54 protein-coding genes and 1 tRNA gene (2 of these 55 only partly in view) are annotated in these 55,345 nt (G+C 73.3%); 24 read left to right on the top strand and 31 right to left on the bottom strand.

The annotated features are described in order from the left end of the window. The 3 genes from J3A75_RS29310 to J3A75_RS29300 form a co-directional block, all read left to right on the top strand. On the top strand, window positions 1-248 hold the 3' portion of the coding sequence (locus J3A75_RS29310; RefSeq protein WP_043074601.1) for a winged helix-turn-helix transcriptional regulator. The gene continues 124 nt to the left of window position 1, outside the view; 248 of the gene's 372 nt are visible here — the last part of the coding sequence; its start codon lies beyond the left edge, outside the window; it ends in the stop codon at window positions 246-248. Window positions 249-352: 104 nt separating this feature from the next. Further along, complete coding sequence (locus J3A75_RS29305; RefSeq protein WP_012321386.1) at window positions 353-901, top strand: formaldehyde-activating enzyme; 549 nt, start codon at window positions 353-355, stop codon at window positions 899-901. Window positions 902-1,035: 134 nt separating this feature from the next. Continuing rightward, window positions 1,036-1,668 (top strand): outer membrane protein, encoded by a 633-nt coding sequence (locus J3A75_RS29300; RefSeq protein WP_012321385.1) that lies wholly within the window; start codon window positions 1,036-1,038, stop codon window positions 1,666-1,668. Between the two features lie 53 nt (window positions 1,669-1,721). Here the strand turns inward: J3A75_RS29300 and J3A75_RS29295 are convergent, their stop codons facing one another. Continuing rightward, complete coding sequence (locus J3A75_RS29295) at window positions 1,722-2,765, bottom strand: MaoC family dehydratase (RefSeq protein ID WP_012321384.1); 1,044 nt, start codon at window positions 2,763-2,765, stop codon at window positions 1,722-1,724. Between the two features lie 12 nt (window positions 2,766-2,777). Continuing rightward, a complete protein-coding gene (locus tag J3A75_RS29290) occupies window positions 2,778-3,080 on the bottom strand; it encodes a YggT family protein (protein WP_010684838.1) in 303 nt (100 codons plus the stop codon). Between the two features lie 123 nt (window positions 3,081-3,203). Here J3A75_RS29290 and J3A75_RS29285 point away from each other — a divergent pair. Then, window positions 3,204-3,279: transfer RNA gene (locus J3A75_RS29285), tRNA-Ala, on the top strand. Between the two features lie 385 nt (window positions 3,280-3,664). Then, window positions 3,665-4,993, top strand: a complete 1,329-nt coding sequence (locus tag J3A75_RS29280; protein ID WP_071000161.1) for an alpha-amylase family glycosyl hydrolase — start codon at window positions 3,665-3,667, stop codon at window positions 4,991-4,993. Between the two features lie 64 nt (window positions 4,994-5,057). On the opposite strand, the gene J3A75_RS29275 is transcribed toward J3A75_RS29280, so the two are convergent. Both J3A75_RS29275 and J3A75_RS29270 read right to left on the bottom strand, forming a co-directional pair. After that, window positions 5,058-5,429, bottom strand: coding sequence for a hypothetical protein (locus tag J3A75_RS29275; protein WP_012321382.1), 372 nt, complete (start codon window positions 5,427-5,429; stop codon window positions 5,058-5,060). 406 nt (window positions 5,430-5,835) lie between these two features. After that, complete coding sequence (locus J3A75_RS29270) at window positions 5,836-6,303, bottom strand: RNA polymerase subunit sigma-70 (protein WP_245295830.1); 468 nt, start codon at window positions 6,301-6,303, stop codon at window positions 5,836-5,838. Between the two features lie 260 nt (window positions 6,304-6,563). On the opposite strand from J3A75_RS29270, the gene J3A75_RS29265 reads away from it, so the two are divergent. The 6 genes from J3A75_RS29265 (at window position 6,564) to J3A75_RS29240 (ending at window position 10,724) form a co-directional block, all read left to right on the top strand. Next, window positions 6,564-8,024: a helix-turn-helix transcriptional regulator gene (locus J3A75_RS29265; protein WP_012321380.1), complete on the top strand. Its 1,461-nt coding sequence runs from the start codon at window positions 6,564-6,566 to the stop codon at window positions 8,022-8,024. Window positions 8,025-8,119: 95 nt separating this feature from the next. Next, on the top strand, window positions 8,120-8,323 hold the full coding sequence (locus tag J3A75_RS36725) for a CsbD family protein (RefSeq protein ID WP_012321379.1): 204 nt from the start codon (window positions 8,120-8,122) through the stop codon (window positions 8,321-8,323). A 90-nt stretch (window positions 8,324-8,413) separates the two neighbouring features. Beyond that, on the top strand, window positions 8,414-8,917 hold the full coding sequence (locus tag J3A75_RS29255; RefSeq protein ID WP_053620543.1) for a CsbD family protein: 504 nt from the start codon (window positions 8,414-8,416) through the stop codon (window positions 8,915-8,917). A gap of 55 nt (window positions 8,918-8,972) precedes the next feature. Further along, window positions 8,973-9,896, top strand: a complete 924-nt coding sequence (locus J3A75_RS29250) for a hypothetical protein (protein WP_053620544.1) — start codon at window positions 8,973-8,975, stop codon at window positions 9,894-9,896. A gap of 150 nt (window positions 9,897-10,046) precedes the next feature. Then, window positions 10,047-10,250, top strand: coding sequence for a CsbD family protein (locus tag J3A75_RS29245; RefSeq protein WP_029361667.1), 204 nt, complete (start codon window positions 10,047-10,049; stop codon window positions 10,248-10,250). Between the two features lie 78 nt (window positions 10,251-10,328). Then, entirely contained in the window at window positions 10,329-10,724 is a 396-nt protein-coding gene (locus tag J3A75_RS29240; RefSeq protein ID WP_029361537.1) for a CsbD family protein, read from the top strand. Window positions 10,725-10,861: 137 nt separating this feature from the next. On the opposite strand, the gene J3A75_RS29235 is transcribed toward J3A75_RS29240, so the two are convergent. The 4 genes from J3A75_RS29235 to J3A75_RS29220 form a co-directional block, all read right to left on the bottom strand. Continuing rightward, window positions 10,862-11,191 (bottom strand): DUF6285 domain-containing protein, encoded by a 330-nt coding sequence (locus J3A75_RS29235; RefSeq protein WP_012321373.1) that lies wholly within the window; start codon window positions 11,189-11,191, stop codon window positions 10,862-10,864. Continuing rightward, window positions 11,188-12,228, bottom strand: a complete 1,041-nt coding sequence (locus J3A75_RS29230) for a phosphotransferase family protein (RefSeq protein ID WP_012321372.1) — start codon at window positions 12,226-12,228, stop codon at window positions 11,188-11,190. The genes J3A75_RS29235 and J3A75_RS29230 overlap by 4 nt, the downstream gene beginning before the upstream one ends. A 17-nt stretch (window positions 12,229-12,245) precedes the next feature. Continuing rightward, window positions 12,246-13,424 carry a beta-ketothiolase BktB gene (bktB, locus tag J3A75_RS29225; protein WP_209650853.1) on the bottom strand — a complete coding sequence of 393 codons (1,179 nt, stop codon included), beginning with the start codon at window positions 13,422-13,424 and terminating at the stop codon, window positions 12,246-12,248. A gap of 71 nt (window positions 13,425-13,495) precedes the next feature. Next, entirely contained in the window at window positions 13,496-14,701 is a 1,206-nt protein-coding gene (locus J3A75_RS29220) for an acyl-CoA dehydrogenase family protein (protein WP_209650852.1), read from the bottom strand. A gap of 153 nt (window positions 14,702-14,854) precedes the next feature. On the opposite strand from J3A75_RS29220, the gene J3A75_RS29215 reads away from it, so the two are divergent. From J3A75_RS29215 to rclC, 4 genes are all read left to right on the top strand, one after another. Further along, complete coding sequence (locus J3A75_RS29215; RefSeq protein ID WP_012321369.1) at window positions 14,855-15,568, top strand: TetR/AcrR family transcriptional regulator; 714 nt, start codon at window positions 14,855-14,857, stop codon at window positions 15,566-15,568. A gap of 84 nt (window positions 15,569-15,652) precedes the next feature. Then, window positions 15,653-16,633 (top strand): AraC family transcriptional regulator, encoded by a 981-nt coding sequence (locus J3A75_RS29210; RefSeq protein ID WP_012321368.1) that lies wholly within the window; start codon window positions 15,653-15,655, stop codon window positions 16,631-16,633. A gap of 87 nt (window positions 16,634-16,720) precedes the next feature. After that, the gene (locus tag J3A75_RS29205; RefSeq protein WP_012321367.1) at window positions 16,721-17,068 is read left to right on the top strand and encodes a carboxymuconolactone decarboxylase family protein; all 348 of its coding nucleotides are present in this window, start codon (window positions 16,721-16,723) and stop codon (window positions 17,066-17,068) included. A gap of 36 nt (window positions 17,069-17,104) precedes the next feature. Next, complete coding sequence (rclC, locus tag J3A75_RS29200; protein ID WP_024828788.1) at window positions 17,105-17,728, top strand: reactive chlorine resistance membrane protein RclC; 624 nt, start codon at window positions 17,105-17,107, stop codon at window positions 17,726-17,728. Here the strand turns inward: rclC and gph are convergent. From gph to J3A75_RS29170, 6 genes are all read right to left on the bottom strand, one after another. After that, window positions 17,725-18,429 carry a phosphoglycolate phosphatase gene (gene gph / locus J3A75_RS29195; protein ID WP_024828789.1) on the bottom strand — a complete coding sequence of 235 codons (705 nt, stop codon included), beginning with the start codon at window positions 18,427-18,429 and terminating at the stop codon, window positions 17,725-17,727. The genes rclC and gph overlap by 4 nt on opposite strands. A 122-nt stretch (window positions 18,430-18,551) precedes the next feature. Further along, window positions 18,552-19,346, bottom strand: coding sequence for an SDR family NAD(P)-dependent oxidoreductase (locus tag J3A75_RS29190; RefSeq protein ID WP_209650851.1), 795 nt, complete (start codon window positions 19,344-19,346; stop codon window positions 18,552-18,554). 31 nt (window positions 19,347-19,377) lie between these two features. Further along, a complete protein-coding gene (locus J3A75_RS29185) occupies window positions 19,378-21,654 on the bottom strand; it encodes a xanthine dehydrogenase family protein molybdopterin-binding subunit (protein WP_209650850.1) in 2,277 nt (758 codons plus the stop codon). 10 nt (window positions 21,655-21,664) lie between these two features. Next, window positions 21,665-22,111 (bottom strand): (2Fe-2S)-binding protein, encoded by a 447-nt coding sequence (locus tag J3A75_RS29180; protein ID WP_012321362.1) that lies wholly within the window; start codon window positions 22,109-22,111, stop codon window positions 21,665-21,667. 105 nt (window positions 22,112-22,216) lie between these two features. Next, complete coding sequence (locus J3A75_RS29175; RefSeq protein WP_043343180.1) at window positions 22,217-23,173, bottom strand: GlxA family transcriptional regulator; 957 nt, start codon at window positions 23,171-23,173, stop codon at window positions 22,217-22,219. Window positions 23,174-23,353: 180 nt separating this feature from the next. After that, window positions 23,354-23,698: an MliC family protein gene (locus J3A75_RS29170; protein ID WP_012321360.1), complete on the bottom strand. Its 345-nt coding sequence runs from the start codon at window positions 23,696-23,698 to the stop codon at window positions 23,354-23,356. 421 nt (window positions 23,699-24,119) lie between these two features. On the opposite strand from J3A75_RS29170, the gene J3A75_RS29165 reads away from it, so the two are divergent. Next, on the top strand, window positions 24,120-26,093 hold the full coding sequence (locus J3A75_RS29165; protein WP_012321359.1) for a putative bifunctional diguanylate cyclase/phosphodiesterase: 1,974 nt from the start codon (window positions 24,120-24,122) through the stop codon (window positions 26,091-26,093). A 31-nt stretch (window positions 26,094-26,124) separates the two neighbouring features. Here the strand turns inward: J3A75_RS29165 and J3A75_RS29160 are convergent, their stop codons facing one another. From J3A75_RS29160 to J3A75_RS29145, 4 genes are all read right to left on the bottom strand, one after another. Then, the gene (locus J3A75_RS29160) at window positions 26,125-27,696 is read right to left on the bottom strand and encodes an ABC transporter substrate-binding protein (protein WP_029361449.1); all 1,572 of its coding nucleotides are present in this window, start codon (window positions 27,694-27,696) and stop codon (window positions 26,125-26,127) included. A 59-nt stretch (window positions 27,697-27,755) separates the two neighbouring features. Next, window positions 27,756-28,376, bottom strand: a complete 621-nt coding sequence (locus J3A75_RS29155) for a glutathione S-transferase N-terminal domain-containing protein (protein ID WP_012321357.1) — start codon at window positions 28,374-28,376, stop codon at window positions 27,756-27,758. Between the two features lie 67 nt (window positions 28,377-28,443). Continuing rightward, window positions 28,444-29,478: a Holliday junction branch migration DNA helicase RuvB gene (ruvB, locus tag J3A75_RS29150; protein WP_071000156.1), complete on the bottom strand. Its 1,035-nt coding sequence runs from the start codon at window positions 29,476-29,478 to the stop codon at window positions 28,444-28,446. After that, complete coding sequence (locus J3A75_RS29145) at window positions 29,479-29,733, bottom strand: DUF6894 family protein (RefSeq protein ID WP_012321355.1); 255 nt, start codon at window positions 29,731-29,733, stop codon at window positions 29,479-29,481. Between the two features lie 216 nt (window positions 29,734-29,949). Here J3A75_RS29145 and J3A75_RS29140 point away from each other — a divergent pair, with 216 nt between their 5' ends. From J3A75_RS29140 to J3A75_RS29120, 5 genes are all read left to right on the top strand, one after another. After that, entirely contained in the window at window positions 29,950-31,050 is a 1,101-nt protein-coding gene (locus tag J3A75_RS29140; protein ID WP_063111409.1) for an SMP-30/gluconolactonase/LRE family protein, read from the top strand. Window positions 31,051-31,200: 150 nt separating this feature from the next. Then, window positions 31,201-31,557: a hypothetical protein gene (locus J3A75_RS29135; RefSeq protein ID WP_071000155.1), complete on the top strand. Its 357-nt coding sequence runs from the start codon at window positions 31,201-31,203 to the stop codon at window positions 31,555-31,557. A gap of 261 nt (window positions 31,558-31,818) precedes the next feature. Continuing rightward, window positions 31,819-34,395, top strand: a complete 2,577-nt coding sequence (locus J3A75_RS29130) for a PAS domain-containing protein (protein WP_071000154.1) — start codon at window positions 31,819-31,821, stop codon at window positions 34,393-34,395. A 223-nt stretch (window positions 34,396-34,618) separates the two neighbouring features. After that, entirely contained in the window at window positions 34,619-35,179 is a 561-nt protein-coding gene (locus J3A75_RS29125; protein ID WP_024828800.1) for a PAS domain-containing protein, read from the top strand. After that, on the top strand, window positions 35,160-38,636 hold the full coding sequence (locus J3A75_RS29120) for a CheR family methyltransferase (protein ID WP_012321350.1): 3,477 nt from the start codon (window positions 35,160-35,162) through the stop codon (window positions 38,634-38,636). The genes J3A75_RS29125 and J3A75_RS29120 overlap by 20 nt, the downstream gene beginning before the upstream one ends. 394 nt (window positions 38,637-39,030) lie before the next feature. On the opposite strand, the gene J3A75_RS29115 is transcribed toward J3A75_RS29120, so the two are convergent. The 12 genes from J3A75_RS29115 to J3A75_RS29060 all read right to left on the bottom strand — a co-directional run bounded on the left by J3A75_RS29115 (window position 39,031) and on the right by J3A75_RS29060 (window position 50,637). Beyond that, on the bottom strand, window positions 39,031-39,447 hold the full coding sequence (locus tag J3A75_RS29115) for a DUF1236 domain-containing protein (RefSeq protein WP_012321349.1): 417 nt from the start codon (window positions 39,445-39,447) through the stop codon (window positions 39,031-39,033). A 44-nt stretch (window positions 39,448-39,491) separates the two neighbouring features. Next, window positions 39,492-39,722, bottom strand: coding sequence for a hypothetical protein (locus J3A75_RS29110; RefSeq protein WP_012321348.1), 231 nt, complete (start codon window positions 39,720-39,722; stop codon window positions 39,492-39,494). 166 nt (window positions 39,723-39,888) lie between these two features. Then, a complete protein-coding gene (locus J3A75_RS29105; protein WP_245295829.1) occupies window positions 39,889-41,289 on the bottom strand; it encodes an amidase in 1,401 nt (466 codons plus the stop codon). After that, window positions 41,282-42,226 (bottom strand): DUF1028 domain-containing protein, encoded by a 945-nt coding sequence (locus J3A75_RS29100; protein ID WP_063111412.1) that lies wholly within the window; start codon window positions 42,224-42,226, stop codon window positions 41,282-41,284. Before J3A75_RS29100 ends, J3A75_RS29105 begins: the two co-directional genes overlap by 8 nt. A 3-nt stretch (window positions 42,227-42,229) precedes the next feature. Then, entirely contained in the window at window positions 42,230-42,973 is a 744-nt protein-coding gene (locus J3A75_RS29095; protein ID WP_071000152.1) for an ABC transporter ATP-binding protein, read from the bottom strand. Then, window positions 42,966-44,771, bottom strand: coding sequence for an ABC transporter permease subunit (locus tag J3A75_RS29090; protein WP_071000151.1), 1,806 nt, complete (start codon window positions 44,769-44,771; stop codon window positions 42,966-42,968). The genes J3A75_RS29095 and J3A75_RS29090 overlap by 8 nt, the downstream gene beginning before the upstream one ends. After that, window positions 44,764-45,597 (bottom strand): branched-chain amino acid ABC transporter permease, encoded by an 834-nt coding sequence (locus J3A75_RS29085; RefSeq protein WP_012321343.1) that lies wholly within the window; start codon window positions 45,595-45,597, stop codon window positions 44,764-44,766. The genes J3A75_RS29090 and J3A75_RS29085 overlap by 8 nt, the downstream gene beginning before the upstream one ends. Before the next feature lie 365 nt (window positions 45,598-45,962). Next, window positions 45,963-47,117: a substrate-binding protein gene (locus J3A75_RS29080; protein ID WP_012321342.1), complete on the bottom strand. Its 1,155-nt coding sequence runs from the start codon at window positions 47,115-47,117 to the stop codon at window positions 45,963-45,965. 44 nt (window positions 47,118-47,161) lie between these two features. Then, window positions 47,162-48,007, bottom strand: a complete 846-nt coding sequence (locus J3A75_RS29075; protein WP_058608107.1) for a nitrilase family protein — start codon at window positions 48,005-48,007, stop codon at window positions 47,162-47,164. A 174-nt stretch (window positions 48,008-48,181) separates the two neighbouring features. Then, complete coding sequence (locus J3A75_RS29070; RefSeq protein WP_012321340.1) at window positions 48,182-48,808, bottom strand: ANTAR domain-containing response regulator; 627 nt, start codon at window positions 48,806-48,808, stop codon at window positions 48,182-48,184. Further along, window positions 48,805-49,959, bottom strand: a complete 1,155-nt coding sequence (locus J3A75_RS29065) for a transporter substrate-binding domain-containing protein (protein WP_012321339.1) — start codon at window positions 49,957-49,959, stop codon at window positions 48,805-48,807. Before J3A75_RS29065 ends, J3A75_RS29070 begins: the two co-directional genes overlap by 4 nt. Window positions 49,960-50,067: 108 nt before the next feature. Next, window positions 50,068-50,637: a DNA-3-methyladenine glycosylase gene (locus tag J3A75_RS29060; protein ID WP_012321338.1), complete on the bottom strand. Its 570-nt coding sequence runs from the start codon at window positions 50,635-50,637 to the stop codon at window positions 50,068-50,070. A 151-nt stretch (window positions 50,638-50,788) separates the two neighbouring features. Here J3A75_RS29060 and J3A75_RS29055 point away from each other — a divergent pair, with 151 nt between their 5' ends. Then, a complete protein-coding gene (locus J3A75_RS29055; RefSeq protein WP_107645314.1) occupies window positions 50,789-52,513 on the top strand; it encodes an adenylate/guanylate cyclase domain-containing protein in 1,725 nt (574 codons plus the stop codon). Between the two features lie 69 nt (window positions 52,514-52,582). Here J3A75_RS29055 and J3A75_RS29050 read toward each other — a convergent pair whose 3' ends face one another. Then, a complete protein-coding gene (locus J3A75_RS29050) occupies window positions 52,583-53,809 on the bottom strand; it encodes an MFS transporter (protein WP_029361423.1) in 1,227 nt (408 codons plus the stop codon). Between the two features lie 93 nt (window positions 53,810-53,902). Here J3A75_RS29050 and gcvA point away from each other — a divergent pair, with 93 nt between their 5' ends. Both gcvA and J3A75_RS29040 read left to right on the top strand, forming a co-directional pair. Next, window positions 53,903-54,790 carry a transcriptional regulator GcvA gene (gene gcvA, locus J3A75_RS29045; protein ID WP_012321335.1) on the top strand — a complete coding sequence of 296 codons (888 nt, stop codon included), beginning with the start codon at window positions 53,903-53,905 and terminating at the stop codon, window positions 54,788-54,790. A 157-nt stretch (window positions 54,791-54,947) separates the two neighbouring features. Beyond that, window positions 54,948-55,345, top strand: partial view of a helicase-related protein gene (locus tag J3A75_RS29040; protein ID WP_071000149.1) — the beginning only. The gene runs 1,747 nt beyond the window's last position; the window shows 398 of its 2,145 coding nt (coding positions 1-398); its start codon is at window positions 54,948-54,950; its stop codon lies off the right edge, out of view.

Below are 55,345 nucleotides of genomic sequence, written 5' to 3'. Positions count from 1 at the left end.
ACGAACTGAGGCGGGGCATCGGCACCATCTCCCAGCGGAGATCGACACTGACCTTGCGGAACCGGGAGCGCGACGGGCTGGTGACCCGGACCGTGACGCCCGCGATCCCGCCGCGGGTCGACGACGCGCTGACGGAACTCGGCCACGCGCTGGCGGGGCCGGTTCGGGTGCTGGGCACCCGGGCCTTCCGGCACCCCGACCACATCGACGCGGCGCAGCTCCGCCGCGAGGCGCGCGACGGCGCGTGAGGCGTCGGGCGGGAGCCGCGCCCGCGTCGACAGGCCCGGCGGGCCGGTGTTAGGTGCCGCGCCGTCGGGCAGAGCGGGATCGCCCGACCTTGACGAGGGACAGCATGAACGAGCGCATCATCCTGCGGGCCGGGGAGGCCCTGGTGGCGGGCGGACCGCCCAACACCGCCTCCGAGCCCGAGGTCATCATCGGCGAGCTCGACGGGCCGGTCGGCACCGCCCTGGCCACGCTCACCGGCGATCAGGTCGTCGGGCACAGCCGCGTCTTCGCCCTGCTCAACACCGACATCATGGTCCGCCCGGTCACCCTGTGCGTGTCCAAGGTCAGCGTCACCGAGAGCAAGTACACCTCGATCCTGATGGGCACCGTCCAGTTCGCCATCGCCAACGGCGTCCTGGATGCCGTGCGCGCCGGCTACATCCCCAAGCACAAGGCCAACGACCTCGGCATCATCTGCTCGGTCTGGCTCAGCCCCGGCGTCATCGAGGCCCAGCACGTCGACCACAAGGCCCTGTTCGACATCCAGCGCAGGGGCATGACCGAGGCCATCCGCAAGGCCATGACCAACGAGCCCTCGATCGACTGGCTCCTCGAGAACCAGGACAAGATCACCCACAAGTACTACCAGATGGGCCTCGACGGAAAAATCTGAGCGCCCGGCCCCGCGGCGATCGCCCGCCCGCCGCCGCGGCCCCGGCCGGCGACGGGCGGGCGGGACGCGCACGATTCCGCGGGAGGGCACGGCCAAGCCTGTCGCGACCCGACGCCTTCGGGTAGGATGGCGGCATGAGCAGACGCGCCGATTCCCGTCCGTTCCGCCGCCTCGCGGCCGGCCTCGTGCTCGGGGCCTGCTGGCTCCCGGCAGGCCCCGCCGCCGCCCAGGCGCTGTTCTGGCCGTCCATCGGCTTCGCGCCGCTGCCCTCCTTCGCGTGGCCGCAGATGCCCGAGGACGCGTACGGCCGCTGGACCGGCTCCTACGCCCGCCTCTCGACCGGCTACGCGGTCAGCACGTCCCGGCATTTCGGCAGCTATTCGGGACCGACCGTCGGGTTCGAGGGCGGCCGGATGTGGCAGGAGGGCCCGATCCTCTACGGCATCAGCGGCGGGTTCGATTACTTGGCCGGCCTCGGCGGCAACCTCACGCCGGGCTACGGGCGGCTCGCCTATTCCAACGACTTCGCCGGGTCGCTGGAGGTGAAGGTCGGCACCCTCGTCGCGCCGGACGTCCTGGTCTACGCCAAGACCGGCGCCCTGGCCCTGCACCAGACGCTGCGCGTCGGGCCGACCCCGGGGTCGCTGCCGTTCACGCGCCAGGACATCGCGGTGCGGCCGGTCGCCGGCGTGGGCGTCGAGTGGGCGGTCACGGACCGCCTCTCGCTGGCGGTCGAGGCGGGCGTGGTCGGCGGCGGGATCCGCTGAGGCGCCCCCGCCGGTCCCGCCTTGCGGCGCGGCGACCGAGGCGCCGCGGCCGCCTACTTCGGCACGAACGCCCAGTAGTCGAGGTCGAGGATCACCGCCGGGTCGTAGCCGTCGCCGGCGCGGTCCGGGAAGGCACCGCAGGGTTGGTTCTTGGTGGCGACCGTGCGCAGGCGCAGGAGCCCGACATCGTCGCGGCCGACATCGGCGGTCGCCAGCACCTCGCTCCAGGCATAGACCGTGTCGCCGGAAAACAGCGGCGCCACGTGGCGGCCGGCGTTGATGCCCGCGAGGGCGAAGGCGTTGCCGAGCCCGTTGAAGCTCAGCGCCCGCGCCAGCGAGATCACGTGGCCGCCGTAGATCAGGCGCCGGCCGAAGCGGGTGTCCTTGGCGGCCAGCCCGTCGAAATGCACCTTGGCGGTGTTCTGGAACAGGCGCGTGGCGATCTGGTGCTCGGCCTCCTCGACGGTCATGCCGTCGACGTGGTCGATCTTCTCACCCACCGCGTAATCCGCGAAGCGGTGCGGGCTGCCGGCGAGGTCGGTGTCGTAGGCGGCGGCCGAGAGCTTCGGCAGGGCGCCCGCGAGGTCCTGCGGGTCGACCACCTTGGCGAGGCTCGGCACGTGCTCCTCGGCGATCGCCGCCTCGGGGTCGCGCTTGCGCACGAGCACCCAGCGGCAATAGCTCAGCACGGTCTCGCCGCGCTCGTCGGACCCCACCGAGCGGACATAGACCACGCCGGTCTGCCGGTTCGAGCTCTCCTTGAGGCCGATCACCTCCGACACCGTGGAGAGCGTCTCGCCCGGATAGACCGGCCGCCGGAACCCGCCCTCGGCGTAGCCGAGATTGGCCAGCGCGTTGAGGGAGACGTCCGGGACGGTCTTGCCGAACACCATGTGGAAGGTGAGCAGGTCGTCGAGCGGGCTCTTCGGGTAGCCGATGGCCCGGGCGAAGGCGTCCGACGACTGCACGGCGAAGCGCGGACCGTAGAGGCCGGTGTAGAGCGCCACGTCGCCCACCGTCACGGTGCGCGGGGTGGCGTGGCGGATGGTCTCGCCGAGGCGGAAATCCTCGAAGAAGCGGCCGGGATTCGTCTTCACGGGCGGGCAGTCCTACTGCGCGTAAACGTAGGTGGCGGGCACGGCGTACTCGTGCAGCAGGCGGCTGATGAACAGCAGCAGCAGGATCAGGATGATCGGCGAGATGTCGACGCCGCCGAGATTGGGCAGCAGGTTGCGGATCGGCCGCAGCACCGGCTCGGTCAGCCGGTAGAGCACCTCGCCGATCTGCGCGACGATCGGGTTGCGCACGTTCACCACGTTGAACGCCACCAGCCAGCTGAGAACCGCGCTCGCGATGAGGACGTAGATGAAAAGCTGGACGACCGTGTCGAAGAGCCAGATCAGGGCGTTCATGCGGGTCCGCGCGTGTCCTTCGGGGCGCCCGCACCCGGGCGCCGGAGCGGCGCGCGGCGGGCGACGTTGAAACAGGGAATTGACAGGCCGAGCCGCCCGCGCCTACAAGGCCGGCGCCTCGACGGGGCTGTAGCTCAGATGGGAGAGCGCCGCAATCGCACTGCGGAGGTCAGGGGTTCGAATCCCCTCAGCTCCACCAGGCTTTCCTGGTGACAAGTCAGCACCCCGGCGCCGCGGCGATACCGCTGTCGCGGCCGGGACTTAGCGGCGGTCGGCGGAGATCTTCCCGCGCCCCGCGCCACCCACCCGATCTCGAATTCCGAGCCGCTCGCGGCCCGTGACCGCGCCCGCCGCCACGCCCGGATCCGACCTGTCGGAGGATCGCCGCACCGCGTGCCGACGCGCCACGACGGCGCTCGCCCGCGCCGCGGAGGCGCGCGTCCCGGACGGCGCCGATTCGTCGAACGGGGAAACCGGCGGTCGAGGCCGCGGCCGGGGCGGCCAAGATCCCGCTCCTGCACCGGGGCCTGCAACCATCGCGGCGCGACGGGGTTCGGTCCCGATTGGCAGTGGACGGAGGTCGGGTGGCGTCCTGGATCGAACAGACTGTCTGGTGGCAGGTCTTTCCCCTCGGCTTCGTCGGGGCCCCCCAGGAGGCCGAGCCCGCCGCCCCGGTCACGCACCGCCTCTCCCACCTGCACGGCTGGCTCGACTACGCGGTCGAGCTCGGCGCGTCCGGGCTGGCGCTCGGGCCGATCTTCGCGGCCTCCACGCACGGCTACGACACGGTCGACCATTTCCGCATCGACCCGCGCCTGGGCGACGAGGCCGATTTCGACGCGCTGATCGCGGCGGCCCGGGCCCGCGGCCTCCGGGTCCTGCTCGACGGCGTGTTCAACCATGTCGGGCGGGCCCACCCCGCCTTCCAGGACGTCCTGCGGCACGGGCCCGGATCCGAGCGGGCCGGCTGGTTCAGGCTGTCCTGGCCGCGGGGCTCCGGCCCGGGCATCGAGCCGGACTACGCCTGCTTCGAGGGGCACCGGCAGCTCGTCACGCTCAACCACGACGATCCGCGCGTCGCCGACCACGTCGCCGCCGTCATGGGCCACTGGATCGCCCGGGGCGCCGACGGCTGGCGGCTGGACGCGGCCTACGCGGTGCCGCCGCGCTTCTGGGCGCGCGTCCTGCGGCAGGTCCGCCTCGCGCATCCGGAGGCCTACGTTGTCGGCGAGGTGATCCACGGCGATTACACCCGGATCGTGCAGGACAGCGGCCTGGACGCGGTGACCCAGTACGAGCTGTGGAAGGCGATCTGGAGCGCCCTCAACGATCGCAACCTGTTCGAGCTGGCCCACGCCCTGGACCGGCACAACGGCTATCTCGACCGGTTCGCGCCCCTGACCTTCGTGGGCAACCACGACGTGACGCGGATCGCGAGCCGGCTCACGGACGAGCGGCACCTGCCGCACGCGCTGGCGATCCTGCTGACCTGCGGCGGGACGCCCTCGATCTACGCCGGCGACGAGCAGGCCTTCCGCGGCGTGAAGGAGGAGCGGGTCGGCGGCGACGACGCCATCCGGCCGGCCTTCCCGCCGACGCCCGCGGATCTCGCCCCGTACGGCTGGCCGGTCTACCGGCTGCACCAGGATCTGATCGCCCTCCGGCGGCGCCAGGGCGGGCTGCACCGCGCGCGGGCGCGGACGCTGCACCTCGCCAACGCAGAGCTCGTGCTCGCGCTGGGCGACGGGCGCGCGCGGGTGATGACGGCCCTGAACCTCGCCGACGCGGCCGCGACGCTGCCGGTGCCAGAGGCCCGGGCGATCGAGGCCGGCGGCGGCGACCTCGCCGAGGCCGGCGGTGCCGGGGCCCGCGTGACCCTGCCGGCCCACGGCTGGGCCATCCTGAGCGTCTGACCGTGCGGCGCACCGGGTCGGCGCACCGGGTCGGCGAAGGACCGGCCGCCGCCGGCCCCGAGCCCTAGCTGGTGCGGCGGGCCGTCCAGCGCCCCGCACAGGCGCCGAGCCCCGAGAGCGTCCAGCGGCCGGTCCCGGCGGACCCGCGCAGGCGGCCCGAGACCGAGACGCTGGCGAGCCCCTTGCGGATCGTGCCGGTGATCCGGCCATCCGCCCCGGCCCGTCCGGAGGCGTCGACGCCGTTGCCGCCGGCGTCGTCCACGGCCCCGTCCCGGATGACGATGGGATAGCTGTAGGGGCCCGTGCAGCTCCCGCTCTCCGCGGTGGCGATGACCGACCAGGACCCGTCGAACCGGTTGGCCGCGGCGGCTCCCGTCGCGGTGCAGACCGCGACGATCAGGGCGGGCGCGAGCAGTGCAGCGCGAAATCGGGTCATGATCTCCTCTGTGGTGATCTCGGGTGGGAGGCATCCCCGCAGGGCCACCCCGTCGGGCGGTCCGGCGCGTGGGGAGCCGTCGGCCGGGACAGGCCGTTCCGAAGCCCCGCGCCCGGGGCGCGGGCCGGCGGAGGGAAGGGCAACGGGCCGGACGCGCGCCCGGAGCGGCGCGGGCGCCCGGCCTCGCGGCCGTGCCGGACAAGAGGGCCATCCGCCCGGCACAACCTCGAAGAAAGGGTCCGGAACCCGCCGACACCCGAGGGCGCACGGCGCGTTCCGCATCCGCGATATGGGGCCTAACACACTCATGTGAATGAGAGATTTTTACCAGTACGCCGCTTTTCTCGCACGACGCCGCGGCGTCCGCGGTACGGCGAGACGTGGGCCGGCACCTCGGCGGACCGCCTCAGCAGACATGCCGGTTTACAGCGCGCGTGCCGGCCGGCCCGGCGTGGAGCGCCGCCGACCTGACATCGTCGGGATCCGGCACCGCGAAGCGGTACGCCACGCGGCCGCTGACGGGGCGGCTGCGCAGGATCGTGACGAGCCGATCGGGCATCCCGGTGCCGCTCCGGAACTCCACCCGGCGCTCCCAGGCCTTCAGGAGGGTGAGCCGCACGAGGTCGTCTCCCTGGACGTCGCCCGCGATGGCGTCGCGGATCAGCGTCAGCGCGCGGCGGCGCAGATCCGGCACGGCCTCGATCAGCGCCGCTCCGAAGCCGGCGGGGACCTGCCCCTCGGACTCCGCGGCGGCCGCGGCCTCCGACAGGCGGCCGAGCAGGCGCCCTAAGCGCGAATTTTCGTCGAGATCTGCAACTTCTGGAAAATCCTGCCGCAGACTCGTTCCGGATCGGATGCCCGATCCGGAGATCACGACCTCGTGCTCCGCGGCGCTCCGCAATGGTCGGTCAATATCCTGCGCGTTCGGCATGGCCACGTCTGCTGAGAAGGGGGCCGAGATCGCGCGGGAACGGCGTCGCGGCGCTGCGAGCACTCATCTTTGGCCCAAATCGCCCGCGTCAATGATGCGCGTATACCAGGAAAATAACTTAGATGAAGGAACCGGCTTGTGCGCAACCCGTTTGTGCCCCGCTGCCGCGAGGGCAGTGACGGCAGGCGGGGGGCGCGGGAGCTGTGACGGCGGGGGTCGACAGGCATGAGCTCCGGCAGATCATCGCCGGGTTGAGCGAGGGCGTGATCCTGGTCGAGCCCGACCAGACCATCGCCTACGCCAACGCCGCCGCCCTGGCGATGCACGGCGCCCAGAGCCTCGACGAGCTCGGCCCCACCGTCGACGCCTACCGCGACCGCTTCTGCCTGCGCTACCGCAACCACATCGTGCCCAACCAGTACCCGATCGAGCGCGTCGTGGCCGGCGAGCGCTTCCACGACGTCGTGGTCGAGGTGCGGCGGGCCGACAGACCCGACGTGGACTTCGTCCACTCCCTGCGCAGCCTCGTGGCCACCGACCGCGACGGCAACCCGAGCTGCCTCGCCCTGATCCTCAAGGACGTCTCCGACCAGTTCGAGGCCGAGGAGCGGTTCGAGCGCACCTTCAACGCCAACCCGGCCCCGGCCGTGATCACGCGGCTGTCCGACCTGCGCCACGTCAAGGTCAACCACGGCTTCCTGGAGATGACCGGCCACACCCGCGACGCCGTCATCGGCCGCAGCGTCTACGAGGTCGACGTCCTGGCCGGCGCCCGCAACCGCGACCTCGCCGTCGCGCGCCTCAACGCCGGCGGCACGATCCCGCAGATGGAGGCCTGCCTCGACCTGCCCGACGGCGGCAGCCGCTTCGTGATCGTCGCCGGGCAGCCGATCGCGATGGGCGACGAGCCCTGCATGCTGTTCACCTTCGCCGACCTCGAGCTGCGCCGCAAAGCCGAGGCCGCGCTGCGCCAGAGCGAGGAGCGCTTCGCCACGGCGTTCCGGATGACGCCGGTGCCGACCGTGCTGGTGCGCGCCGACGACGGCCAGGTCACGGGCGTGAACGAGGCGTTCAGCCGGGTCTTCGGCCTGGGCGAGGACCGCGTCGTCGGCCGCTCGCTGGCGGAGGCCGGGCTGTGGGTCGCCGACAAGCAGCGCCTGCAGGTCGAGGCCGCGCTGGAGCGCCAGGGCTACGTGCTGGGCGTCGAGGTCTGCCTGCGCCACGAGAGCGGCGCGAACCTCGACTGCCTGGTCTCGGCCGAGCGGATCACGATCAACGAGACCGCCTTCGTGCTGCTGGTGCTGCAGGACATCACCGAGCGCAAGCACACCGAGCGGGAGCTGTTCGACGCGATCGAGACGGTGATGGCCGACACGTCGTGGTTCAGCCGCGGGCTGATCGAGAAGCTGGCCAACCTGCGCCGGCCGGGCCGGGAGGCGGGCGACGCGGCGGCGCCGAACCTGACGGTGCGCGAGCGCCAGATCCTCAACCTGATCTGCTCGGGGCTCAGCGACGACGCGATCGCGCGCAAGCTCGGCCTGTCGCGCAACACGGTGCGCAATCACGGCGCCGCGCTCTACCGCAAGATCGGCATCCACAAGCGCAGCGAGGCGGTCGTCTGGGGGCGCGAGAACGGTTTTCCCCTGAACATCTCTGACGGATAGATACCGCCATACTGGTACAACCACACCATTGATCGGCCACGCCCGGCGCACATCTTCCGGTCGGCCAGGGTTTTCTCACGCAGGACGGGGCGCCCATGACCGAAGACAGGAAGACACCCTCCGCCGAGCACCTCAAGGGCTCGGTGAAGGAGGCCATCGGCAAGCTGACCGGCGATGCCCGGGCGCAGACCGAGGGCCGGCGCCAGAAGCGCGACGTGCCCGGATCGGACGTGCCCGGATCGGACGTGCCCGGATCGAAGGCCGGCGGATCCGGGCCCGCGGGCTCCGGCCCGCGCTGACGGACGTCACCCGGCGCCTCACGGTGAGGCGCCCCCACCACCAGCGCGATCGCGGAGGCGATCGCCGACGCGACGACGGAGGAGAACGATATGGTCGACACCGATCGGATCACGGGCGCGGCCCGGCAACTCGGCGGCAAGGTGCAGGGCGCGTTCGGCGACCTGACCGGCTCGCGGCGCGACGCGGTCGAGGGCCGCGCCCGCGCGGCCGCCGGACAGGCCGAGAGCCTCTACGGCCAGGCCAAGGACACCGTGCGCGACGCGGCCGACCACGTGGCCGACGCGGCCCGCGACCTCGGCGGCCGGGTCCGCGACGCCGTCGACGATCTCGGGGCCGACGACGTCGAGGCCCGCGCCCGCCGCGCCCAGGGCGCCGCGCACGATCAGTACGCCCGCGCCGAGCGCGGCGTCCGCCACGCCGCCGAGGAGGCCTACGACGTCGCCGAGGACGCCTACGCGCGCGGCAGCCGCGCCCTGCGCCGCGGCACCCGCGAGGTCGGCGAGCAGGTCGCCGCGTACCCGCTCGCCGCCCTGCTGATCGCCGGCATCGCGGGCTTCGGCCTCGGCCTGCTCGTCAGCGCCCGCCGCGCCTGAGCCGCGCCTGAGCCGTCAGCCCCACGAGTTTCGACCCACCACCCGGAGTGACAGCGTGACCACCATCCAGACCGTTGCAACGCCCCTCGCGCCGGACGCGCACGCCGACACGCGCGCCGTCCTGCTCAACCAAGTCTCCTGGGGCGCGATCTTCGCTGGCGCCGTGACCGCGCTGGTCACCCAGGTGATCGTCAACCTCGTCGGCGTCGGGGTCGGGCTGGCCTCGGTCGGCACGACCGCCGCCGACAACCCCTCCGCCTCGACCGTGTCGATGGGCGCGGGGCTCTGGTTCGTCGCCTCGGGCCTCGTGGCCTCGCTGGCCGGGGGCGTCATCGCCGGGCGGCTCTCGGGCAAGACCCTGCCGGGCGCGGCCGCCCTGCACGGGCTGGTCTCCTGGGCGGTGACGACGCTGGTCGTCCTCTACCTGCTGACCTCGGCCGCCAGCGGCCTGGTCGGCGGCACGCTCAGCACGGTGTCGGGCGCGCTGGGCGGGGCCGGCAGCCTGGTGGGCGGCACGGTGCAGACGGCGGCCCAGGCGGCGGCGCCGTCGCTGTCGAAGATCGCCAACCCGCTGGACGGCATCGAGGACAAGGTCCGGCAGCAGACCGCCGGGCAGGACCCGCAGGCGGCCAGGGACGCGGCGGTCGCGGCGGTGAAGGCGCTGTTCACCGGCGACCCGTCGCAGAAGCAGCAGGCCGAGACGCGGGCGGCCGACGCCCTGGCCAAGGCGCAGAACATCCCGGTCGATCAGGCCCGCCAGCAGATCCAGGACTACGAGAAGCAGTACGACCAGGCGGTGGCCAGCGCCAAGCAGAAGGCGGAGGCGGCGGCGGTGACGGCCAAGTCGGCGGCCACGCAGGGCGCGTTCTACGCCGCGCTGGCGCTGATCCTGGGTGCGCTGGCGGCGTATGTCGGCGGCCGGCTGGGCGCGCCCAAGCCCGCGACCCTGCTGGGCGCCTACGAGACCCGGCGCGTCTGATCGCCGGCCCACCGTCGGCCGATCGTCCAGCGATCGCCCGGTGATCCCCTCGGCTCCCGCCCCGGCGGGGGCCGTTCACCCCGGCGGGCGCGGGCGCCCGGCCGGACCTCCCGAACCACGACACGACCCCGAGAGAGAGGAGAGCACGCGATGAGCAGCACGACCGACAAGATCAAGGGCCTGGCCAACGAGGCGGTGGGCAACGTCAAGCAGGCGGCCGGCAAGGCGACGGGCAACGACAAGCTGGTGGCCGAGGGCAAGGCGCAGGAGCTGAAGGGCGAGGCGCAGAAGACCGTCGGCGACGTCAAGGACGGCGCCAAGAGCCTCGCCGACAAGGTCACCGGCAAGCACTGATCCCGACACGGCGGCGCCGGCACACCGGCGCCGCCGCCCCGAGACGGGGCTCCATCCCCCCGAGAACAGGAGAGCTGCATGAACCGCGACCAGATCCGCGGCGCGTCCCGCCATCTCAAGGGCCGCGCCCAGACCGCCCTGGGCGGCCTGACCGGCGACCCGGCCCGCCAGGTGCGCGGCGCCGTCAATCAGGTGGCCGGCGGGGCCCAGTACGCCTACGGCCGCGCCCGCGACCGGGCCGAGGACCTCGCCGAGGACCTGGCGGAGGACGGCCGCCACCTGGCCGAGGCCGCCCGGAGACGGGCCGACCACCTGATCGACGAGGGCCGCGACCGGGCCCGGGCCGTGCGCCGCCGCGGCGCGGATTACGGCCGGCAGGCGATCCGCACGGCCGACGCCAACCGCACCAACACCCTGCTGGGTCTGGCCGCCGTCGCCTTCGCGGCGGGCTGGCTCGCCCGCCGTGCCCGCTGAGGAGGCTCCACCGATGCTGCGCAAGCTCCTGACGGCCTTCATCGTGCCGAAGCTCATCGCCTATCTCGGGCGCCGCTACGACCGGCGCCGGGGCACCGGCCGCACCTACTGACGCCCGGATCTGGAGCCCGGGATCGCTAGCCCGGGGCCTTCCAGATGCCGGCGGCGATCCGCGTGGCCTCGACGAGCGCGGCGTGGAGCGCCGCGTCCCCGTCGCGGCGGCCGGCGCGGATCGCCGCGACCAGATCGGACGCCGATGCGGCGCCGTCCAGCGCCCGCTCCCAGGCCCCGGTCGCGGCGCCCGCCTGCTCGATCTCCCGCATGACCAGACCGATCGCGTTGGCGGCCATCAGCAGGACGTAGCGCTGGCGCCCCGACAGGGCCGGGGCGACCTCGTCCAGGAGGCTCTGACGGGCGACCGCCAGGAGGGCGGCGCCGGCGGGCGCGTCCGGGAAGGCGTCGCTCATCGGGCTCCCCACCGCTCGGGCGCGGTCTCGCGCAGGATCGTGGCCTCGAGTTCGGGCGCCATCCGGCCGGTGAGCGCCAGTTCCAGCGACGTCTCCTGACCGGAGACGTGGCGGTGGCCCTGCTCCAGGGCGATCACCGCCCAGCGCAGATGCGCCATGATCTCCCAGTAGCGCACCGCCTCCGGGTCGATCGCGCGCCCGCTCTCGGCCTCGTAGCCGCGGTAGAAGGCGGCCCGCGGGGCGATGCCGCCGGCCTCGAGATCGGGCCGGCCGAACCGCCAGCAGGCGGCGCAGAACCAGCCGATATCCTGCACCGGGTCGCCCCAGCCGGCGAATTCCCAGTCGAGGATCGCCGTCAGGCCCTCGGCATCGACCATGTAGTTGCCGGTGCGGAAGTCGCGGTGGACCAGGACCGGCTCGGGACAGGGCGGCGCGCGGAGCTCGGCCCAGCGCAGGCCCCATTCGAGGGCCGGGCGCGCGGCGCCGATCCCGTCGAGGCTCGCCCGCAGCGCGCGGATCTCGGCCCGGGCCGGCTCCGGCTCGGGCGCGCCGAGGAAGGCGAGGTCGTCCGCCGGGGCGGCTCCCGGGATGCCCGCCCGCAGGATGCCGTGCGTCCGGGCGAGTTGGCGACCGAGCTGCTCGGCGAGCGCCGCGCGGTCGCCGCCGAGGCTCGTGTCCTTGACCACCCGCGGCCCCAGCCCGACCCCGGAGACGAGGCCCATCAGCGCGAAGGGCGCCCCGACCACCCCCGGATCCGCGCAGAAGCCGACCGGCTCCGGCACCCGCACGCCGGCCGCGAAGGCGGCGCGCAGGATTTGGAACTCCTCCGCCCGCGAGCGGCTCGACGCGATGGTGGCGGCCGCGTCCTTGCGCAGGACGAAGCCCCGCGGCGCCCCGTCGACCCGGCACGACAGCATCCAGTTCTCCTGGATCGAGCCGCCGGTCAGCGGCCGCGCGTCGTCGAGCGTGACCGTCCCGGCCTCCAGGGTCCGGCCGATCCAGGCGCAGAGCGCCGTTCTCTGATCCGCGTCCAGCATGGTGCCTCAGGGCCGCGTCACGGGACGCGCTCGAGGGCCATGGCGATCCCCTGGCCGCCGCCGATGCACATGGTCACGAGCCCGTAGCGGCCGCCGGTCCGGGCCAGCTCGTAGAGGGCCTTCACGGTGATGATCGCCCCCGTGGCGCCGATCGGGTGGCCGAGGGCGATGGCGCCGCCGTTCGGGTTGACCTTCGCGGGGTCGAGGTCGAGTTCGCGGGAGACCGCGCAGGCCTGCGCCGCGAAGGCCTCGTTCGACTCGACGACGTCGAAATCCGCGGCCCGCAGGCCGGTCCGCTCCAGCAGGCGCCGCACCGCCGGCACCGGGCCCATGCCCATCTCGGACGGGTCCACGCCCGCGTGGGCGTAGCCGACGATCCGGGCGAGCGGCGTCGCGCCGTCGCGCTCCGCCCGCGCGGCGCTCGACAGGACGAGGGCCGCGGCGCCGTCGTTCAGCCCCGAGGCGTTGCCGGCCGTGACGCTGCCGGTCTTGGAGAAGGCCGGGCGCAGCTTGGCGAGGTCCTCGGCGCTCGTGGCCTTCGGGTGCTCGTCGGTGTCGAAGGCCACCGTCTCGCGCCGGCGCTGGACCTCGATCGGCAGGATCTGCTCCCGGAACCGGCCCTCGCGGATCGCCCGCGCGGCGCGGGCCTGGCTCTCGGCCGCGAAGGCGTCCTGCACGTCGCGGGGGACGGCGTAGCGCGCGGCCACGTTCTCGGCGGTGACGCCCATGTGGCCGTTGCCGAACGGGTCGGTCAGCGCGCCGAGCATGTAGTCGACGAGCACCGCGTCGCCCATGCGCGACCCGGTCCGGCCGGTGGTCAGGAGGTGGGGGGCGCGGCTCATGCTCTCGGCGCCGCCGGCCACGGCCGTCTCGGCGTCGCCGAGCAGGATGGACTGCGCGGCCGAGACGATCGCCTGCAGGCCGCTGCCGCAGAGGCGGTTGACCGTCATGGCCGGCACCTCCGCGGGGATGCCACCCTCCATCGCCGCGACCCGGGCGATGTAGGCGTCCCGGGGCTCGGTCGGGATGACGTTGCCGAGGACCACGTGGCCGACCGCCTCGGGCGCGGTCCCGGCGCGGCGCAGCGCCTCCGCGACGCAGCGGGCGGCGAGGACGGAGGGCGGCGTGCCGGCCAGCGCGCCGCCGAACGCGCCGATCGCGGTGCGCACCGCGCCTGTGATCACGACCTCGGTCATACTCTCGGCCTCCATGCCTCAATCAGCCTGCCGGCGTGCCCCGCGCGGCGGATGGACGGTGTCGGCGCCGCTCAGGCCCCGACGCCCCACGACCAGAAGGCGTCGCCCTCGGCCTCGAGGTTGCGGTTGAGGACCATCTTGTGGACCTCGTCGGCCCCGTCCACGAGGCGGGCCTGCCGGGCGTAGCGGTAGATCCACTCGAGGGGCGTGTCGGTCGAGTAGCCCCGCGCGCCGTTGATCTGGATCGCCGTGTCGGCGGCGGCGTGCAGGAGGTTGGCCACGTGCACCTTGGCCATCGACACCTCCTTGCGGGCGAAGCTGCCCTGGTCGAGGGCCCAGGCGGCCTTCATCACCAGGAGGCGCCCGATCTCGATCCGCATGGCGAGGTCGCCCAGCATCAGCTGGATGCTCTCCCGGTCGGCCAGCCGGATCCCGAAGCCGTGCCGCTCGGCCGCGTAGGCCCGGGCGATCTCGACGCAGCGCTTCGACAGGCCGAGCCAGCGCATACAGTGGGTCAGCCGCGCCGGCCCGAGGCGGATCTGGGTGAGCTTCAGGCCGTCGCCCTCTCTCATCAGGACGTTCTCGGCCGGGATCTCCAGGCCCTCGAACAGCAGCTCGCAATGGCCGCCGTGCTCCTCCGGGCCCATGATCGGGATGCGGCGCAGGATCCGCCAGCCGGGCTGGTCCCTGTGGAACAGGAAGGCGGTCATCCCTTTGCGCGGATCGTCGGAGGTGCGCGCCATCAGGATGAAGTGCTCGGCCTCCTCGGCGCCGGTGATGTACCACTTGCGGCCGGTGACCACGTAGCCGTCGCCCCGCCGCTCGGCCCGGGTCTGGATCATCCCGGGATCGGAGCCGCCGCCGGGATGCGGCTCGGTCATGGCGAAGGCCGAGCGGACCCGCCCGTCCACGATCGGCGCGAGCCAGCGCGCCTTCTGGTCCGGGGTCGCGACCTTCTCCAGCACCATCATGTTGCCGTCGTCGGGCGCGGCCGAGTTGAACACGACCGGCCCGAAGATCGAGCGGTTCATGGCCTCGTAGCAGACCGCCATGCCGACCTTGTCGAGCCCGGCGCCGCCGGTCTCGGGCCGCAGCTGCAGGCACCACAGGCCCTCGTCGCGGGCGAGCGCGCGCAGCCGGGCCAGCTCGGTGAGACCGATGTTGCCGTGACCGTCATAGGCCGCCGGATCCGCCTCCAGCGGCAGGATATGCGCGTCCACGAAGGCCGCAATCCGGGCGCGGTAATCCTCGACGCGCGGGGAGATGGTGAAATCCACGGGCCACCTCCTGGGTCGGTGCCGGCGACGAAAATCGAGCGAGCGCTCGCTTTTTATCGCCTGGATTCGTGCCTGGCAACGGGCTAGACCGCGGGAGCTGGCCCCGGCCGCGGCCCCGGCGGGCTCGCGCGGCGACGGAGCGACGATGGATCGATGAGCCCCGCAGACGCTCCCCCGGCCGCCCCGCCGGCGAACCTTCCGGCGAGGGACGCCTACGCGACCGAGGCGATCTGCGCGCGGATCCTGGCGCGGCACCGGGACCGGATCAGCGTCCGGAAGGACCACGTCGCCGTCGCCAACCTCGCGCGGATCATCGAGGCGGTGCTGAAGCTGTCGAGCCGGCAGGGCTTCCACGAGACGAGCCTGCGCGACCTCGCCCGGGCCTCGGGGCTCAGCATGGGCGGGCTCTACTCGTACTTCGACAACAAGAACACGCTGCTGGTGATGATCCTCACCGAGGTGGCCGAGACGGCCGAGGCGGTCCTGCGGCAGGCCCCGGCGGGGATCGCGGCGGATCCGGCCGCCCACCTGCGCTGGCTGATCGAGACCCATATCCGCCTGACCGAGGCGATGCAGCCCTGGTTCGTCTTCGCCTTCATGGAGGCGAAGGGGTTCCCGGCCCCCGCCCGGACGATGGCGACGGAGAGCGAGGCCGCCACGGAGCGCATCTTCGCCGAGGTCCTCGCCCGCGGCGCGGCGGCGGGCGTCTTCGCGGTCGCCGACGTCGACCTCACCGCCGCGCTGATCAAGCCGCTCCTGCAGGATTGGTACGTGAAGCGGGCCAAGCACCGGAAGCGCGGCATCCCGATCCAGCGCTACATCGCGGGCGTGACCGCCTTCGTCGAGAGGGCCATCGCGGCGGGCTGACGCCGCGCGGCGGACGAACAACCCTGGTCGAGGCCGCCGCGCGCCCTTATGCCGGGCCCGGAGACATTCCGGAGCACGGGGAGCATGGCCGGACCGATCAGGCGCCGCGCGGGCGCGCCGGAGACCGCCGGGGCCGACGATCCGCTGAGCGGCCTCGCGCCGCTGCTGCGCGTGCGGCCACACCTGGACGACGTCTGCCGGTTCGGCGGCACCTGGGCCGCCGCGCACGAGGCGGAGCCGATGCGGCAGGCGTATTTCCACCTCGTCACGCGCGGCCGCGCCACGCTGCGGCGACCCGGCGGGGCGCCCCTGCAGGTCGCGGCCGGGGACATCCTGCTCCTGCCGCGCGGCGACGCGCACCTGTTCCACGGCGCGGGGCCGCCGCCGTCGACGCCCCTGCCCGTCGCGGTCCGCCACGCGCACGATCTGCGGTTCAAGACCACCGTCGGGGCCGAGCCGGACGTCGAGCTGATCTGCGGCCGCCTGGCCTTCGAGGCGGCGCCCCGGACCCTGATCGTCACCGCCCTGCCGGACCTCCTCGTCCTGAGCGTCGGCGCCGAGCCCCTCGCCACCCGGTTCGCGCCGCTGCTGGCGGGCATCCGCGAGGAGCTGAACGACCTCCGCGCCGGGTCGGTCGCGGTCGCCGAGAACCTCGCGAGCGCGCTGTTCATGATGATGCTGCGCGCGCATCTCGAGACGTCGGCCCCGGCCGAGGGGCTGCTGCGTCTCCTGGGGCAGCCGCTGACTGCCCGGGCGGTGCTCGCGATGGTGCGCGACCCGGTGCATCCCTGGACGCTCGACGCGCTGGCCGCGACGGCCGCCGCGTCGCGGGCGAGCCTCGTGCGCGCCTTCCGCGCGGCGGCGGGCGTCGCCCCGCTGGAATTCCTCACCGACCTGCGGCTCGGGCTCGCCCATCACCGCCTGCGCACCGAGACGGTCTCGCTGGACCGTCTCGCCGCGGAGGTCGGCTACCAGTCCGCGGCCGCCCTCAGCCGGGCGTTCCTGCGCAAGTACGGGATCCGTCCCGGACAGGCCCGGCAGGCCGAGGCGCCGCCGGCGGGTTGATCCGCGCGGTCATCAGCCTGCGCCGCGCGGCCATCGAGGGCGCGGCCGGCCCCGATTACCTTCCTCGTCATCACGCAGGAGGTCGTCATGCCCATGATCGATTGGAACACCTACCGCCAGCAGGTCACCGCCGGCGTCGGACACTTCGCCAAGCTCAGCCCCGACACGGTGCGGGGCTACGGCACCCTCAGCACCGCAGGCCAGAAGACCGGCCAGCTCGACGCCAAGACCCGCGAGCTGATCGCGGTGGCGGTGGCGATCTCCCTGCGCTGCGACGGCTGTATCACGGTCCACACCGACGCCGCCCGCAAGCTCGGCGCCACCGAGGCCGAGCTGGCCGAGGCCCTCGGGGTCGCCACCAGCCTCGGTGCCGGTGCCGCGGTCGTCTACGCGACCCGCGCGCTCGACGCCTTCGCGGCCTCCGCCGAGGCGTAGCCCCTCCCCCCATCCGATTGAGCAAGGAGTCGTGTCATGAACACGCAGGTTCGCCGCGTCCTCGGCCTCGTCTCGGGGCCTGGCTCGAACCGCCTCGGCCTCCAGGCCATGCGGGTCGCCATCGCGGTCATCTTCCTCTGGATCGGCGCGCTCAAGTTCGCGCCCTACGAGGCCGACAGCATCACGCCCTTCGTCGCCAACAGCCCGGTCATGGCGTTCTTCTACGCCCACCCCGACCAGTACGCCCAGCACCTCACCCACGAGGGCGAGCTCAACCTCGCCGCCCGCGCGTGGCAGACGGCCAACCACACCTACGCGTTCTCCCGCGGCCTCGGCACGGTCGAGCTGCTGATCGGCCTGCTCGTCCTCGCCGGCTTAGTGTCGCGGCGGCTGGGCTTGGCCGGGGCGGTGCTCGCCTTCCTCACCCCGGTGGTGACCCTGTCGTTCCTCGTCACCACCCCCGAGGCCTGGGTCGCCGCGCTCGGCGATGCCCAGCACGGCTTCCCCTACCTGTCGGGCGCGGGCCGCCTCGTCCTCAAGGACGTCACCCTCATGGCCGGCGCCTGGCTCGTCCTCGCCGACAGCGCCAGCGCCGTCCTCGAGCGGCAGACCCGAGCGCCGGGCGCCCCCGCCCGCCTCGACCTCGCGGGAAACCGCTAGGAGACCGGGGCGCGGCCCGCGGGCAGCGCCCCGATCATCGCCCGCAGGCCGCCGATGTCGTCGAGGACGGCGTCGGCGTCTTCGGCGTCTTCGGGGCGCCCGTAGCCGTAGCGGGCCAGGATCGCGGCGGTGCCGGCCGCCCGGGCGGCCGCGATGTCGTGGTGCATGTCGCCGACCATGACGGCCCGTCCGGGCGCGACACCCAGGCGGCGCAGGGCCTCCCGGAGCGGCGCGGGATCGGGCTTCCGCTCGGGCAGCGTGTCGCCGCCCACGACCGTGTCGATCAGCGGCGCCAGCCCCACCGCGTCCAGGATCAGGCCGGTGGCGCGGGCCGGCTTGTTGGTGACGATCGCCAGGGCGTAGCCGGCCGTCCGGAGATCGCGGACCGCCGCGGCGGCGCCGGGGAACAGGGGCGTGCCGGCGGCCGCGAGCGGCTCGTACACCGCCAGGAAGGCCGGCAACAGCGCCGGCGCCCGCCCCGGATCGCCGCCCGAGGCCCGCAGGGCGCGCCGCAGCAGCGCCACCGCGCCGTCGCCCACCATCGCCCGCATCGCGGCGGCACCGGCTGGCGGCAGGCCCTCCCGCGCCAGGGTTTCGTTCAGGGCTGTCCGGAGGTCGGCCAGGCTGTCGACGAGGGTGCCGTCGAGATCCAGGAGCACGGCGTCGAAGCGCGACGGGGCCGCGGGCGGGGGCGCAGGCAAGGGTGTTCTCCGCGTCGCAGTCGGGCCGCCGCGGGACGCCGACGCCTCGCTCTCCGGGACGGGCGGTTCCTAGCGGGTCCGGCGCGCCCGGGCCAGGGCGGGCCGCGCGCCCCGGACGCCGCTCAGCCGAGGCCGTAGCGCGCGGCCGGCGCGCTGCGGGAGAGGTTCGGACCGAGGCGCAGGCGGGCGGCCTCGAAGGCTGCCCAGTCGTCGATCTCGGGCAGGGACGGGATCGTGACCGGCTCGCCCGCGTCGAGCCCCGCGAGGGCCGCGGCCACGAGATCCCGCGCCTCCATGATCATCGCGGCGGGGATCCGGTCGAGATCGGCGCCCGCCCGCGCGAACAGCTCGGTGCGGGTGATGCCGGGCAGCACCGCCTGCAGGCGCACGCCCCGGGGCGCGAGCTCGGCGGCGAGCCCCTGGGTGAGCGCCAGCACGTAGGCCTTGCTGGCCGCGTAGACCGCGTTGAAGCGCTCGGGCAGCAGGGCGACCACCGACGACACGTTCACGATGGTGCCGCCGCCGCGCTCCGCGAACGCTGGGGCCGCCGCCAGCGTCAGGTGCTGGAGCGCCGTCACGTTGAGGGCGACCATGGGGTCGTATCCCGACGCCGGCCCGGGGAGGACCGGCCCCATCGGCCCGAGGCCGGCGCAGTTCACCAGCAGGCGCAGCGCCGCGTCGGCGGCGAGGCGCGCGGCGACCGCGGCGACGTCGGCCGGCCGGGTCAGGTCGGCGGGCAGAACCTCGACCGCCACGCCCGTCTCCCCGCCGAGGCGCGCCGCGAGGGCCTCCAGCCGGACCGCGTCGCGGGCCACGAGGACGAGGTCGTGCCCCCGCGCCGCCAGCTGCGCCGCGTACTCCGCGCCGATCCCCGAGGACGCGCCCGTCACCAGGGCCTTGCCGTGAGCCTGTGTCATCGTGGTCGTCCCGCGGTCAGTTGTCGGGCGCTCAGGCGGCGCCGAGCTTGGTGTTGGCCATCGGCAGGGCGCGGATCCGCTGGCCGGTCAGCGCCGCGACGGCGTTGAGCACCGCGGGCGGCACGCCCGGCAGCCCCGGCTCGCCGACACCGCCCATCGGCGCGCCGCTCTCGACGATGCGCACGTGCACGGCCGGCATGTGCTCCCGGCGCAGGATCGGGTAGGTGTCGTAGTTCTGCGACTGGCGCACGCCGTCCCGGTAGACGATCTGCTCGAACAGGACCGAGGACAGGCCGAGAGCGGCCGCCGACTCGACCTGCGCCTTGACGATCGCCGGGTTGACGATGCTGCCCGGATCGAACGCGATCCAGAGATTGTGCACGCGGGCCTCGCCGCCCTCCACGGACACCTCCGCGACGGTGGCGGTCTCCGACCCGAAGGGCGAGGCCATCGCGACGCCGCGGGCGCGCTGGCCGCCCTCGGCCCGGTAGGGGCCGCGCCGCCAGCCGCCCGACATCTCGGCCACCGCCGTCAGCAGGGCGCGGTGGCGGGCGCTGTCCGCGAGGAGCGCCATGCGCAGCGCGAAGGGGTCCTGCCCGCCGGCCTGCGCGACCTCGTCGAGGAAGCTCTCGTAGAACGCGTCGTTCATCGAGTGGCCGACGGAGCGCCAGAACGCGATGTTCACGGGATGCGCGACCTTGGTGAAGGTCATGCGCCGGTTCGGCACCGCGTAGGGCTTCTCGACGATGCCCTCGACCGCGGACGGGTCGACCGGCGTCCGCATCATCATGCTGAAGTAGCGGCCGATCGGCCCCTCGCCGACCGTGCGCACCGTGACGGCGGTCGGCCGGCCCGCCGCGTCGAGGGCCGCGCGGAATCGGCTGAAGCTCAGGGGCCGGACCGCGTCGCGGGCGAACTCCTCCTCGCGCGACCACAGCACCTTCACGGGCCGCCCGGTCGCCTTGGCGAGCAGGATCGCCTGCGGGAACGGGTTGCCGGCCTCGTAGGTGAAGTGCCGGCCGAAGAAGCCGCCGAGCATCGGCGAGTGGATGCGGACCTGGGCCGGCTCCAGCCCCGCGACCTTGGCCGACACCGCCTGGAACACCTCCGGCATCTGGTTCGGCAGCCAGACGTCGAGGGTGCCGTCGCCGTTGAACCGCGCGATCGCCGAGGGCGGCTCGAGCTGGGCGTGGGCGAGGTAGGGTGCCTCGTAATCCGCCTCGACCACCTTGGCGGCGCTGGCGAAGGCGCCCGCCACGTCGCCCTCCGCCTCGGCGACGTGGCCCGGATCGGCCGAGGCCTTCAGCGCCGCGAGCATGCCGGCGGAGGAGAAATCGGCCGCCACCGTGTCGAGGCCGCTGGCCTTGCCGGCGGACCAGTCCACCTGCAGCGCCTCGACGGCCTTGCGGGCGCGCCACCAGCTGTCGGCCGTGACCGCCACGGCCCCCGGCAGGCGGTGCACGGCGTGCACGCCCGGCATCGCCCCGATCTCGGCCTCGTTCTTCAGGCTCTCCGGCTCGGTCCCGAGCCGCGGCGCGTGCTGCACGGCGGCGTAGAGCATGCCGTCGACCTTCTGGTCGATCGCGTAGATCGCCCGGCCGGTCGACTTGTCCCGCACGTCGATCCGCGGGACCGACCTGCGGATGTAGCGGAAGGTCCGGGGGTCGCGCAGGGCGACGCCCTCGTTCGGCTTCAGCGCCAGCGCGTCGGCCGCCAGGGCGCCGTAGGGGAGCGCCGTGCCCGATGCCGGGTGCAGGACGACCCCGTCGCGGGTGGTGAGTTCGCCCTCCTGAACCTTGAGCCGGGCCGCGGCGGCGCGGATCATCAGGTCCCGGGCGGTGGCGCCGAGGCGCCGCATGACGTCGTAGCTCGACCGGGTCGAGAAGCTGCCGCCGGTCATGCGGATGCCGTTCACGACGGCGTAGTCGGGACCGGGCGGCGCGCATTCCACCACGAAGCGGGACGGCGGCACGTCGAGTTCCTCGCCGACGATCTGCGCCAGGCCGGTGGCGATGCCCTGACCGCCCTCCACGAAGGGGCTCAGCAGCCTGATGGTCCCGTCCGGGTGGATCTCCAGGAAGGCGGCGACGCGGGTGCCGGGCTTGGGCGCGAGGGCGCCCGCACCCTCCGCGGGGCCCTGCGCCTCCGCCCGGGCGGCGCGGAGAGGCACGACGGCGCTCAGCACCAGGGCGCCGCCGGCCGCCGCGAGGACACCGCGGCGGGAGGGGGAAGGCCGGCGGGCCGGGGCGTCGGGGACGGGATCGACGAGGGGCGCGCCGTGACGGGCGGAATCCAGGAGCTGGTCCATGGCGGCCTCCTCAGGCGGCGGCCTGCCGCACGGCGGCGGCGATGGCGTTGTAGGTCCCGCACCGGCACAGGTTGGTCATCGCCTCGGCGATCTCGGAATCGGTGGGCTTGGGCGTCTGCTTGAGGAGGGCCGTGGCGGCCATGACCTGGCCCGACTGGCAGTAGCCGCACTGGGGCACCTGCACGGAGACCCAGGCCTCGACGACTTTCCGGCCGACGGCGTCCTGCTCGATCGCCTCGATGGTGGTGACGGCCTGGCTGCCGACGCTCTCCAGCGGCACCTGGCAGGAGCGCGTCGCCTGCCCGTCGAGGAGCACCGTGCAGGCCCCGCACTGGGCGATCCCGCAGCCGTACTTGGTGCCGGTCATCCCGAGTGTGTCGCGCAGGACGAAGAGGAGCGGCGTGTCGGGCTCGGCCTCGACCGCGCGCGGCTGGCCATTGATCGTCAGGTTCACCATGGCCGCGTTTCTCCGAGGATCGGCTGAGCCCCCGGCCATGCTTACGGTCGCCCCCCGGGATCGGCCTACGTCAAAAAAGCCACGTTTCCGGCCATGTCCGCGCGATCAGGCGACCGCGAGCGGCCCGGCCGCCCGGCGGATCGTCCGCGGCACCGCGCCGTGGACCCGGAGGAACGCGCGGCGCATCCGCTCGCGGTTGGCGAAGCCCGCCTCCTGGGCGATCTCCTCGATGGGCAGGCGGCTCTCCTCCAGCATCAGCTTCGCGGCCTCGACGCGGATCGTCTCGATGGCCTTGGCGGGCGAGACGCCGGTCTCGGCCCGGAACAGCCGGGTGAACTGGCGCGGGCTGAGGCAGGCCACGGCGGCGAGGTCCTCGGTGGTGAGCGGCCGCCGCAGGTTGCGGCGGGCGTGGGCGAGGACGCTCTGGATCCGGTCCGTGCGCGCATCCACCTCGAGCAGCGCCGAGTGCTGCGCCTGGCCGCCGGCCCGGCGGCGCTCCATCACCAGGCCATGGGCGACGCGGTGGGCGAGGTCGCGGCCGTGGTCGCGCTCCACCATGCCCACCGCGAGGTCGATCGCCGCCGACATGCCGGCCGAGGTCCAGATGTTGTCGTCGGCGATGTAGATCTTGTCGATGTCCAGCCGGGCCGCGGGATAGCGCTCGCGGAACTGCGCCGCGAAGTGCCAGTGGGTCGTGGCGCGGCGCCCGTCGAGCAGGCCGGCATCGGCCAGGACGAACGCGCCCAGGCACAGCCCCGCGACCCGCCGGGTCGCCCGGGCCGCCGCCCGGAGGTAGCCGGCGAGGCCCGGCGTGGTCTCCGGGAGCCCGATCCCGGCCGCGACCAGGATCGTGTCGAAGGCGTCCGGCGCGCCCAGGGGCTCGGTGGCGATGTCGGGGCCCAGGCCCGCGCGGACCCGGCCGCCCTGCTCGGCGAGCACGCGGACGTCGTAGAGTGTCGCCCCCGCGTACTTGTTGGCCAGCACGAACGGCGAGGTCACCGCCAGGGCCATGAAATCGAAATCGGGACAGACCACGAGGCCGATCCGCCGCACGACAGCCATGGACCACCGCTCCGCTTCGCCGGCGGCCAACATCAGGCCCCGGCCGGGCCGGCACAAGAGTCGTGGCCGGAAAGGAGGCATCCGCGTCCGGAACCGCTCCCGGAGCGGAGTTCGGCGAAGATCTCAGGGCCGATCTCGGGGCCGGTCTCAGGGCCCACCCCCTGCCCGGCTCCGGACGTTCTAGCGCGGCTTGGCGTCGGCCGGGGTGGGGTCGGTGCAGGTGACGGGCTTGCCGGACCCGTCGGTCCACGTGACCGACCGCCCCTTGCCCCGGAGTTCGTGCGTGGCGTCGGCGTAGCGGTATCCCGAACCGCTCATCTGCACGGGCAGGGTGACGGCGGCGCCGTTCGCCGGCCGGACCACCGCCTTGTCGGGCCCCGCCGCGTTCACGAACGTGACGGCCAGCGCCTGTCCGTTCGAACAGGCGAAGGTCACGTCGATCGTCTCGGCCCGCCCGGGCCCGGCGGCCATGGACAGGCCGCCGAGGAGGATCGCCAGGCGGGCGGCCCGGTCACGGGTTCTCATCGGTCTCTCCCCAACCTCCCGGCCTCGGCCGCGTCGCGGCGGCGATCATCGCCGGGATGCGCCGCGCGGGCAATCGACGGGCAGGCAGCCAGTCCTGGCGGCCCGCCGGGAGTCCGGGCACGGGCGAGACCCGGCGTGGCATCGGGTCGGGCCTGCCGGGCCGGCGCGGGACCAGCCGATGAAGATCTGAAATCAAGCCCCAGCAACTGAGTCAATAAAATTCACGGCGCCACTCAGTCAAGACAGGGCAGATGTCGCCGAAACTCCGATCGATCGCCATCACGTCTTCTGAAGATCGCCGATAAAGGGGTCCCGAGAGCGCGCGGCCAGGCCCCGGACGACTATTTTCCTCTTTCGTCGCTTAAATGTCTCCTTAATCAATCAAAAATAGTAATAGGAAAATAGCGCAGCCACAGCTCCGATGAACCGTCCTAGACATCTGCTCTCGTTACTGATCGCGTCGTTGACCGCATCCGCCCGCGGCCTGACCGCCACGCGTCAGCTCGCGGAGCTGCAGAAGCAGGTCCCGAGCCTCTACGGCCTGCTCTCGGTCAATGCCGGCGCCCTCGCCGTGACGCATTACGGTCTGGCGCCCGCTTTCCTGACGCTCGGCATCCCGGCCGTCGTGATCTCGCTGTGCGTGGTGCGGGCGGCGCACTGGCTGCGGCTGCGGCCCGAGACGTTCGGCGAAGCGCGGGCGTCCCGTCACCTGCGGCTGACCACGGTGCTCACGGCCTTCTTCTCGGTCGCCTTCGTGATCTGGGCGATGGTCCTGAACCGGTACGGCGGCCCCTACGAGCAGGGCCACGTGGCGATCTTCGTGGCCGTCACGGTGATCGCCTGCATCTTCTGCCTGACGCACCTGCCGGTCGCGGCCTTCCTGGTGACCGGCATCGTCATGAGCGTGTTCCTGTTCTGCTGCGTGACCAGCGGGAACGACGTCTTCCTGGCCATCGCCGCCAACACGGCCTTCGTCACGGCGGTGATGGTCCGCATCCTCAACACCAACTACCGGGCCTTCGTCGACCTCGTCGCGTCCCAGGCCGTGGCGAGCCGGCTCTCGGAGGAGAACGCGCGCCTCGCCCAGACGGACAGCCTGACCGGCCTGCCCAACCGGCGCTACTTCTTCCAGAAGCTCGACGAGGCGATCCGGTCGTCCGCGGGAACGGAGACACCCTTCGCCCTGGCGATCTTCGACCTCGACCGCTTCAAGCCGATCAACGACACCTACGGGCACAATGTCGGCGACCGGGTCCTGGCGGAGGCCGGCCGGCGCCTCGCGGGCTTCGCGGGCGCCGACGCGGTGGTGACGCGGCTGGGGGGCGACGAGTTCGGCGTGCTGCTGCGCGCGCCGGATTCGGCCGCGGCGGCGCTCGCCTTCTGCGACGGCGTCTGCACGGCGCTGCAGCAGCCGATCCAGATCGGCGACATCCGGGTCGTCACGGGCTGCTCGGGCGGGCTCGCCCTGCCCTGCCGGATCTCGCACGACGCCGACGCCCTGTTCGACCGCGCCGACTACGCGCTCTACCACTCCAAGGAGCAGCGCCGCGGCGCGACGACCCTGTTCTCGCAGGAGCACAAAGACGCGATCCGCGCCGAGCAGGCGGTGGAGACGGCCCTGCGGACGGCGGATCTCGCCGCCGAGATGGTGCTGCACTACCAGCCGGTCCTCGACCTCGAGACGGGCCGGACCGCCTTCGTGGAGGGTCTGGCGCGCTGGACGAGCCCGACGCTGGGCCGCGTCGCGCCGGACCGGTTCATCGCGGCCGCCGAGCGCTGCGGCATGATCCACACGGTGACGCTCCTGCTCCTGCGCAAGGCGCTCGCCGACGGCGCGCGGCTGCCGCCCGGGACCGGCCTGTCCTTCAACCTCTCCGCCCACGACCTCGCCTCGCCGGAGACCGTCCTGGCGATCCTGGCGGCGGTACGGGGCAGCGGCCTCGACCCGCGCCGCCTGACGCTCGAACTGACCGAGACCGCCCTGATGCGCGACTTCGATCACGCCAAGGCGGCCATCACCACCCTGCGCAGCCTCGGCATCAAGATCGCCCTGGACGATTTCGGGACCGGCTATTCCAGCCTGGGCTACGTCCACCGCCTGCCCCTGGACAAGATCAAGATCGACCGCGGCTTCATGGCCGACATCGACACGGACCGGGGCTGCAGCCTCGTCTCCGCGATCCTGGACCTGTGCCGCAACCTCGGCCTCGACGGGATCGTCGAGGGAATCGAGACGCAGGCCCAGCTGGACGTGGCGCGGCGGCACGGCAGCCGCTACGCCCAGGGCTACCACATCGGCCGCCCGATGCCCCTCGGCGACCTGCTGGAGCGGCTGGAGCGCGAGGGCGCGGCGGAAGCAGAGGCAGAGGCCGGCACGGTGCGCCGGAGGGCCTGAGGCGGCCCCGGCGCGCGGCGGAGCCGCGCCCTCAGGCGCGCCGGAGGTTCCAGAGGATCGGGAAGCCCGGGAGGCGGCCCGTCAGGTCGCGCCGGTAGGACGTCATCGAGCGGTAGGAGCCGACCGGCACGAACACGACCTCCTCGAGGGCGATCCGCTGCATGTCGGCGCAGATCGCCCGGCGCGCCTCCGCGTCGGAGGCCGCGAACCACGCGGTCCGCAGCGCCTCCAGCCGCGGCACCGACGGCCAGCCGAACCACGCGTTCGGCCCGTTGGCCCGGAGCGGCTGGAGGGCGGCGGGGTCGGCGTTGTCGAAGGACGAGAAGGTCGTGAGCAGCACCGACCAGCCGCCCTTCTCGACGGGCTCGCGCGAGACGCGCCGCTGGATCACCGTGCCCCAGTCGCTCAGGGCCAGGTCGACGTTGAAGCCGATCCGGGGGAGCAGGTCGGCCGCGACCTGGGTCAGCGCCGACGGCGCCAGGATGTCGGTGGGGCCGATCAGCCGGATCTTCGCCCCGTCGTAGCCCGAGGCCTTGAGCGCCGCCCGGGCCGCCTCCAGGCTGCGCGGCCCGGTCAGCGCCTCCAGGCCGGCCTGGCTCGCCATCGGCGTGCCCGGCGTGAAGATCCCGCAGCGGTCGTCGTAGGTGGCCGGATCGTCGCCGACGATCGCCGCCATGAAGTCGCTCTGGACGATCGCCGGCAGCACCGCCCGGCGCACCGCGACGTCGTCGAAGGGCGGCTGCAGGTGGTTCATCCGCAGGATCGCCGGGTTGGTGAGCCGGTCGAGGCCCTCCACCACGATGTCGCGGTTGCGGGCGAGCAGCTGCTGGAGCTCGGGCGGCGGCTGCTCGTACCAGTCGATCTCGCCGTTCTGCAGGGCCGCCGCCGCGGTGGCGCCGTCGGCGATGATCCGCCACTCGATCCGGTCGAAATGGGCGACCTTGCCGCCCGCCGTCAGGCTCGGCGTCCCGGGCGCCGGCACGTAACCGGGGTGGCGCTCGTAGACCATCAGGCTGCCCGAGTTGAACTCGTCGGCCTTCCAGCGGAACGGCCCGGAGCCGGTGGCGTCGGTGATCTGCTTGAACGGATCGGTTTGGGCGATCCGCTCGGGCATGACGAAGGCCGGCTGGCTGACGCTCGCCAGCGCCTGGGGCAGGAGCGGGAACGGCGCCTTCAGGCGGAACACGATATCGGTGTCGCCGTCGTGGGCGAGTTCGTCGGTGGCGGCCATCAGGGTCTGGCCGAAGCCGTTGCGCGCCGCCCAGCGCCGGATGCTGGCGACGCAGTCCCGCGCCAGGACCGGCGTGCCGTCGTGGAAGCGCAGGCCCGCGCGCAGGGGGATCGTCACCCGGCGCCCGTCCTGCTCGACCTTGAGGCCGGCCGCCATCTGCGGCCGCGGCCGCAGCTCGGCGTCGAGGCCGAACAGCGTGTCGTAGATCACGTAGGCGTGGTTGCGGGTGACGATCGCGGTCGTCCAGATCGGATCGATCGAGGTGACGTTCGCCTGGGGGACCATGCGCAGGACCCGGGCGCCCTGCGCCCGCCCGACGGCCGGGGCCGCCAGGGCCGCGGCCCCGGCGGCGAGGAAGGTGCGTCGCCTCATCGTCACTCCCCGAACGGTGGACCTCCGCGTCGCAAGCGCCGGACCAGGGACGCCCCGCCTCAGCTCAGCGCGACGGCGAAGCCCCGCTGCACGGCGGGGCGCGCCATCATCCGGTCGTACCAGCGCCGGACCTGCGGGTAGTCGGCGAGGTCGACCTGATGGCGCTCGTGGCGCCACGCCCAGCCGAGGATCGCGAAATCCGCCACCGAGAGCGGTCCCGCGACGTACGCGACCTGCGCGAGGCGCCGGTCCAGCACGCCGTAGAGCCGGTGCGTCTCCGTGCTGTAGCGGGCGAGCCCGTAGGCGCGGTCGGCCTCGGCGACGGTCAGGAAGTGGTGAACCTGGCCGGGCATGGGCCCGAAGCCGCCCATCTGCCACATCAGCCATTCCAGGGCGGCGACGCGCTGCCGCCGGTCCTCGGGCAGGAAGCGGCCGGTCTTCTCGGCGAGGTAGAGCAGGATCGCGCCGGACTCGAAGACCGGGATCGGCGACCCGTCCGGCCCGTCCGGATCGACGATGGCGGGGATGCGGTTGTTCGGGCTGATCGCCAGGAAGTCCGGCGCGTGCTGCGCGCCCTGGGTGATGTCGACCGGGATGACCCGGTAGGGCAGCGCCATCTCCTCCAGCGCCACGCTGATCTTCCGGCCGTTGGGGGTGTTCCAGGCGTACAGATCGATCATCGCGGGCGCCTCCGCCGTGCGGAGGGAAGCTAGGGCCGGCCGCGGGGTCCGGCAATTCGGCCGGCGCTCAGGCCGCGACCGCGGCCGCCTCGGGCTCCGGCAGGCCGAGATGCCGGTAGGCGTGTCGTGTGAGGACGCGGCCGCGGGGCGTGCGCTGCACGAAGCCGCGCTGGATCAGGTAGGGCTCGATGATGTCCTCGATGGCGTCGCGCGGCTCCGACAAGGCCGCGCCGATGGTCTCGATCCCCACCGGGCCGCCCCCGAACGCGCGCGCGATCAGGCTCAGGTACTTGCGGTCCATCACGTCCAGACCCGCCCCGTCCACGTCCAGGAGCTGCAGCGCCCGGTCGGCGATCGCCCGCGTCACCGTCTCGGCCTCCGCCACGACCGCGAAATCCCGCACCCGCCGCAACAGCCGCCCCGCGATCCGCGGCGTGCCCCGGGCCCGCCGGGCGATCTCGTTGGCGCCCTCCGCCGACATGCCCAAGCCCAGGACCCGCGCGCCGCGCGCCACGATCTGCTCCAGCTCGTCGATCTCGTAGAACTCCAGCCGGATCGGGATCCCGAACCGGTCGCGCAGCGGCGTCGTCAGCAGCCCCGCCCGCGTCGTGGCGCCGACCAGGGTGAACTTCGGCAGCTCGATCTTGACCGAGCGCGCCGCCGGGCCCTCGCCGATGATCAGGTCGAGCTGGTAATCTTCCATGGCCGGGTAGAGGATCTCCTCGACCGCCGGGTTGAGCCGGTGGATCTCGTCGATGAACAGGACGTCGCGCTCCTCCAGGTTGGTGAGCTGCGCGGCCAGGTCGCCGGCCTTGGCGATCACCGGCCCGGAGGTCGAGCGGAAGTTCACGCCCAGCTCGCGCGCCACGATCTGGGCCAGCGTCGTCTTGCCCAGCCCCGGCGGACCGACGAACAGCACGTGGTCGAGCGCCTGACCGGTCTTCTTCGCAGCCTCGATGAACACCTGCATGTTCGCACGCGCCGCACGCTGACCGATGAACTCCGACAGGCTCAGAGGGCGGATCGTCCGATCCGCCTCCGCGGCGGTCGCCTCCGCGCCCGGGAGCGGTCCCGGGCGGGCCGTCTTGATCGGCGCCGCCATTCAGGCCGCCCTGGCGCGACCCGACGCCTTCTCGAAGGGCTGCACGAAGGGCTGCACCAGGACCCGCCGGCCCGAGAGGTCGTGCACGCTCACCCGCCACTCGGCCCAGTCGGTGCGGTTGGCCAGCGACTGCCGCACGTCGGAGGCGACCTTCCGGGCCCGGTCGACGAGGCGTGCCGTCGCGCGGACCTCGGTGCCGCGGGCGTCGAACACGCATTCGAGGCCGTTGGTGCAGTGGAACCGGTACTTGGCCATCCCTCGCTCCTCCTCGGCCGCCCCGCGCGGCGCTCACCGTCTGTTCACTATATGTTCTCAAATCGGCGGGATCCAGCCCCGGCGAAGCGTCGCAGGCGTCCCCGGCGCGGCCCGCGCGCTGGCGGTTCGGCTGCGGCCGATGGGGTCGGCCCGGAACACCGCGCGTCCCGCGGACTTACCGGGCGAGACGCTTCACCGCCGGACCGGGATCCCACCATGCGCGCCACGCTCCTCGCCCTCCTGCTGGCAACCGGCCTGGGCACGCCCGGCCGCGCCGCCGAGGCGCCGGCCGGATCCGACGCCCTGAAGCCGATGGTGGAATCCAACGACCTCGTCTTCAACGGCATCACCCGGTCCTCGGACGGCCGGCTGTTCTCGCCGTTCCAGCGGCAGAGCAAGGATTCGGGGATCGAACTCGGCGAGTGGCGGGACGGCAAGGCGGTGCCGTTCCCCGACGCGGCCTGGAACGCCTGGAAGACGGGCGACGACCCGGCCAAGGCCTTCGTGGCGGTCAACGCCATCCGGATCGGCCCGGACGGGGACCTCTGGGTGGTCGACAAGGGCGCGCCCGGCATGGGCGCGGCGCCGCTGCCGGGCGGCCCGAAGCTCGTGCAGATCGACCTCGCCACGAACACCGTTCGTAAGGTCTACCCGCTGCAGGCGGCGACCACCGAGAAGAGCTTCATCGACGATTTCCGCTTCAACGGCGGCCACATCTACCTGACGGATGCCGGCCAGCCCGGTCTGATCGTCCTCGACCGCGAGACCGGCGGCCTGCGGCGGGTGCTCGACGGCCACTGGTCGACCATCGCGCAGCGCCCGCTGACCGGTCAGGGCCGGGTGCTCCGGGACGACAAGGACAAGCTGCTGTTCATCCACGCGGACCAACTGGAAGTCTCGCCGGACGGGAAGACCTTCTACTACCAGGCGTGCACCGGGCCGCTCTACAGCATCGAGACCCGGTACCTCGACGACGCCGCCGTGAGCGACGCCGAGCGCGCCGAGCACGTGAAGCTCCACGCCGCCACGGTGGCGACCGGCGGCACCGCCATCGACGCGGCGGGCACCATCTACGCGAGCGACACGGACGGCCTGCGGATCCTCAAGATCGCGCCGGACGGGACGATGAGCACGCTGGTGCAGGACCCCCGGCTCGTCTGGGTCGACGCGATGTGGATCGACGAGCAGGGCGGCCTGTGGATCCCGGCGGCGCAGATGAACCGCACGCCGGCGATGAGCGGCGGCGCGGCCTCGGCGGTCAAGTTCCCGACGACGATCTACCGGATGCAGATCGACGCCAAGCCGCTGCGCAACTGAGGCCGGTTCAGCCTGTCTCAGGCGCGGCGTTGCGTTCGGCGCGCGGCGGCTGACGGCGAACCGGGATCCGGGGTTACAAGTTGGATCGAGGCGGGTGCCGGGTCCGAGACCCGGCACCGTGACCCGGCACGACGATAGGATGGACCGACCATGCGCAGGATGCAGTCGTCGCGGCGGGCCGCCGCCTTCCTGGCTGCCGGCCTGATCGTCGCCTTCGCCCCGCCGGCGCGGGCCGACGCCGCCCTGGTCCTGCGGGAGACCCGGCTGCACACGCCGCCGGACTCGCACGAGCCGCAGCGGGCGATGGTCAACCTGCGCAACACCGGCCCGGACCTCGCGACGAACGTGACCGTCCTGTGCACCTTCACCGGAGCCGGCGGGGCGGTGCTCGACACCCAGCGGGCCTCGGTGCCGGAGGTCGTGGGCCTCGCCGACGTGCAGGCCGAGACGATCTACTACGGCTGGCCCCGCGCGAGCAGCGCCACCTGCCGCCTCGCCGAGCCGTAGCCGGCGGCCCCATCACCGGGACGCACGCCCGCCGGTCTCGGGGCCGCCGGGGCCTCCGAGGCAGCCTCAGCGGTTTCCGCGCGTTGTGGTCGGTTGCCGTGGCGTCCGAGGTCCGTTTCCGGCAGAAGGCGTCCACGACCCGCCACTCTGTCGCAGCGCCAGCCCCGTGCCCGTATCACCCGCCCTCCCAGCCCCGGCGATCCGCCCCGACCGCCCCGCGCGGCCGGCGGGGGACGCGGTCGCGACGCACGGACGCTGAGCGTGGACGAGACGGGGACCGAGGCGCTCCTGCGGCGCGCCCGCGCGCTGGAAGAGGAAGCCGCCGGCCTCCGGGCGCGGGCGGCCGCCGCGCGGGAGGACGCCCGGCCGCTCCCGCAGCCCCCCGCGGACTCGGACAGGACCGGCCGGGCCCTCCGGGAGGCCGAGGCGCGCCTGCTGCGGGCGCAGGAGGCGGGCGGGATCGGCCTGTTCACCGTCGGGGTCGACGACGGGCTCCTGCACCCGACCCCGCAATTCTGCCGGCTCTACGGGCTGCCGGAGCGCGACACCTACCCGGCCGAGCTGGTCGAGGCGCTGATCCTGCCGGAGGACCAGGCGCTCATCTCGACGGCGGCGAGCCGGCGCCGCGGCGACGCCCCGCGGGACGTCGCCTACCGGATCCGGCGGCCGGATACCGGGGAGATCCGCTGGATCGCCCGGCAGGGGGAGATCGAGCGCGACGCCGCGGGGCGGCCGGTGCGGTTCTCCGGGGTGGCGCGCGACATCACCGAGCAGCGGGAGGCCCGCGACGCCCTGCGCGCCGGCGAGGAGCGCTACCGGACCTTGTTCGAGGCCATCGACGACGGCTTCTGCATCATCGAGTTCTTCGACGGCCCGCACGGCCCGCTGAGCGACTACGTCCACGTCGAGGCCAATCCCGGCTACGAGCGCCACACCGGCATCGCCGGCATCGTCGGGCGGACGCTGCGCGACCTCGTGTCGGCCGCGGACGCGGAGGCCTGGCTCGAACTCTACGGCGGCGTGCTGCGCTCCGGACTCCCGATCCGGTTCGAGCGCTTCTTCGCCCAGGCCGACCGCTTCATCGACGTCTCGGCCGCCCGGATCGGGCCGGCGAGCCGGCGCCAGGTCTCGGTGCTGTTCCGGGACATCACGGCGCGCCGGCAGGCGGAGGACGCCCTGCGCACCAGCGAGGCGCTCGCCCGGACCAACATCGAGCGCGTGCAGCTCGCCCTCGCGGCGGGCGCCATCATCGGCACGTGGCACTGGGACCTGCCGAGCGACCGGTTCACGGTCGACGAGGGCTTCGCCCGCAGCTTCGGCCTCGACCCGGCGCTCGGCCGGGACGGCATCCCGCTCGCCCGGATCGTCGCGACCGTGCACCCGGACGACCAGGCCGGGCTGGCGGCCGCCATCAACGCGGCCGTCGCCCGGGGCGGCGCCTACGCGCACCAGTACCGGGTGCGCCGCGCCGACGGGCACTATTACTGGCTGGAGGCCAACGGCCGCGTCGACCACGCGCCCGACGGCACGCCCCTGAGCTTCCCCGGGGTCCTGATCGACGTGGACGAGCGCCGCGCCGTCGAGGCCGAGCGGGACCGCGTCGCCGCGGCGCTGCGCAGCCTCAACGAGACCCTGGAGCAGCGGGTCGCCGAGCGGACGGCCGAGCTGATGCGCGCCGAGGAGGCCCTGCGCCAGTCGCAGAAGATGGAGGCGGTCGGCCAGCTCACCGGCGGGCTCGCCCACGACTTCAACAACATGCTGGCCGGGATCGTCGGCTCGCTGGAGCTGATGCAGACCCGGATGCTGCAGGGGCGGGTCGGCGACCTCGACCGCTACATCGGCGCGGCGCAGGGCGCGGCCAAGCGCGCCGCCGCCCTGACCCACCGCCTGCTGGCCTTCTCGCGCCGCCAGACCCTCGACCCGAAGCCGACGGACGCGAACCGCCTGGTCGAGGGCATGATGGAGCTCGTCCGCCGCACGGTCGGCCCGTCGGTGGCGATCGAGTCGGTCGGGGCCGGCGGCCTGTGGCCGACGCTGGTCGACCCGAGCCAGCTCGAGAACGCGCTGCTCAACCTGTGCATCAACGCCCGGGACGCGATGCCGGCGGGCGGGCGCATCGTCATCGAGACCGCCAACCGCTGGCTCGACCACCGGGCCGCCCAGGAACGCGAGCTGGAGCCGGGGCAGTACGTGACGCTCTGCGTCTCGGACAACGGCACCGGCATGACCCCCGACGTGGTCGCCAAGGCCTTCGACCCGTTCTTCACCACCAAGCCGATCGGCGAGGGCACCGGCCTCGGCCTGTCGATGATCTACGGCTTCGCCAAGCAGTCGGGCGGGCAGGTCCGGATCTACTCGGAGGTCGGCCAGGGCACGATGGTCTGCCTCTACCTGCCCCGCCATCTCGGCGAGGCGGAGGCCGAGGTGAGCCTGCCGGACCTCGCCCACGCGCCCCGCGCCGAGCAGGGCGAGACGGTCCTGGTGGTGGACGACGAGCCGACCGTGCGGATGCTGGTGACCGAGGTGCTGGAGGATCTCGGCTACGCGGCGATCGAGGCGGCGGACGGCGCCTCGGGGCTGAAGGTGCTCCAGTCGGACGTGCGCATCGACATGCTCATCACCGATGTCGGGCTGCCCGGCGGCATGAACGGCCGCCAGATGGCCGATGCCGGCCGCCAGCACCGCCCGGACCTGAAGGTCCTGTTCATCACCGGCTACGCCGAGAACGCCGCCCTCAACCACGGCCATCTCGGGCCCGGGATGCAGGTGATGACGAAGCCCTTCGCCCTGGAGGCGCTCGCCACCCGCATCCGCGGCATCATCGGCGGCGAGGGCTGAGGTCCGGCGGCCCGGGCCGGCGGTGCCCCCGGGCACACGGCGTCGCAGGCCCGCGCGGAACGGGTTCGCCGGCCCGCGCGTCATTGCCATACCGCGCCGGCGCGCCCATGAGGGCGTCGTCGCGGGCGTCCTCGCGGGCGTCCTCGGCACGGTGCCCGTCGGTCGGGCGGACCCGGGAGCGAACCAGCAGGACCGCGCCAACGGAGGCGACAGGGAACCTACCGTGGACACGCAGACCATCCCGGCCGAACTCACGACCTTCTTCGCGAAATCCCACATCGCCCTGGCCCTGGCGGCGGCGGGCGACGACAACGTCCTGCTCCTGGTGAACGAGCGGTTCCACGAGCTCACCGGCTACACGGGCGCGGAGGTCGTCGGGCGCAATTGCCGCCTCCTCCAGCGCGACGCCGACAACCGGGAGGCGCGGGCCAAGATCCACGCCTTCCTGGAGAACGACCGGCAGGACACGGTGCGCACGCCGATCCTGAATTTCCGCAAGGACGGGAAGCCCTTCGTCAACCTGCTGTACATGTCCAAACTGAGGGCGCTCTCGGGCGAGGTGCGCTTTCTTTTCGCATCCCAATTCGATGTCAGCCGCTCGCAACCCGAGTTGCTTTCCGCCTACGATACGGAACTCGGCCGGACCTTGACCCGGCTGACCCCGACGCTTGCGGAGAGCGGGCTCGTCATCGAGGGCTCGCTGATGACGATCGCCAACACGGTCGCCACGGTCGCGCAGGCCAAGCTCACGCTCGCGGATCTCGATGCACCAGGATTTCCTTAACGCCCCCGGAGGCGAGGCCTCGGAGGTCCTGGACGGCGCCGGGACGGTGACCGCCCCGCCCTTCGCCGGGCCCGTCGTGGGAATCGGTGCCTCGGCGGGGGGGCTCGAGGCCCTGCGGGAGATGCTGGCGCGCGCCCGGCCGCCGACCGGCATGGCCTTCGTCATCGTCCAGCACCTCGACCCCAACCACGAGAGCATGCTGGCGCAGCTCCTCGACCGGCAGACCGAGCTGGAGGTGCTGCAGTGCGAGGGCGGGGAGCGGATCGCGGGCGACAAGGTCTACATCATCCCGCCCGGGCGGGGCCTCGTCATCCAGAACGGCGTCCTCGAACTGACCCATTTCGTCCAGCCGCGGGGCCTGCGCCGGCCCATCGACGACTTCTTCCTGTCGCTCGCGGTCGACCAGCAGGCCAACGCCGCCTGCGTGATCCTGTCGGGCACGGGGGCCGACGGCACGACCGGCCTGCGGGCGATCAAGGAGCACGGCGGCGTCTGCGTGGTGCAGCAGCCCGACACCGCCCGCTACGACGGCATGCCGCTCTCGGCGGTCGGGACCAGCCTCGTCGACTTCGTGCGGCCGCCGGGCGAGATCGTGGACTGCCTCACGAGCTTCTTCCGCCGCCGCGGCACCGACGGCGTCGACGACGAGGCCCGCCTCGTCGCCGACCACATCGACGACCTCTGCCGGGTCATCCGCGCCGCGGTGGGCCACGACTTCTCCGGCTACAAGCGGACCACCCTGGTCCGGCGGGTCGAGCGGCGCATGCACGTGCTCGGGCTCGAGTCCGGCCGGGCCTATCTGGGCCGCGTCCGGGCCGACAAGACCGAGTGCGAGGCGCTGTTCCGCGACCTCCTCATCAACGTCACCCGGTTCTTCCGCGACGCCGAGATGTTCGAGCTCCTCCGGGAGCGGGTGGTGGAACCCCTGCTGCGCACCCGCGATCCCGAGGAGGACATCCGGGTCTGGATCCCGGGCTGCTCCAGCGGCGAGGAGGCCTACAGCATCGCCATGCTGTTCGCCGACGCCGCGCGCCGCCTCGGCGTGCCGCTGGCGGTCCAGATCTTCGCCACCGACATCGACGAGCGCATGCTCCAGATCGCCCGGGAGGCGACCTACCCGGCCGCCGCGCTCGCCGACATCCCGGCCCATCTGCGGGAGCGCTACGTCGTCCTCCACGCCGAGCGCTTCACCGTCGCGGCCGAGATCCGCGACCTGATCCGCTTCTCCAGCCACAGCCTGGTCAAGGACCCGCCCTTCTCGCGGGTCGACCTCCTGTCCTGCCGCAACCTGCTGATCTACTTCGACGAGCGCCTCCAGCAATCGGTGGTGCCGCTGTTCCACTACGCGGTCCGGCCGGGGGGCTACCTGTTCCTCGGCCCCTCGGAGAGCGTCAGCCGGTTCGAGCACCTCTTCCCCGTCATCGACCAGCATGCCCGCCTGTTCGAGCGGCCGCCGGGCGCGCCGCAATACCCGATCGACCTGCCCGGGAGCGCGCGCCGGGGCGAGGTCCGGCGCGGCGGCCGCGAGGAGCGCCGCGGCGAGCCCTCGATCGCCGACGAGACCGTGGCGGTGCGCCGCGTCATGGAGCGCTACGCCCCGCCCAGCATGGTGCTCAACGAGGATGGCGGCATCATCGCCGCCTACGGGCGCCTGAGCCGCTACTTCGACTTCCCGGTGACCCGGACCGGCGGCACCAGCGCGATCACCCTCGCGCGCCCGGGCCTGCGCGACGTCATCGGCCCGCTGCTCCGCCAGACCCGGGACGTGCGCAAGCGCGTGGTCGTCCGCGACGTGGAGATCCGCTCGGAATACGGCGTCCAGCCGGTCGAGCTGATCTGCGATCCCCTGCCCGACGGCTCGATGCTCCTGGTCGTGCGCGACACCGGCGCCTTCCGGGCGGCGGACGACCTCGACCTGATCGAGATGGATGCCGGCGGCGACCACGTCGAGGCGCTGGAAGAGGAGCTGCTGCGCACCCGCTACAAGCTGCGCTCGGCGGTCGAGGAGCTGGAGACGACGAACGAGGAGCTGAAGAGCTCCAACGAAGAAATGATGTCGATGAACGAGGAGCTCCAGTCGACGAACGAGGAGCTGTCCACGGTCAACGACGAGCTGAAGATCAAGGTCGAGCAGCTGACCATCGCCAATGCCGACCTGCGCAACTTCTTCGAATCCACCGACCTCGCCGTCGTGGTGCTCGACCGCGAGCTGAAGGTGCGCAGCTTCACCACGGCGGCCACCACGATCTTCCCGCTGCAGCCGGGCGATCGCGGCCGCCCCCTCGCCGACGTGTCGAGCCGGCTCGCCGGGCACGAGTACCTGCACGACGCCCGGGAGGTCTGCGCCGGCGGCTCGGTGATCCAGCGGCGCGTCGCCACCCGGGACGGGGAGCGCACGCTCTCGCTGCGGGTGCTGCCCTACCGCCTGCAGAACGGCAGCGTCGACGGCGCCACCCTGGTGCTCACCGACATCACCGAGGCGCTGTCGCTGGAGCGCCAGCTCGCCGCGGAGCGCGAGCGGCTGGAACTGGCCGTGAAGGCCGGGGGCATCGGCGTCTGGGAATACAGCCCGGATGCCGGGACCGTCGTGGTCGACAGCACCGCCGGCACGATGTTCGGCCTCGCTCCCGACGCCCCGCACCCCACCGCGGCCCTGGCGGCCAGCGTGCTGCCCGAGGACCGTCCCGGCTTCGAGGCGGCGCTGTCCGAGGCGGCGCACGGCCTGGACGAGTTCGAGGCGCGCATCCGCGTGCGCGCCGCCGACCACGCGCCGCGGCACATCCGCAGCTACGGGCGCCTGACCCGGAGCGGCGACCGGAAGCGGATCGTCGGCGTCTGCATCGACGTGTCGCCCGAATACGCGCTCGCCGAGACCCGCGACCTGATGCTGCGGGAGATGAACCACCGGGTGAAGAACCTGTTCGCGATCATCGGCGGCATGATCTCGGCGGGCGCCCGCACGCACCGGGAGATCGGCGTCTTCGCCACCGACATGCGCGACCGCATCTCGGCGCTCGGGCGGGCGCATTCCCTGGCCGACCCGTCCGACGGCCAGGGCATGAGCGACCTCGCGGGCCTGATCGGCGCGACCCTGCGCCCGTACCGCGACCACGTCCCCACGGTGATCGAGGGTCCCCTCGTGGCGATCAACTGGCGGCACGTGTCGTCGCTGGCGATGATCCTGCACGAGTGGGCGACGAACTCGGTGAAGTACGGCGCGCTCGGGTCCGACGACGGCGCGCTGTCCGTCACCTGGGACCGGCAGGCGGACGGGCTCGTCCTGGACTGGTGCGAGCGCGTGGCCCGCGTCGCCGAGCCGCGGCCGGGCCGGGGCTTCGGCACCCTGCTGGTGGAGATGTCCCTGCGCCAGCTCGAGGCGCGCGTCACGCGCAGTCACGACGCCTCCGCCTACCGGATCACCCTGCACCTGCCGGAACTGGTGCTCACGCGGGGGTGAGGCGGGGGCCGCTCCCGCCGCGACCGGCCGCGCCCTCGCGGCGGGCCGTCGGATCCGCCCGTCCGTGTCGGCAGCGGCTTCAGGACCGGCCGCGGGTCCCCTCTCCCGTGCGGGAGAGGGACAGGGTGAGGGATGCGGCCTCACCGAGAAAGTCTCGACTTCGGCTGAACGGCGACGGGGCGCTCGATCCTGCTACTTCTCGTCCCTCACCCGGCCCTCTCCCACCCGGGAGAGGGGGTCCGTCGCGCCTCGTCTCCAGCGCCCGTGCCCGCGCGAGACGCGCGATCTCGTCTCCTCGTCCGGCACGGCCCGCCGCACGCGCGACGGCCCGCCGCGGCGATGCCGGGCGGGCCGTCCTGCCTGACGGAGCGCCGGGATCCCGGCGCCCCTCCGATCAGTCGATGACCTCGACGATGCGGTGGCCGCGATCGACCAGGACGGGCTGGTCGTTCACGATGGTGTAGCGGTAGCCCGGCCGCACCCGGTACTCGCTGGGCACGTCGTAGTAGGTGACGCTGTCCTCCGGCAGCACGGTGCCGACCCGGACCGGGCCGCCCCAGCTGTAGGAGCGCGCGCCGCGCTCGCGGACGTAGCTGCGGAACCGCGGGCGGTCGTCGACGCCCAGGATGCCGCCCACCGTGCCGGTCGCCGCGCCGACCGCGCCGCCGACGATGCCGCCGACCGGTCCGGCCGCGGCCGATCCGGCCTCGGCGCCCTCGGCCGCGCCCCGCAGGGTGCCCTGCGCCTGGGCGGCCACCGGGAGGGCGAGGAGGCCGGCGGTCGCCAGCGACAGAAGAAGCTTGCTCGTCATGCTGAGATCTCCAGGGTCGTCAGGTCGCGTCTGGCCGCCGGGGATCAGTTGCAGCCTTCCTTGTGGACGGTCTTGGAGTTGCCCATGCCGTCCTCCTTGTGGACGGTCTTGGAGCCGCAATCGACGCTGCCGGTGGTGACCTCCCGGCGCTCGACCGTGGTGTCGCGGTGGTCGACGACGGCGGGCCCGTCGCGGCGGATGACCGTGGTGTCCTCGGCGCTCGCCGCGCCGCACAGGGCCGCGAGCAGGGCACCCGAGAGAATGATGGTCCGCATTGGTGAGCCTCCTGACTTCAATCGAACCCAGCAACGGCGACCACGGAGAAAGGGTTCCACAGGCATCGATCGGTAAATCACGCGGATCCGCACGATTAGATGCGGTATTGGTTGCGTACAATCGACCGCCCCGGTCCCGCTCAGCTGCGCGGGACCGGGCGGCGCGTCAGCCGGCCAGGGGCGGCACCCGGGACCACCAGTCGTGCGCCCGCTCGTACTGGTGGGCGACGCGCAGGATCTCGGCCTCGGCGAAGGGCCGGGCGGCGATCTGGAGGCTGATCGGCAGGCCGCGCCGGTCGAAGCCGCAGGGCAGCGCGATGGCGGGCAGGCCCGCGAGGTTGAACGGGTAGGTCAGACGCCAGGAGGCCGCCAGCACGCTCTCCGCGCGCCCGCCGAGCGACACCGCGGACTCGTCCGTCCGCCACGCGGTCAGCGGCGAGGCCGGGCCGACGATCACATCGGCCTCGGCCAGGACGCCGGCCATCTCGGCCATGATCAGGGCCCGCGCCTGCTCGGCGCGCAGGTAGTCCGGCCCGGTCACGAGCCGGCCCATCTCCACGAGGTCGCGGACGTCGGCCGCGAAGCCCGCCACGTGCCCCTGGGCGAGGCTGCGGCCGTGATAGGCGGTCGAGGAGGCGAGCTCGATGGCGTAGATGGCCCCGAGGCCGTGGCGCAGGGACGGCACCGCGACGTCGCGGACCGTGCAGCCCCGGTCGGCGAGGAAGCGGAGCGCCCCCTCGATTGCGGCGGCGACGTCCTCGTCGACCGCGTCGAAGAAGTGGTTGCGGATCACCGCGACCCGCAGGCCCCGGATCGGCCGGTCCAGCCCGGCCGTGTAGTCGGGGACCGGCGCCGCGCTGGCGGCGGGATCGCCGGCATCCGGGCCGGCGAGCGCCTGCAGCATCAGGGCGGAATCGGCCACCGTCAGGGTCAGCGGCCCGGCATGGTCGAGGGACCAGGAATGCGGGACGATCCCCGACCGGCCGACCCGGCCGTAGGTCGGCTTGAGGCCGACGACCCCGCACAGGGCGGCCGGGATCCGGATCGAGCCGCCCGTGTCCGAGCCGAGGGCGGCCGGGCAGAGCCGGGCCGCGACCGCGGCGCCGGAGCCGCCGCTGGAGCCGCCGGGCACCCGGTCGAGATCCCAGGGATTGCGGGTCGGCGGCGTGACCATGCCCCAGGCGAATTCGTGCATGCGCAGCTTGCCGAGGATCACCGCGCCGGCCGCCCGCAGCCGCGCCACCGCGTGGCTGTCGGCCGCCGGGAAGGTCAGGGCCTCCACGGCGGTACCCGCTCGGGTCGGCATGTCGGCCGTCGTGTAGTTGTCCTTGATGGCGATCGGGATGCCGTGCAGCGGGCCCCGCGGGCCCGTCCGGGCGATCTCGGCATCGGCCGCGCGCGCGGCGTCGAGGGCCGCGGACGAGAGATGGACGAAGCTGTTCAGGGCGCCGTCGAGGCGCGCGATCCGGTCGAGGCTGGCGCCGACGAGGTCGGCGCTCGACAGCTCCCGCGCCGCGATCATCCGCGCGAGCTCGGTGATCGGCAACGGCCAGAGGGCGTCAGTCACGGCGGTCGTCATGGGGCCCCCGGCGGTACGGCAAGGTCGGATCGAAGACGACCGGCGGATGGATGTCCGCGAGGTCGAGGTCGCGGAGCCGGGCGATCTCGGCGAGCACCGGCGCGAACTGCCTCAGCAGGTGCGCGACCCGCCCGGGCTCCTGGCGCAGGCCGATGACGTCGCGCAGGAGATCGGGCGCATCGGCGGCCCCGCCATCGGCCGCAGCGCCCGGCCGCTCGGCGGGCGCTTTCAGGAGCATCGCCACGACGTCGTCCGGCAGGGCGCCCGCCGGACCGTCCTTCCGGGGCATGCCGGCCACGAACGGCACGAGCTGCCGGCGGGCCACCGCCAGGACGCGGCGCAGCTCGGCGACGGGCTCGGCATGCTCGTCGACCCGCAGGTCGAGGAGCGGGTAATCCTCGCCGGCGACGATCCTGAGGGCCGCCGATTGCTTGCCGCGCTTGTCGCCGCCGGCCGCATCGCCGGCTTCCAGCGCCCGCATGAGCCGCTCGTCGAGGTCGCAGGCGGCGCTCCCCGCGAAGGCCTCCGCCATGGCGTCGATCACGCCGGTCCCGGCGAGCATGTTGCCCTGCACGGCGTAGCCGGCCCCGGTGCGGTGTCCGGCGGCGTCCGTGCAGCCGGCGCCGGTCCAGGCCGCGCCGGTCCCGCGCGCATCGACGAGGCCGAGCTGGCGCAGGTCCGGCCGGTCGTCGGTGGCGAGCGCCGCCGCCAGGGCGGCGTCGGGGCCCAGCCCGCCGGCCAGCCCGTCGAGGATGCGGGCGGCGAGGTAGGGGTTCACCCAGGACTGGGTGGTGACGGCCCCGATCCCGGCGCGGATGTAGGGGCAGAGCCCGCCCACCGCCGGGACGGCGCTCGCCACCGCGACGCCGAGCTGCCCGGTCCGCGGGCAGCGGGCGGCGATCGAGAAGGTGTTGAGTTCGCTCATGGCTCACACCGCCAGATGGCCGATGACGCGCGCCTGCGCGTCCGGCGCCTTGGCGGGGCCGCTGTCGACGATCTCGCCGAGCTTGAGGACGGCGTAGCGGTCGGCCAGCGCCAGCGCGAAGGCGACGTGCTGCTCCACCACCAGCATGGACACGCCCGCCGCCCGCTCGGCGTCGAGCACGCCGCGCAGGCGCTCGACCATGGAGGGCTGCACGCCCTCGGAGATCTCGTCGATGAGGAGCAGGCGCGGGCGCAGCATCAGGGCGCGCCCGAGGATCAGCATCTTCTGCTCGCCCCCCGAGAGGGTGCCGGCCCGCTGGGCCAGCCGGTCCTTCAGGAACGGGAAATGACCGAACAGCCGCTCCAGCGCCTCCGGCAGCATCCGGTCGGAGGGGACCGCGAGGCGCAGGTTGTCGCGGATCGACAGGTCCTGGAACAGGGGCTGCTCCTGCGGCGCGTAGCCGACGCCGAGCGCCACGAGCCGGGCGGGCGACAGGCCGGCGAGCGCCTGTCCCCCGACGGTGATCGCGCCGCCCCGCAGGGCGACCATGCCCAGGATGGTCTTGAGCAGCGTGGTCTTGCCCATGCCGTTCTTGCCCAGCAGCGCCACGATCTCCCCCGGCGCCACCGACAGGGACACGCCCTTCACGATCGAGACCGCGCCGTAGCCGCTCGACACCCCCTCCAGGGCGAGGGCGGCGCCCGCCGGCTCGCTCCGCCGCACTGCCTCAGCCGCTGCCTCAGCCATGGGCACCTCCCGAATAGATGGTCCGGACCAGCTCGGAGCCGACGACGTCCTCCACCGTGCCGTCGAGAACGAGGCGGCCCTGGTGCAGCACCACGATCCGCGAGGAGATCTCGCGCACGAAGTCGAGGTCGTGCTCGACCAGCACGGCGGCGATCCTTCCCCCGGCGGTGAGCGCCTTGAGCACGGTCCCGATGGTGGTGCGCTCGGCCTTGGTCAGGCCGGCGGTGGGCTCGTCCAGCAGGATCAGCCGCGGCTCCAGCGCCACCACCATGGCGAGTTCGAGCGCCTGCTTCTGGCCGTGGGACAGGAGGCGGGTCGGCCGGGTCAGCAGGCGGTCGAGGCCGGTCATGCGCAGGACGTCGAGGGCCGCCTGCGGCAGGCCCAGCGTCTCCGCCTGCCCGACCGGGCTCAGGCCGTCATGGGATGCCCGGGCGAGCCGGAGGCAATCGGCCACCGACAGGCTCTCGAACACGCTCGCCACCTGGAACTTGCGCCCGACCCCGAGGCCGACGATGCGGTTCGGCGTCAGCCCGGTGATCGGGGTGCCGCCGATGGCGATCGCCCCCGTGAAGGGCTCGGTGCCGTCGCTGAGGCAGCGCATCAGCGTGGTCTTGCCGGCGCCGTTGGGCCCGACGAGGCTGACGAGCTCGCCCGCCCGGATCTCCAGGTCGATGCCCTCCAGCACCGTCAGGGCGCCGTAGGCCTTGGCGAGGTTCTCGACCGTGAGGATGGGGGTCGCGGAGACGGTCGCATCCGGATCGGCCGCCCGCGCGACGAGGCGCGGCGGCGCGGGTTCCCGCCGGCCCGCCGGCAGCGCCCGCCAGAGGCGGCCGACGAGGTCGGCGAGGCCGCCCGGCAGCAGGATGATGATGGCCACGAAGGCCGTGCCCAGGAGGAGCTGCCAGAGGAACGGCAGGTCGCCGGACAGGTTCGCCGCGAGGTAGTCGATGGCGATGGTGCCGAGCACCGGGCCGAGCAGCGTGCCGCGGCCGCCGAGCGCCACCCAGATCACCAGCTCGGTGCCGAACAGGAAGCCGGCATTCTCGGGCGCGACCACGCCCGAGGCGTTGGCGAACAGGAAGCCCGCGATCCCCGCGACGGCGGCCAGAGCCGCGGTCAGCCGGATCTGCAGGCGCCGCGGGTTGAGGCCGAGATAGGCGCAGCGCGCCTCGTTGTCCCGCAGCGCCACGAGGGCGCGGCCCGCATCGGCCCGGACCAGGATCCAGGCCGCCAGGGTGACGACGATCAGGAACAGGGCCGCCAGGCGGAAATAGCCCTCGCTCTCGAAGGGCAGCACGTCGAATCCGACGAGGCCGCTGCTGGAGCCGGTCCATTCGCCGCCCGCGTAGATCAGCTGCACCACGACGATCGGGACGACCAGCGAGATCACCGAGGCGTAGAGCGGGGTCGAGCGGTGGTAGAAGGACAGCCAGCCCACCGCGAGGCCGAGCAGGGCCGGCGCGACCAGCGCCGCCGCGACCGCCGCGGCGATCCCCAGCGGCGTCGCCCCGTAGGCGGTGAGAATCATCGCGGTGGCGTAGGCGCCGATGCCGAAGAACGCCGCCTGCCCGAAGGTCAAAATCCCGGCGAAGCCCCAGAGCAGGTCGACCGTGACCGCCAGGACCGCGTAAATCATCGACCGGGTCAGGACGTTGACCGCGAAGGTGTCGAGGAACAGCGGCGCGATCCAGAGGGCCAGCGCCGCGAGGGCCGCGACCACGAAGGGCGCGGCGCGGGACAGGCGGCGTCCGCGGGGCGCCGCGGCGGCGCGCTCGGCGACGGGAAGGGTCTCAAGCACGGGAGAAACCTTTCGGGCTGATCCGCAGCACGAGGGCGGCGAGCACCGCGACGGCGATGCTGCCCAGGATCGGACTCACGAAGGTGCTGATCAGAACCTGCGCGGCCCCGAAGACGAGGCAGGCCGCCGCGAGCGCCAGGTACGAGGCGTCGGCGACCATCACCAGCATGAAGGCGCCGATCAGCCAGGAGACGCCCATGTTCGGGTCGACGCTGGTGAGCGGCGTCAGCAGGACGCCCGCGAGCCCCGCGAAGCCGGCGCCGAGCATGAACACGACGAGGCGCACGCGCCCCGTGTCGATGCCGAGGCTGCGCGCCAGGGTCTCGTTCATGATCACCGCCCGGGCCGAGAGGCCGAGCCGGGTGCGCTCGATGGTGAGCGCGAACAGCGTGCCGATCGCGAGCGCGATGCCGAGGGCGACGAGGCGGTAGGCGGAGTAGTCGACGCCGAGGATCTCGACGGTGCCGGCGTAGAGGTTCGGGGTGAGCTGGACGTCCCGGCCGAAGGCCAGGGTGATGAGCTGCCCGACCACGATGCCGAGCCCCCAGGTCGCGAGGATCGCGTCGAGGGGCCGCCGGTAGAGCGGGCGGATGATGAAGTGCTCGGCCAGCCCGCCGAGCGCCGCGCCGACCGCGAAGGCCAGCGGCAGCGCCGCCCATGGATTGAGCCCGAGCTTGGCGGTCACCACCGCGCAGTAGGCGCCGACCGTCAGCCACGCCCCGTGGGCGAAGTTGATGATCTTGAGCACGCCGAAGATCGCCAGGAGGCCGATCGAGACGATGAACAGGATCGCCGCCGTGGTCAGGATGTCGAGGGTGAGCAGCATCGGGGTTTCCGGGTGCGCGGGAACGGCAGAGGACGCGGCGGGTGACGACGCGCCCCCTGCCCCGCGGAGGCTACGGTGATCACGGATCTCCGGCGGACACCGGCGGTGGTGGCAGGGTGCGACCTGCCCCCTCTCCCGTGCGGGAGAGGGCTGGGGTGAGGGTCGAGAAGGTTCAGGACCGAGCACACCGTCGACGCGGCGACAGGGCGCGCGTCGTCCTGAAAGACCCGATCCCTCACCCTGTCCCTCTCCCGCACGGGAGAGGGGACCCGCGCTTCATCTCGCAGCCGCGTAGCGGGGACAGAAGCGTGGATCCGGCAGCCTCGGCGGGCGAAGGAGATCATCGGATCCCCCAGCCCCTCCCCTCACTGCAGCTTCGGGCACTGCTCGCCGGGATCGACGTCCCTGAAGGTGCCGGCGACCTTCACGGTACCGTCCTTCTGGATCTGGCCGAGATACATGGTCAGCGGCGCGTGGTGCTGCTTGCTCATGGTGATCGTGCCGCGCGGCCCGGTGAAGCTCACGGTCGGCAGCGCCTCCAGCACCTTGGCGGTCTCGGTCCCGCCCGCCTTCTCGACGGCGGCCTTGTACAGGTAGATCGCCTCGTATTCCGGCACCGAGAGGTCGTTCGGGGTGCGCAGCTCCGCGCCGAACTTCTTCTGCATCGCCGCCAGGAAGGCCTTGTTCTCCGGGCTGTCGATCCCGGTGACGTAGGAGGCCGAGAGGTAGACGCCCTCGGCATCCGCACCCATGCTCTTGGCGGTGCCCTCGTCCAGCGCGAGGTTGGCGAAGGGCAGCGACACGCCCGCGCCGCGCAGCTGCTTGGTCAGCGTCACGTTCGGCGCACCGCCCGCGGTCGAGGTGATCAGCGCGTCGGGCTTGGCCTCCTTCAGCTTGGAGATGATCGCGGTCCAGTCGCTGCCGTCCATCGGCAGGTACTCCTCGCCGACCACCTTGCCGCCGGTCTTCTCGACGTAGCTCTTGGCGAAGCCCAGCATGCCGCGGCCGAAGGCGTAGTCGCTGCCGATCAGGAAGTAGGTCTTGGCGCCCTTCGCCTTGAAGGCGTCCACCACCGGCGGCACCTGCTGCTCCGGCACCCAGGCGTCCACGAACATGTTCTTGTTGCAGGAATGGCCCTCGTAGAACGAGGTGTAGATGTACGGCACCTTCCCCTTGGTCACGGCGGGCAGGCCGGCGTTGCGGGCCGCGCTCGTCTCCATGGAGATCAGGACGTCGACCTTCTTCTGGTAGATCAGGCTGTCGAAGGCCTTCTGGGCTCCGGCCGCCCCCGAGGCGTCGTCGGCCACCTCCAGGACGAGCTTGCGGCCGAGCACGCCGCCCTTGGCGTTGATCTCCTCCACGGCGAGCTCGGCCGACTGCACCACCGAGGGGGCGACGACGCTGTTGGCGCCCGACAGGCCGATCGGGATGCCGATGACGATCGGCTTGCCGTCAGCGGCCCGCGCGGCCGTGGCGGCGAGGGCGAGCGCCGCGGCGCCGACGAGGGACCATTTCACCATGAACGAACTCCTTGGGACGGACGGGGGTGGGTAAGGATCTCGGCTCAACCGTAGATGTCGGTGCGGCGGTCGCGCAGGAGCGAGTTGAAGCGGTTCAGGTCCTTGCGGCCTGCCGCGTCGAGGTCGACCAGCGCCGAGAGGGTCTCGGTCCGGTCCCGGCTCGCCGGGCCGGCGAGCGGCCAGCCCTTGGGGCCGATGATCAGGCTCTGCCCCTCGAAGGGCTGGCCGCGCTCGATGCCGACCCGGTCGGCGCAGGCGATGAAGATGCCGTTCGTGTGGGCGGCGGCCCGGTGCAGGGTGTTGGCCATGGCGGCCTCGCCCTCGGGCTGGTCGGGCATCGGCACCCAGTTGGTCGGGATGCAGACGATCTCGGCGCCGGCGAGCGCCAGCCGCCGGAAGGTCTCGGGAAACCAGCCGTCGTAGCAGATGGCGACGCCGACCTTGCCGAGCGCGGTGTCGAAGACCGGGAAGCCGAGGTTGCCCCTGGCGAAGAACACGTTCTCCTGGTCCCAGAGATGCGCCTTGCGGTAGGTGCCGATATAGCCCCCCGGCCCGACGATCACGGCGGCGTTGTACAGGATCTCGCCCGCGGATTCGGCGATCCCCGCCACGATGTGGACGCCGAGTTCCGCGGCGAGGGCCGCCCAGGCCCGGGTCGTCGGGCCGTCCGGCACCGGCTCGGCCAGGGCCGCGGCCTCCGCGGCGGATTCGAACACGTAGCCGGTGCTGGCGAGTTCCGGCAGCACGATCAGCCGGCTGCCCTCGGCGGCGGCCGCGCGGACGAGGTCCGACGCGCGCGCCATATTCGCGTCGACCGCGCCGAATTCCGGCTCGAACTGGATGCACGACACCCGTATCGGCGGGCGCACAGGACCGTTCGCCTGGATCATGAAAGCTCCGAAACGCAAAAAGCCCCTGGGCGCGGATACAAACATCCGCGAACCAGAGGCTTCAAAGCCGTGATGTCATGCAGCACTGCTGCTGCGGGGCAACCTTGCCCGGTTAGACTACGATAAGCACCCCGAAACAGACCGCAAGACCATAAATGCAGCAAGCTGCTGCGATCAGGTCTTTTCCGCCAACGCGATGCGCAGGCCGAGGCCGCTCATCGCCTCGTGCGCCGTGACCACGCTCTCGGCCACGCTCGCCATCGGCACGCGGGCGGCGGTGGCCCGGTCCCGGAGCATCTTGTAGGCGGCGTCCTCGTCGATCCGGTTCAGGTCGACGAGCAGCCGGACCGCCTTCTCGACGGTGCGGCGGCCCTTCATGGTCTCCTCCAGCCGGTTGATCTTGCTGGTGAGCCGCCCCTCGTAGCCGCGCCGGTAGCGGGCCAGGGCGAACTGGGTCAGCACGCCCCGCGGGTGGAGCGGCTTGTTGAGCACGCCGTGGGCGTTGACGTCGGCGATCGCCTTCAGCGAGGTCGGGCTCTCGTAGGCCACGATGGCGATGACCGCCGGCTCGATCGCCTCGATCGACGGCAGCAGGTGCATCACCTGGGCGTCGTCGAGCTGGATGAACAGCGTGTCGATGTCGGCCGGCAGGGCGGCGGGCGGCGGCCACGCCAGGGAAACCGCGCAGCCGAGGCGGCGGAGCTGCTCCAGCAGCGCGTCGGCCTCCTCGTCCCGGGGATGGATGACGAGGGCGCGGGCGCGCCGCAGGTCGTCCAGGATCTTGCGGGCGGGGGCGGTCACGCGGCGAGCCCCTCCTCCAGCCAGTTCGTCTCGAACCGGGACCACGCGAGGTACGGGTCGGGCCGCACCGGCCGCCGCGCCCGCCAGACCACGTCGAACTGCCCGTCCGCGCGGGCGACGCCGATGCCGGGGGTGAGCCAGATGTGGCGCGTCTCGCCGTCGAAGGCCAGCTCGCCCTCCGGCGCCGCGAGGCGCTGCCGCAGGGCCGCCGCGCCCAGGCGCTCGGCGTCGAGGGTGCCGGCCTCCGCGAGCGCCCGGGCGAAGAGGTGGACCTGCGCGTAGGCGGTCTCCGACCACATGCTGGTGGGGCGCTCGGTCCCGAACCGGGCCTGGAAGGCGGCGACGAAGCGCCGGTTCTCCTCGCCGGGCAGCGCGCCGAAATACGGCGCCGCCAGGACGTGGCCGGTGCAGTGAGCGGGGCCGATCGCGCGGATCTGGCCCTCCGCCAGGGTCAGGCTCGCGATCGGGCAGCGGGCGCGGTCGATGCCGGATTCGGCGTAGGCGCGGTAGAGCCGCTCGGCGCCGCGCCCCACCACCGTGGAGAACACCGCGTCCGGGGCGGCGTCGCGGATCGCCGCGATCATGGCGGCGTGGGCCGCGTCGTCCGCGTCGAGGGCCGCGTACAGCTCGCCCACGATGGTCCCGCCCTTCGCCTCGATCAGGTCGCGCATGACCCGGTTCGACTCCCGCGGGTAGATGTAGTCGGACCCGATCAGGAAGATCCGGCTGCCGTGCTCCTGCAGCAGGTAGTCGGCCAGGGCGAAGACGTTCTGGTTGAGGGTCGCCCCGGTGTAGATGATGTTCTCCGAGTACTCGAAGCCCTCGTAGATCGACGGGTACCAGAGCAGGCCGTTGTGCCGCTCCACGGTGGAGAGCACCGATTTCCGGCTCGCCGAGAGCGAGCAGCCGAACACCACCTCGACCCCGTCCTCGGCGAGCATCCGCCGGGCCAGGGTGCGGTAGGCGTCGGTGTCGCCCGCGGGGTCGTAGCAGACGGGCTCGATCGGCCGCCCGAGCACGCCGCCGGCCCGGTTGATCTCCTCGATCGCCAGGGCGGTGCCGAGGAAATGCTCGGTCTCGGTGATGCCGCTCACCCCGCTCCGGGAGAACAGGACGCCGACCCGCCACGTCGCTTCATCCCTGGCCGCCATGGTCCCCCCGGGCTCGCCGCAGGCGCCCGGAGGGCTGCGCGCCCCGCTGTCCTAGCCGAGGGAGCCCCCGCTGCGAAGGCTCCCCCGACCGGCGCGCGGCGGGCGCCCTCACCCGGCGGCCTTCCGCGCCGGGCGGCTCACGAACCGGGAGCCGGCGAGCAGGAAGCGCCACGGCGTCTCGGCGCCGCGGGTGATGCCGATGCGCCGGTCGCTGACCACGTCGACGGTCTCGGAATCACCCGCGGCGCGGGGCTCGAACCGGAACGGCGCCCGCGCGAGGGGCGCCCCGTCCAGCGCGTCGGTGACGCCGAGGGCCTGGCAGAGGCGGCCGGGGCCGGCGCAGAGGAGGCGCGGATCCTCCAGGCCGCGGCGCGCCCGCATCGCGGGAAGCCCCTCGGTCGGCGCGAGGGCCCGGAGCAGCACGGCGCTGCCGGGCTCGCAGACGAGGTTCAGGCACCAGTGCATCCCGTAGGAGCGGTACACGTAGGCGTGGGCCGGCGGCCCGAACATGCTGGCGTTGCGCCGGGTCGGGCCGCGGAAGCTGTGGGAGGCCGGATCGGTGCTGTCGTAGGCCTCCGTCTCGACGATGACCCCGCCGGCCGCGCCGACGAAGAGGCGCGCGCCGATCAGGTCGAAGGCCACCGCGGCGGCGCTGCGGGCGAAGAAGGTGTCCAGCATCGGGGCTCCGGCGCGGGCGGCCCGCGCGATCCGTGTCGCCGGGATCCCGCGGATCGCGGGCGATTAGAAATAAATCGGACGCCGCGGAAGTCTTACTGGTACGAGGGGCCGTGAATGGCGGGCCCAGAACCGATCCCCTCGGACCTCCAGCATGGTGCGCACAGCCTCGATCGCGACGCTCCGGTCCGCCGAGTCGGGCGCGCCACCCCGGTCGGCCCCGCGCGCCGCGCGGCTCCGCCTGACCCTGCGGCGCCTCCGGCTGGCCAGCGGCCTGATCCTGTTCGGCTACGTGCTGACCCACCTGCTGAACCACGCCCTGGGCAACGTCTCCCTCGACGCCATGGAGGACGGCCTCGACCTCGTCACGGCCGTCTGGCTCAACCCCGCCGGCCTGACGCTGCTCTACGGCGCCCTGGTGGTCCACCTGCTGCTCGGGCTCCAGGCCCTCTACGCGGCCCGCTTCTTCCACTGGCGGCCGTCCGAGACCCTGCAGCTGGTCTCGGGCCTGCTGATCCCGCCGCTGCTCATCAGCCACATCGTCGGGACCCGGGTCTCCTTCGTCACCGAGGGGCTCGACAAGGGCTACGCGCAGGAACTCTACGCCTTCTGGATCGCCTCGCCGATCCTCGGCCTGATGCAGGTCACGGTCCTGGTCGTCGCCTGGATCCACGGCTGCATGGGCCTGTATTTCTGGCTGCGGCTGAAGCCCGGCTTCGACCGCATGGCGCCCTGGCTGCTGGCGCTCGCGGTGCTGGTGCCGGTCCTGTCGCTGCTGGGCTTCGCGCAGGGCGGCCGGATGGTCCTGACCCTGGCGCAGGATCCGGCGTGGCGCGCGGCGGCGCTCCAGCCGGTCCATGTCGGGCTGCCCGACCAGGTGGCGCGGCTCGCCGCGATCCGGGACGGGCTGCTCGGGACCTACGCGGGCCTCGTGGCCGCGGTGATCGCGGCCCGCGGCGCGCGGACGCTCGCCGAGATCAAGCGCGGCACGATCCGGCTCAGCTACCCGGACGGGCGGGTGGTGCGGGTGCCCCGCGGCACGAGCGTGCTGGAGGCGAGCCGGCGCAACCGGATCCCCCATGCCAGCGTCTGCGGCGGCCGCGGGCGGTGCTCGACCTGCCGGATCCGGGTGACGGACGGCAGCGACGGCGCGCCGGCGCCCGGCCGCACGGAGCGGGCGGTGCTGGAGCGCATCGCCGCCGGTCCGGGGGTGCGCCTCGCCTGCCAGTTCCGGCCGGAGACCGACATGGCCGTGGTGCCGCTGCTGCCGCCGCAGCCGCGGATGCGTCAGGCCGACCTGCTCGACCGGGCGCAGTCCGGCGAGGAGCGCTTCATCGTGGCGATGTTCGTCGACCTGCGCGGCTCGACCCGGCTCGCCGAGGAGCGCCTGCCCTACGACACGGTGTTCATCATCAACCGCTTCCTGGGCGCGGTCGGCGACGCCGTCCGTGAGGCCGGCGGCTCGACCAACCAGTTCCTCGGCGACGGGCTCCTGGCCCTGTTCGGCCTGGAGACCGAGCCCGAGCAGGCGGCCCGGGACGCGCTGCGGGCGATCGACGGCATCGCCGACGCCGTCGAGACCCTGAACCGGCTGCTGGCGGAGGATCTGGAGCACATCCTGCGCTACGGGGTCGGCGTCCATGCCGGCCCCGCGATCGTCGGCGAGATGGGGGACGCGACCGACGCCCGCTTCACCGCGCTCGGCGACACCGTCAACGTGGCGTCCCGGCTGCAGGGCCTGACCAAGACCCTGGGCTGCGTGGCCGTGGTGTCGGAGACGGTCTACCGGGCCGCCCGCGTGGCGCCGGCGGAGATCCGGGACGTGGCGGTGGACGGCCGGTCGGAGGCCGTCCGGGTCAGCACCCTGGGCAGCCTCTGACGTTCCCGTCCTTGTCCGTCCTTGCGCGCGCGGCGACGCGTGATCCGCGACGCGACCGCGTACCTCCCCTCAGGCCCGCTGACGCTCCGTCCCGAGGCGCGGCGCCAGGGCCAGCATCAGCGGCACCACGGCGAGCGCCGTCCCGGCCGCCGCCGCGGCCGCCCAGTGCGGGCCGGCGGCGTCGCCGAGCCGTCCGTAGAGCAGCGGCGCCGCCAGCGCGCTGCCGCCGAGCGTCCAGGTGTAGAACACCGCGAAGGCCCGCTCGACCTGGCCGCCCGGGGCCAGTTCCGGCACGGTCCCGTAGAGGACCGACGAGGTGCCGTTCAGCATCACCCCGAGCAGCGGCAGCAGGATCAGCCCGGGGGCCAGCGGCAGCCCGATCACCGCCAGGATCGCCAGCGCCGTCCCGGTCTCGGTGAGGATCACGGTCCGGGTCACGCCGAGGTGTTCGCCGAGGCGCCCGCAGACCGCCTTGCCGAGCGCGCCGCCGACGAAGACCAGCGACAGGGCGAGGCCCACCGTGGTCAGGGCCGCGCCCTTCTCCTGCAGCAGGAACGGCAGGTAGAGCAGGAAGGCCGGGCGCGCGGCGTTGTCGAGCATGCCGATCGCGACGAGCAGCCGGAAGCCCGTGCCGCGCCCCGGCCCGGTCGCGGCCCGGTGGGGTGCCGGCCTCGCCGCGGCGACGCCGGTGCGTGACGCCGGCTCACGCGGCAACAGGCGCGCGACCGCGAGCGCGACGAGGATCCCGACGCCGGCGATCACCCAGAGCGCGTGCCGCCAGCCCGTCAGGGTCAGCAGCAGGCCGACCAGGGGCGGGACCGCCGCCTTCCCGAGATCGCCGGTGAAATTGTAGGTGCCGAGGGGGCCGCGGGCGCCGGGCCCGTAGGCCCGGGCGATCACCGCCGAGGCCAGGGGATGCTGGGTGCTGCTGCCGGCGCCGCCGAGCAGGAGCCCGATCCCGAGCCCGACGAGCCCGCCCGAGGCGCCGGCGATCGCGTAGCCGACCGCGCTGAGCACGGTGCCGAGTACCAGCACGGTCCGGGCGCCCCAGGCCTGGGCGAGGCGGCTCGCCGGCATCTGCAGCGCCGCCAGCGCCCCGTTGTAGAGCGAGCGCAGGAACGCCAGGGCGACGTAGTCGAGGCCGAACTCCGCCTGCCAGACCGGCAGCAGCACGTAGATCAGGTCCGTGTAGCCGTCGTGCAGGGCGTGGTTGACCCCGGCGGCCACCAGCGTGCGCCGGGCGTCCGGCAGGGAGACGGGTTCGGAAGACGCGGTCAGATCGGACGCGACGGACATCCAGCCATCCTTCGTGGTTCCGTCACAGGATGGCCGCCTGGTCCGTCGCTGACAAACGACTTATGCTGACACTCGTGTGAGGAAACCTGACCCGTGCATCGTCGTTTGCCGCCGCTGAACGCGCTGAAAGCCTTCGAGGCGGCCGCCCGGCACGGCAGCTTCACGCGCGCGGCGGACGAGCTGCGGGTCACCCACGGGGCGGTCAGCCGGCACGTGCAGACGCTGGAGGGCTGGCTCGGGCTGCCGCTGTTCGAGCGCCACAACCGGCGCGTGGTCCTCACCGAGGCGGGCAGCGCCTACGCCACCGAGATCGGCGCCGCCCTCGACCGCATCGCCCTGGCGACGGCGCGCCAGGCCGAGCGCGGCCGGCCGCGCCTGCTGCGCGTGAACGCGCTCGCCACCTTCACCCTGCGCTGGCTGATCCCGCGCCTGTCGGGCTTCCAGCGGGCCAACCCGTCGATCGAGGTGCGGCTGACGACCTCGAACGTGCCCCTCGCCAGCGTGGCCGAGCCGTTCGACGTGGCGATCCGGGGCGGCCCGGACAGCCGCCCGGGCCACCGCGCGGCGCCGTTCCTGTCCGAGCGGCGCATTCCCGTCTGCAGCCCGGACCTGCTGCGGCGGCTGCCGCTCCGGGTGCCGGAGGATCTCCGGCAGCACACGCTCCTGCACGCCGCGACGCTGCCGCGGGTCTGGCCCGACTGGCTGCGGGCGGCGGGCGTCCCGGACCTGGCGCCGCGGGCCACGGTGACGCTGGAACACTTCTACCTGACCCTTCAGGCCGCCCTGGACGGGCTCGGCGTCGCCATGGGGCCCGAGCGGCTGATCGCCGACGACGTCGCGGCCGGGCGCCTGACCCTGCCCTTCGCTGGGCCGGCCCTGCCGGCGCGGAGCTACTACGCCTACGTCCCGGAACCCCGGGCGGAGGACCCGGCGGTGCGGGCCTTCTGCGGCTGGCTCGCCGAGGCCGCGCGGCAGCCGTGAGCGCCGCTGTCGGACGGCGCGCCGCCCGGATGGCTTCGCGGCGCGCGCGATGACGATCTCGGCTTGGCGGCCGCCGCCGTCGGGCGCATGGATCGGATCCGGAACGCCCCCGACCGCACCCGGGTTTGCGTGAGACGCTTCTGCCGAAGGTGACCGCATGGCGCGCAAGCGTCTCCGCCCGACGATCGAGAGCCTGATCGAATCCGTAGGCCGGCTCGGCCTGTCCCCCGACGCGGTCGACCTCGACCGGCTGCTCGCCCATCTCGACCTGCCCGATTACGGCGCCGAGGTGGAGGACGAGCGCGTCGCCCGCGCGCTGCGCGAGATGCAGGCGGCCCGGGCCTTCGCGGAGACCGGCGTCCCGGCGATCCGGAAGGCGATCCCCAACCTCCGGGCCGTGGTCACCAAGAACCACCGCATCACCTGGCTGATCCGGACCGAGATCCCGCTCCTCGACAACGGCCGCCTGGACCTGCGGCTCGACATGGCCCCCGAGCCGGAGGCGGCCGAGATCCTCGCCCGCATGGCCGCCCGGAACGACCCGACGCACCGGCT

Origin of the sequence: Methylobacterium sp. PvP105 (assembly GCF_017876975.1) — a bacterium.
Lineage (GTDB): Bacteria > Pseudomonadota > Alphaproteobacteria > Rhizobiales > Beijerinckiaceae > Methylobacterium > Methylobacterium radiotolerans.
This window is presented reverse-complemented; position numbering and strand designations above follow the sequence as displayed.

Excerpts from the sequence above, each read along its gene's own strand:
- J3A75_RS29305 (WP_012321386.1), top strand. The coding sequence starts at position 353 with ATGAACGAGCGCATCATCCTGCGGGCCGGGGAGGCCCTGGTGGCGGGC.
- J3A75_RS29300 (WP_012321385.1), top strand. The coding sequence starts at position 1,036 with ATGAGCAGACGCGCCGATTCCCGTCCGTTCCGCCGCCTCGCGGCCGGC.
- J3A75_RS29290 (WP_010684838.1), bottom strand. The coding sequence starts at position 3,080 with ATGAACGCCCTGATCTGGCTCTTCGACACGGTCGTCCAGCTTTTCATC.
- J3A75_RS29275 (WP_012321382.1), bottom strand. The coding sequence starts at position 5,429 with ATGACCCGATTTCGCGCTGCACTGCTCGCGCCCGCCCTGATCGTCGCG.
- J3A75_RS36725 (WP_012321379.1), top strand. The coding sequence starts at position 8,120 with ATGACCGAAGACAGGAAGACACCCTCCGCCGAGCACCTCAAGGGCTCG.
- J3A75_RS29255 (WP_053620543.1), top strand. The coding sequence starts at position 8,414 with ATGGTCGACACCGATCGGATCACGGGCGCGGCCCGGCAACTCGGCGGC.
- J3A75_RS29245 (WP_029361667.1), top strand. The coding sequence starts at position 10,047 with ATGAGCAGCACGACCGACAAGATCAAGGGCCTGGCCAACGAGGCGGTG.
- J3A75_RS29240 (WP_029361537.1), top strand. The coding sequence starts at position 10,329 with ATGAACCGCGACCAGATCCGCGGCGCGTCCCGCCATCTCAAGGGCCGC.
- J3A75_RS29235 (WP_012321373.1), bottom strand. The coding sequence starts at position 11,191 with ATGAGCGACGCCTTCCCGGACGCGCCCGCCGGCGCCGCCCTCCTGGCG.
- J3A75_RS29230 (WP_012321372.1), bottom strand. The coding sequence starts at position 12,228 with ATGCTGGACGCGGATCAGAGAACGGCGCTCTGCGCCTGGATCGGCCGG.
- bktB (WP_209650853.1), bottom strand. The coding sequence starts at position 13,424 with ATGACCGAGGTCGTGATCACAGGCGCGGTGCGCACCGCGATCGGCGCG.
- J3A75_RS29215 (WP_012321369.1), top strand. The coding sequence starts at position 14,855 with ATGAGCCCCGCAGACGCTCCCCCGGCCGCCCCGCCGGCGAACCTTCCG.
- J3A75_RS29210 (WP_012321368.1), top strand. The coding sequence starts at position 15,653 with ATGGCCGGACCGATCAGGCGCCGCGCGGGCGCGCCGGAGACCGCCGGG.
- J3A75_RS29205 (WP_012321367.1), top strand. The coding sequence starts at position 16,721 with ATGCCCATGATCGATTGGAACACCTACCGCCAGCAGGTCACCGCCGGC.
- rclC (WP_024828788.1), top strand. The coding sequence starts at position 17,105 with ATGAACACGCAGGTTCGCCGCGTCCTCGGCCTCGTCTCGGGGCCTGGC.
- J3A75_RS29190 (WP_209650851.1), bottom strand. The coding sequence starts at position 19,346 with ATGACACAGGCTCACGGCAAGGCCCTGGTGACGGGCGCGTCCTCGGGG.
- J3A75_RS29185 (WP_209650850.1), bottom strand. The coding sequence starts at position 21,654 with ATGGACCAGCTCCTGGATTCCGCCCGTCACGGCGCGCCCCTCGTCGAT.
- J3A75_RS29180 (WP_012321362.1), bottom strand. The coding sequence starts at position 22,111 with ATGGTGAACCTGACGATCAATGGCCAGCCGCGCGCGGTCGAGGCCGAG.
- J3A75_RS29175 (WP_043343180.1), bottom strand. The coding sequence starts at position 23,173 with ATGGCTGTCGTGCGGCGGATCGGCCTCGTGGTCTGTCCCGATTTCGAT.
- J3A75_RS29170 (WP_012321360.1), bottom strand. The coding sequence starts at position 23,698 with ATGAGAACCCGTGACCGGGCCGCCCGCCTGGCGATCCTCCTCGGCGGC.
- J3A75_RS29165 (WP_012321359.1), top strand. The coding sequence starts at position 24,120 with ATGAACCGTCCTAGACATCTGCTCTCGTTACTGATCGCGTCGTTGACC.
- J3A75_RS29160 (WP_029361449.1), bottom strand. The coding sequence starts at position 27,696 with ATGAGGCGACGCACCTTCCTCGCCGCCGGGGCCGCGGCCCTGGCGGCC.
- J3A75_RS29155 (WP_012321357.1), bottom strand. The coding sequence starts at position 28,376 with ATGATCGATCTGTACGCCTGGAACACCCCCAACGGCCGGAAGATCAGC.
- ruvB (WP_071000156.1), bottom strand. The coding sequence starts at position 29,478 with ATGGCGGCGCCGATCAAGACGGCCCGCCCGGGACCGCTCCCGGGCGCG.
- J3A75_RS29145 (WP_012321355.1), bottom strand. The coding sequence starts at position 29,733 with ATGGCCAAGTACCGGTTCCACTGCACCAACGGCCTCGAATGCGTGTTC.
- J3A75_RS29140 (WP_063111409.1), top strand. The coding sequence starts at position 29,950 with ATGCGCGCCACGCTCCTCGCCCTCCTGCTGGCAACCGGCCTGGGCACG.
- J3A75_RS29135 (WP_071000155.1), top strand. The coding sequence starts at position 31,201 with ATGCGCAGGATGCAGTCGTCGCGGCGGGCCGCCGCCTTCCTGGCTGCC.
- J3A75_RS29120 (WP_012321350.1), top strand. The coding sequence starts at position 35,160 with ATGCACCAGGATTTCCTTAACGCCCCCGGAGGCGAGGCCTCGGAGGTC.
- J3A75_RS29115 (WP_012321349.1), bottom strand. The coding sequence starts at position 39,447 with ATGACGAGCAAGCTTCTTCTGTCGCTGGCGACCGCCGGCCTCCTCGCC.
- J3A75_RS29110 (WP_012321348.1), bottom strand. The coding sequence starts at position 39,722 with ATGCGGACCATCATTCTCTCGGGTGCCCTGCTCGCGGCCCTGTGCGGC.
- J3A75_RS29100 (WP_063111412.1), bottom strand. The coding sequence starts at position 42,226 with ATGAGCGAACTCAACACCTTCTCGATCGCCGCCCGCTGCCCGCGGACC.
- J3A75_RS29095 (WP_071000152.1), bottom strand. The coding sequence starts at position 42,973 with ATGGCTGAGGCAGCGGCTGAGGCAGTGCGGCGGAGCGAGCCGGCGGGC.
- J3A75_RS29085 (WP_012321343.1), bottom strand. The coding sequence starts at position 45,597 with ATGCTGCTCACCCTCGACATCCTGACCACGGCGGCGATCCTGTTCATC.
- J3A75_RS29080 (WP_012321342.1), bottom strand. The coding sequence starts at position 47,117 with ATGGTGAAATGGTCCCTCGTCGGCGCCGCGGCGCTCGCCCTCGCCGCC.
- J3A75_RS29075 (WP_058608107.1), bottom strand. The coding sequence starts at position 48,007 with ATGATCCAGGCGAACGGTCCTGTGCGCCCGCCGATACGGGTGTCGTGC.
- J3A75_RS29065 (WP_012321339.1), bottom strand. The coding sequence starts at position 49,959 with ATGGCGGCCAGGGATGAAGCGACGTGGCGGGTCGGCGTCCTGTTCTCC.
- J3A75_RS29060 (WP_012321338.1), bottom strand. The coding sequence starts at position 50,637 with ATGCTGGACACCTTCTTCGCCCGCAGCGCCGCCGCGGTGGCCTTCGAC.
- J3A75_RS29055 (WP_107645314.1), top strand. The coding sequence starts at position 50,789 with ATGGTGCGCACAGCCTCGATCGCGACGCTCCGGTCCGCCGAGTCGGGC.
- J3A75_RS29050 (WP_029361423.1), bottom strand. The coding sequence starts at position 53,809 with ATGTCCGTCGCGTCCGATCTGACCGCGTCTTCCGAACCCGTCTCCCTG.